Source organism: Serratia sp. AKBS12 (assembly GCF_024793895.1).
In the GTDB taxonomy this organism is placed as follows: domain Bacteria; phylum Pseudomonadota; class Gammaproteobacteria; order Enterobacterales; family Enterobacteriaceae; genus Serratia_F.
Map to the genome: position 1 here is coordinate 230,428 of NZ_JANUSB010000017.1, position 56,220 is coordinate 286,647.

At 57.7% G+C, this 56,220-nt stretch carries 59 protein-coding genes and 1 tRNA gene (2 of these 60 cut by a window edge); 24 read left to right on the forward strand and 36 right to left on the reverse strand.

What is annotated here, in order from left to right; translation table 11 throughout:
* A protein-coding gene (leuE, locus tag NYE85_RS22225) for a leucine efflux protein LeuE (protein ID WP_259006864.1) crosses the window boundary here: on the forward strand, positions 1-601 show its 3' portion. Its footprint begins 38 nt before the window's first position; 601 of the gene's 639 nt are visible here — the last part of the coding sequence; its start codon lies beyond the left edge, outside the window; the stop codon is at positions 599-601.
* A 152-nt stretch (positions 602-753) separates the two neighbouring features.
* Positions 754-2,253 (forward strand): aldehyde dehydrogenase family protein, encoded by a 1,500-nt coding sequence (locus tag NYE85_RS22230; protein ID WP_259006865.1) that lies wholly within the window; start codon positions 754-756, stop codon positions 2,251-2,253.
* A 44-nt stretch (positions 2,254-2,297) separates the two neighbouring features.
* On the opposite strand, the gene feaR is transcribed toward NYE85_RS22230, so the two are convergent.
* Entirely contained in the window at positions 2,298-3,212 is a 915-nt protein-coding gene (feaR, locus tag NYE85_RS22235; RefSeq protein ID WP_259006866.1) for a transcriptional regulator FeaR, read from the reverse strand.
* A 447-nt stretch (positions 3,213-3,659) separates the two neighbouring features.
* Between feaR and NYE85_RS22240 the strand changes: the two genes are divergently transcribed.
* From NYE85_RS22240 to NYE85_RS22275, 8 genes are all read left to right on the forward strand, one after another.
* Positions 3,660-3,998 carry a four-helix bundle copper-binding protein gene (locus NYE85_RS22240; RefSeq protein ID WP_259006867.1) on the forward strand — a complete coding sequence of 113 codons (339 nt, stop codon included), beginning with the start codon at positions 3,660-3,662 and terminating at the stop codon, positions 3,996-3,998.
* 64 nt (positions 3,999-4,062) lie between these two features.
* Positions 4,063-4,467, forward strand: coding sequence for a hypothetical protein (locus tag NYE85_RS22245; RefSeq protein WP_405050705.1), 405 nt, complete (start codon positions 4,063-4,065; stop codon positions 4,465-4,467).
* A gap of 324 nt (positions 4,468-4,791) precedes the next feature.
* Positions 4,792-5,769, forward strand: a complete 978-nt coding sequence (locus tag NYE85_RS22250) for a DUF1852 domain-containing protein (protein WP_259006869.1) — start codon at positions 4,792-4,794, stop codon at positions 5,767-5,769.
* 28 nt (positions 5,770-5,797) lie between these two features.
* Positions 5,798-6,820 (forward strand): methionine synthase, encoded by a 1,023-nt coding sequence (locus NYE85_RS22255; protein WP_259006870.1) that lies wholly within the window; start codon positions 5,798-5,800, stop codon positions 6,818-6,820.
* A 206-nt stretch (positions 6,821-7,026) separates the two neighbouring features.
* Positions 7,027-7,227 carry a hypothetical protein gene (locus NYE85_RS22260; protein ID WP_259006871.1) on the forward strand — a complete coding sequence of 67 codons (201 nt, stop codon included), beginning with the start codon at positions 7,027-7,029 and terminating at the stop codon, positions 7,225-7,227.
* Positions 7,228-7,271: 44 nt separating this feature from the next.
* On the forward strand, positions 7,272-7,889 hold the full coding sequence (locus tag NYE85_RS22265; RefSeq protein ID WP_259006872.1) for a TetR/AcrR family transcriptional regulator: 618 nt from the start codon (positions 7,272-7,274) through the stop codon (positions 7,887-7,889).
* Between the two features lie 157 nt (positions 7,890-8,046).
* Entirely contained in the window at positions 8,047-8,757 is a 711-nt protein-coding gene (locus tag NYE85_RS22270) for an alpha/beta fold hydrolase (protein WP_259006873.1), read from the forward strand.
* A 73-nt stretch (positions 8,758-8,830) separates the two neighbouring features.
* Positions 8,831-9,751: an EamA family transporter gene (locus NYE85_RS22275; RefSeq protein WP_259006875.1), complete on the forward strand. Its 921-nt coding sequence runs from the start codon at positions 8,831-8,833 to the stop codon at positions 9,749-9,751.
* A gap of 79 nt (positions 9,752-9,830) precedes the next feature.
* Here the strand turns inward: NYE85_RS22275 and NYE85_RS22280 are convergent, their stop codons facing one another.
* Positions 9,831-10,265: a helix-turn-helix domain-containing protein gene (locus NYE85_RS22280; protein WP_259006877.1), complete on the reverse strand. Its 435-nt coding sequence runs from the start codon at positions 10,263-10,265 to the stop codon at positions 9,831-9,833.
* A 127-nt stretch (positions 10,266-10,392) separates the two neighbouring features.
* Between NYE85_RS22280 and NYE85_RS22285 the strand changes: the two genes are divergently transcribed.
* Entirely contained in the window at positions 10,393-11,304 is a 912-nt protein-coding gene (locus tag NYE85_RS22285) for an NmrA/HSCARG family protein (RefSeq protein ID WP_259006878.1), read from the forward strand.
* Positions 11,305-11,571: 267 nt separating this feature from the next.
* Here NYE85_RS22285 and trpS read toward each other — a convergent pair whose 3' ends face one another.
* The 7 genes from trpS to gpt all read right to left on the reverse strand — a co-directional run bounded on the left by trpS (position 11,572) and on the right by gpt (position 18,176).
* Positions 11,572-12,576: a tryptophan--tRNA ligase gene (gene trpS, locus NYE85_RS22290; protein ID WP_259006880.1), complete on the reverse strand. Its 1,005-nt coding sequence runs from the start codon at positions 12,574-12,576 to the stop codon at positions 11,572-11,574.
* Between the two features lie 428 nt (positions 12,577-13,004).
* A tRNA-Thr gene (locus tag NYE85_RS22295) sits at positions 13,005-13,080 on the reverse strand.
* A 202-nt stretch (positions 13,081-13,282) separates the two neighbouring features.
* Complete coding sequence (gene proA, locus NYE85_RS22300; protein ID WP_259006882.1) at positions 13,283-14,536, reverse strand: glutamate-5-semialdehyde dehydrogenase; 1,254 nt, start codon at positions 14,534-14,536, stop codon at positions 13,283-13,285.
* Positions 14,537-14,545: 9 nt separating this feature from the next.
* Complete coding sequence (proB, locus tag NYE85_RS22305; RefSeq protein WP_259006883.1) at positions 14,546-15,649, reverse strand: glutamate 5-kinase; 1,104 nt, start codon at positions 15,647-15,649, stop codon at positions 14,546-14,548.
* A 110-nt stretch (positions 15,650-15,759) separates the two neighbouring features.
* Positions 15,760-16,161: a sigma factor-binding protein Crl gene (gene crl, locus NYE85_RS22310; protein WP_259006885.1), complete on the reverse strand. Its 402-nt coding sequence runs from the start codon at positions 16,159-16,161 to the stop codon at positions 15,760-15,762.
* A gap of 60 nt (positions 16,162-16,221) precedes the next feature.
* The gene (gene frsA, locus NYE85_RS22315) at positions 16,222-17,469 is read right to left on the reverse strand and encodes an esterase FrsA (protein WP_259006887.1); all 1,248 of its coding nucleotides are present in this window, start codon (positions 17,467-17,469) and stop codon (positions 16,222-16,224) included.
* Between the two features lie 248 nt (positions 17,470-17,717).
* Positions 17,718-18,176 carry a xanthine phosphoribosyltransferase gene (gene gpt, locus NYE85_RS22320; protein ID WP_259006888.1) on the reverse strand — a complete coding sequence of 153 codons (459 nt, stop codon included), beginning with the start codon at positions 18,174-18,176 and terminating at the stop codon, positions 17,718-17,720.
* A 336-nt stretch (positions 18,177-18,512) separates the two neighbouring features.
* Here gpt and pepD point away from each other — a divergent pair, with 336 nt between their 5' ends.
* Positions 18,513-19,973: a beta-Ala-His dipeptidase gene (pepD, locus tag NYE85_RS22325; RefSeq protein WP_259006890.1), complete on the forward strand. Its 1,461-nt coding sequence runs from the start codon at positions 18,513-18,515 to the stop codon at positions 19,971-19,973.
* 83 nt (positions 19,974-20,056) lie between these two features.
* On the opposite strand, the gene dinB is transcribed toward pepD, so the two are convergent.
* Complete coding sequence (dinB, locus tag NYE85_RS22330) at positions 20,057-21,121, reverse strand: DNA polymerase IV (RefSeq protein ID WP_259006891.1); 1,065 nt, start codon at positions 21,119-21,121, stop codon at positions 20,057-20,059.
* Positions 21,122-21,315: 194 nt separating this feature from the next.
* On the opposite strand from dinB, the gene NYE85_RS22335 reads away from it, so the two are divergent.
* Entirely contained in the window at positions 21,316-22,212 is an 897-nt protein-coding gene (locus tag NYE85_RS22335; RefSeq protein WP_259006893.1) for a glycerophosphodiester phosphodiesterase family protein, read from the forward strand.
* A 35-nt stretch (positions 22,213-22,247) separates the two neighbouring features.
* Here NYE85_RS22335 and nqrM read toward each other — a convergent pair whose 3' ends face one another.
* The 8 genes from nqrM to NYE85_RS22375 are packed head-to-tail and all read right to left on the reverse strand — an operon-like array spanning position 22,248 to position 29,369.
* Complete coding sequence (nqrM, locus tag NYE85_RS22340) at positions 22,248-22,475, reverse strand: (Na+)-NQR maturation NqrM (protein ID WP_259006896.1); 228 nt, start codon at positions 22,473-22,475, stop codon at positions 22,248-22,250.
* A 7-nt stretch (positions 22,476-22,482) separates the two neighbouring features.
* Positions 22,483-23,514 (reverse strand): FAD:protein FMN transferase, encoded by a 1,032-nt coding sequence (locus tag NYE85_RS22345; protein WP_259006897.1) that lies wholly within the window; start codon positions 23,512-23,514, stop codon positions 22,483-22,485.
* Positions 23,515-24,738 carry an NADH:ubiquinone reductase (Na(+)-transporting) subunit F gene (nqrF, locus tag NYE85_RS22350; RefSeq protein WP_259006899.1) on the reverse strand — a complete coding sequence of 408 codons (1,224 nt, stop codon included), beginning with the start codon at positions 24,736-24,738 and terminating at the stop codon, positions 23,515-23,517.
* A gap of 27 nt (positions 24,739-24,765) precedes the next feature.
* Positions 24,766-25,362 (reverse strand): NADH:ubiquinone reductase (Na(+)-transporting) subunit E, encoded by a 597-nt coding sequence (nqrE, locus tag NYE85_RS22355; RefSeq protein WP_004954940.1) that lies wholly within the window; start codon positions 25,360-25,362, stop codon positions 24,766-24,768.
* A gap of 6 nt (positions 25,363-25,368) precedes the next feature.
* The gene (locus tag NYE85_RS22360) at positions 25,369-25,998 is read right to left on the reverse strand and encodes an NADH:ubiquinone reductase (Na(+)-transporting) subunit D (RefSeq protein ID WP_259006901.1); all 630 of its coding nucleotides are present in this window, start codon (positions 25,996-25,998) and stop codon (positions 25,369-25,371) included.
* Positions 25,991-26,785 carry a Na(+)-translocating NADH-quinone reductase subunit C gene (locus tag NYE85_RS22365; RefSeq protein ID WP_259006903.1) on the reverse strand — a complete coding sequence of 265 codons (795 nt, stop codon included), beginning with the start codon at positions 26,783-26,785 and terminating at the stop codon, positions 25,991-25,993. Before NYE85_RS22365 ends, NYE85_RS22360 begins: the two co-directional genes overlap by 8 nt.
* A complete protein-coding gene (locus tag NYE85_RS22370; protein ID WP_259006905.1) occupies positions 26,775-28,016 on the reverse strand; it encodes an NADH:ubiquinone reductase (Na(+)-transporting) subunit B in 1,242 nt (413 codons plus the stop codon). The genes NYE85_RS22365 and NYE85_RS22370 overlap by 11 nt, the downstream gene beginning before the upstream one ends.
* A gap of 3 nt (positions 28,017-28,019) precedes the next feature.
* Complete coding sequence (locus tag NYE85_RS22375; protein ID WP_259006906.1) at positions 28,020-29,369, reverse strand: Na(+)-translocating NADH-quinone reductase subunit A; 1,350 nt, start codon at positions 29,367-29,369, stop codon at positions 28,020-28,022.
* 558 nt (positions 29,370-29,927) lie between these two features.
* On the opposite strand from NYE85_RS22375, the gene dpaA reads away from it, so the two are divergent.
* Positions 29,928-30,704 (forward strand): peptidoglycan meso-diaminopimelic acid protein amidase, encoded by a 777-nt coding sequence (dpaA, locus tag NYE85_RS22380; protein ID WP_259006907.1) that lies wholly within the window; start codon positions 29,928-29,930, stop codon positions 30,702-30,704.
* On the opposite strand, the gene NYE85_RS22385 is transcribed toward dpaA, so the two are convergent.
* Positions 30,672-31,442, reverse strand: coding sequence for a class II glutamine amidotransferase (locus NYE85_RS22385; protein ID WP_259006908.1), 771 nt, complete (start codon positions 31,440-31,442; stop codon positions 30,672-30,674). The genes dpaA and NYE85_RS22385 overlap by 33 nt on opposite strands.
* Positions 31,443-31,541: 99 nt before the next feature.
* Positions 31,542-32,123, reverse strand: coding sequence for a D-sedoheptulose 7-phosphate isomerase (gene lpcA, locus NYE85_RS22390; protein ID WP_259006909.1), 582 nt, complete (start codon positions 32,121-32,123; stop codon positions 31,542-31,544).
* A 246-nt stretch (positions 32,124-32,369) separates the two neighbouring features.
* Between lpcA and fadE the strand changes: the two genes are divergently transcribed.
* Positions 32,370-34,826, forward strand: coding sequence for an acyl-CoA dehydrogenase FadE (fadE, locus tag NYE85_RS22395; protein ID WP_259006910.1), 2,457 nt, complete (start codon positions 32,370-32,372; stop codon positions 34,824-34,826).
* A 62-nt stretch (positions 34,827-34,888) separates the two neighbouring features.
* On the opposite strand, the gene mtnK is transcribed toward fadE, so the two are convergent.
* Positions 34,889-36,088: an S-methyl-5-thioribose kinase gene (mtnK, locus tag NYE85_RS22400; RefSeq protein WP_259006911.1), complete on the reverse strand. Its 1,200-nt coding sequence runs from the start codon at positions 36,086-36,088 to the stop codon at positions 34,889-34,891.
* A gap of 270 nt (positions 36,089-36,358) precedes the next feature.
* Here mtnK and mtnA point away from each other — a divergent pair, with 270 nt between their 5' ends.
* Entirely contained in the window at positions 36,359-37,387 is a 1,029-nt protein-coding gene (mtnA, locus tag NYE85_RS22405) for an S-methyl-5-thioribose-1-phosphate isomerase (RefSeq protein WP_259006913.1), read from the forward strand.
* A gap of 77 nt (positions 37,388-37,464) precedes the next feature.
* On the opposite strand, the gene NYE85_RS22410 is transcribed toward mtnA, so the two are convergent.
* The 3 genes from NYE85_RS22410 to NYE85_RS22420 are packed head-to-tail and all read right to left on the reverse strand — an operon-like array spanning position 37,465 to position 39,304.
* Positions 37,465-38,007 (reverse strand): acireductone dioxygenase, encoded by a 543-nt coding sequence (locus NYE85_RS22410; RefSeq protein ID WP_259006914.1) that lies wholly within the window; start codon positions 38,005-38,007, stop codon positions 37,465-37,467.
* Complete coding sequence (mtnC, locus tag NYE85_RS22415) at positions 38,004-38,693, reverse strand: acireductone synthase (RefSeq protein ID WP_259006916.1); 690 nt, start codon at positions 38,691-38,693, stop codon at positions 38,004-38,006. Before mtnC ends, NYE85_RS22410 begins: the two co-directional genes overlap by 4 nt.
* Positions 38,690-39,304, reverse strand: a complete 615-nt coding sequence (locus tag NYE85_RS22420; protein WP_259006917.1) for a methylthioribulose 1-phosphate dehydratase — start codon at positions 39,302-39,304, stop codon at positions 38,690-38,692. The genes mtnC and NYE85_RS22420 overlap by 4 nt, the downstream gene beginning before the upstream one ends.
* Before the next feature lie 125 nt (positions 39,305-39,429).
* Here NYE85_RS22420 and NYE85_RS22425 point away from each other — a divergent pair, with 125 nt between their 5' ends.
* Positions 39,430-40,590 (forward strand): pyridoxal phosphate-dependent aminotransferase, encoded by a 1,161-nt coding sequence (locus tag NYE85_RS22425; RefSeq protein WP_259006918.1) that lies wholly within the window; start codon positions 39,430-39,432, stop codon positions 40,588-40,590.
* The gene (locus NYE85_RS22430) at positions 40,578-41,351 is read left to right on the forward strand and encodes an amidohydrolase (protein WP_259006920.1); all 774 of its coding nucleotides are present in this window, start codon (positions 40,578-40,580) and stop codon (positions 41,349-41,351) included. Before NYE85_RS22425 ends, NYE85_RS22430 begins: the two co-directional genes overlap by 13 nt.
* Before the next feature lie 42 nt (positions 41,352-41,393).
* Here the strand turns inward: NYE85_RS22430 and NYE85_RS22435 are convergent, their stop codons facing one another.
* The 10 genes from NYE85_RS22435 to NYE85_RS22480 all read right to left on the reverse strand — a co-directional run bounded on the left by NYE85_RS22435 (position 41,394) and on the right by NYE85_RS22480 (position 50,092).
* The gene (locus NYE85_RS22435) at positions 41,394-42,752 is read right to left on the reverse strand and encodes a nucleobase:cation symporter-2 family protein (protein ID WP_259006922.1); all 1,359 of its coding nucleotides are present in this window, start codon (positions 42,750-42,752) and stop codon (positions 41,394-41,396) included.
* A 61-nt stretch (positions 42,753-42,813) separates the two neighbouring features.
* Positions 42,814-43,149, reverse strand: coding sequence for a hydroxyisourate hydrolase (gene uraH, locus NYE85_RS22440; protein ID WP_259006924.1), 336 nt, complete (start codon positions 43,147-43,149; stop codon positions 42,814-42,816).
* Positions 43,142-43,642 carry a 2-oxo-4-hydroxy-4-carboxy-5-ureidoimidazoline decarboxylase gene (gene uraD, locus NYE85_RS22445; protein ID WP_259006926.1) on the reverse strand — a complete coding sequence of 167 codons (501 nt, stop codon included), beginning with the start codon at positions 43,640-43,642 and terminating at the stop codon, positions 43,142-43,144. The genes uraH and uraD overlap by 8 nt, the downstream gene beginning before the upstream one ends.
* Positions 43,639-44,898 carry an allantoate amidohydrolase gene (hpxK, locus tag NYE85_RS22450; RefSeq protein ID WP_259006927.1) on the reverse strand — a complete coding sequence of 420 codons (1,260 nt, stop codon included), beginning with the start codon at positions 44,896-44,898 and terminating at the stop codon, positions 43,639-43,641. Before hpxK ends, uraD begins: the two co-directional genes overlap by 4 nt.
* Positions 44,898-46,139 carry an alanine--glyoxylate aminotransferase family protein gene (locus NYE85_RS22455; RefSeq protein WP_259006929.1) on the reverse strand — a complete coding sequence of 414 codons (1,242 nt, stop codon included), beginning with the start codon at positions 46,137-46,139 and terminating at the stop codon, positions 44,898-44,900. Before NYE85_RS22455 ends, hpxK begins: the two co-directional genes overlap by 1 nt.
* 46 nt (positions 46,140-46,185) lie before the next feature.
* Complete coding sequence (locus NYE85_RS22460) at positions 46,186-46,929, reverse strand: amino acid ABC transporter ATP-binding protein (protein ID WP_259006930.1); 744 nt, start codon at positions 46,927-46,929, stop codon at positions 46,186-46,188.
* Positions 46,910-47,566, reverse strand: coding sequence for an amino acid ABC transporter permease (locus NYE85_RS22465; protein ID WP_259006932.1), 657 nt, complete (start codon positions 47,564-47,566; stop codon positions 46,910-46,912). The genes NYE85_RS22460 and NYE85_RS22465 overlap by 20 nt, the downstream gene beginning before the upstream one ends.
* Positions 47,566-48,231, reverse strand: coding sequence for an amino acid ABC transporter permease (locus NYE85_RS22470; protein ID WP_259006933.1), 666 nt, complete (start codon positions 48,229-48,231; stop codon positions 47,566-47,568). Before NYE85_RS22470 ends, NYE85_RS22465 begins: the two co-directional genes overlap by 1 nt.
* 12 nt (positions 48,232-48,243) lie before the next feature.
* Complete coding sequence (locus tag NYE85_RS22475) at positions 48,244-49,035, reverse strand: transporter substrate-binding domain-containing protein (protein WP_259006935.1); 792 nt, start codon at positions 49,033-49,035, stop codon at positions 48,244-48,246.
* 217 nt (positions 49,036-49,252) lie between these two features.
* The gene (locus NYE85_RS22480) at positions 49,253-50,092 is read right to left on the reverse strand and encodes a MurR/RpiR family transcriptional regulator (protein ID WP_259006936.1); all 840 of its coding nucleotides are present in this window, start codon (positions 50,090-50,092) and stop codon (positions 49,253-49,255) included.
* 153 nt (positions 50,093-50,245) lie between these two features.
* On the opposite strand from NYE85_RS22480, the gene NYE85_RS22485 reads away from it, so the two are divergent.
* The 6 genes from NYE85_RS22485 (at position 50,246) to NYE85_RS22510 (ending at position 54,521) form a co-directional block, all read left to right on the forward strand.
* Positions 50,246-51,832, forward strand: coding sequence for a gamma-glutamyltransferase family protein (locus NYE85_RS22485; RefSeq protein WP_259006937.1), 1,587 nt, complete (start codon positions 50,246-50,248; stop codon positions 51,830-51,832).
* A gap of 40 nt (positions 51,833-51,872) precedes the next feature.
* Positions 51,873-52,076, forward strand: coding sequence for an oxalurate catabolism protein HpxX (hpxX, locus tag NYE85_RS22490; protein ID WP_259006939.1), 204 nt, complete (start codon positions 51,873-51,875; stop codon positions 52,074-52,076).
* Positions 52,073-53,461 (forward strand): AtzE family amidohydrolase, encoded by a 1,389-nt coding sequence (locus tag NYE85_RS22495; protein ID WP_259006940.1) that lies wholly within the window; start codon positions 52,073-52,075, stop codon positions 53,459-53,461. The genes hpxX and NYE85_RS22495 overlap by 4 nt, the downstream gene beginning before the upstream one ends.
* 16 nt (positions 53,462-53,477) lie before the next feature.
* Entirely contained in the window at positions 53,478-53,861 is a 384-nt protein-coding gene (hpxZ, locus tag NYE85_RS22500) for an oxalurate catabolism protein HpxZ (RefSeq protein ID WP_259006941.1), read from the forward strand.
* A 72-nt stretch (positions 53,862-53,933) separates the two neighbouring features.
* Positions 53,934-54,146: a CopG family ribbon-helix-helix protein gene (locus tag NYE85_RS22505; protein ID WP_259006943.1), complete on the forward strand. Its 213-nt coding sequence runs from the start codon at positions 53,934-53,936 to the stop codon at positions 54,144-54,146.
* Between the two features lie 90 nt (positions 54,147-54,236).
* Positions 54,237-54,521, forward strand: coding sequence for a type II toxin-antitoxin system RelE/ParE family toxin (locus NYE85_RS22510; RefSeq protein WP_259006945.1), 285 nt, complete (start codon positions 54,237-54,239; stop codon positions 54,519-54,521).
* Here the strand turns inward: NYE85_RS22510 and NYE85_RS22515 are convergent.
* Both NYE85_RS22515 and NYE85_RS22520 read right to left on the reverse strand, forming a co-directional pair.
* The gene (locus tag NYE85_RS22515; RefSeq protein ID WP_259006947.1) at positions 54,489-55,367 is read right to left on the reverse strand and encodes a siderophore-interacting protein; all 879 of its coding nucleotides are present in this window, start codon (positions 55,365-55,367) and stop codon (positions 54,489-54,491) included. The genes NYE85_RS22510 and NYE85_RS22515 overlap by 33 nt on opposite strands.
* A 1-nt stretch (position 55,368) precedes the next feature.
* Positions 55,369-56,220 carry the 3' portion of an MFS transporter gene (locus NYE85_RS22520; RefSeq protein WP_259006949.1) on the reverse strand. The gene runs 372 nt beyond the window's last position, so 852 of the gene's 1,224 nt are visible here — the last part of the coding sequence; its start codon lies off the right edge, out of view; the stop codon is at positions 55,369-55,371.

The following is a 56,220-nucleotide window of genomic DNA, read 5'->3' on the forward strand; positions in this document are numbered from 1 at the left end:
TCTCGCCGGGGTGATTTTTATTATTGTCCTGCCGGGCCCAAATAGCCTGTTTGTGTTGAAAATGGGTATTTCGCGCGGCGTTCGTGCCGGTTATACCGCCGCCCTGGGCGTGTTTATCGGTGATGCCATTTTGATTTTTTGCGCCTATATCGGCGTTGCTACGCTGATCCGCACCACGCCGTTCCTGTTTACCCTGGTGCGTTATTTGGGTGCCCTGTATTTGCTGTTCCTCGGCGCAAAACTGCTGTACGCCACTTTCATCCAAAAAAATCAAACGGCGCACCCGCCGCTGGAAAGCAGCAACAGCATTCTGCGCAAATCGTTGACGCTAAGCCTGACCAATCCCAAGGCCATTCTGTTTTACGTGTCGTTCTTCGTGCAATTTATTGATTTTAATTACGCGCACCCTGGGCTGTCCTACACCATTCTGGCGCTGATTCTGGAGTCGGTGAGCTTTGTCTACATGACCACGCTGATCTTTGCCGGCAGTATGCTGGCGCATTTCTTCAGCCATAAAAAAGCCCTGGCCAAATTGGGTAACGGCCTGATTGCCCTGCTATTCCTCGGCTTCGCCACCCGGCTGGCCACCCTGAGCTCATAACCTTCCTGGCAGCGTACTGCGGTACGCCTTGCCTTGCCAATGCTGAAGATTGTCAGGCTGGGCAAATCAATTGTCAGGCAAACAAAAGCCCTCGCGACAAAAACGCCTAGACTGGTCACGTTAAGTGACCTTTTCGTCTGACAGGAGGGCGTATGCCTGACAATACCGTAAGCATTCTGGACAGCGTGTCGCAGTTTCTGGATCGTCAACATGGCCTGTATATTGACGGGCAATGGCAGCCCTCACAGGCCGAACAGCGGCTGCCGGTACATAACCCCGCCGACGGTCGGCAGATTTCCTCTACCGCCGACGCCTGCGCCGAAGACGTTGCGCATGCCGTAACCTCGGCACATCGGGCGTTCACCGCCGGCGTCTGGTCGCAGCGCCTGCCGGCCGAGCGTGAACGTATCCTGTTGCGCTATGCCGATCTTGTCGAACAGCACGCCGAACAGCTGGCGCAACTGGAAACGCTGGAGCAGGGTAAATCGATCATGATTTCCCGTGATTTTGAGGTTGGCAGCACGCTGAACTGGATGCGTTACACCGCCGGCCTGACCACAAAGATCGCCGGCCAAACGCTGGACGTCTCCATCCCGATGCCGCCGGGGGCCCGTTATCAGGTCTACACCCGCAAGGAACCGATTGGCGTCGTGGCCGGCATCGTGCCGTGGAACTTCCCGCTGATGATTGGTATTTGGAAGGTGATGCCAGCGCTGGCGGCCGGTTGTTCGATCGTAATCAAACCGTCGGAAACCACGCCGCTGACGCTATTGCGCATGGCCGAGCTGGCCAGCGAAGCCGGTATCCCGCCAGGCGTATTTAACGTGGTGACCGGCCGGGGCTCGGTATGCGGCAAGGCGTTGACCGAGCACCCGCTGGTGGCCAAGGTCAGTTTCACCGGCTCAACGCCGGTGGGCAAAGGTATCGCCCGAGCGGCTGCCGACCGCTTAACCCGCGTAACGTTGGAGCTGGGCGGCAAAAACCCGGCAATCGTATTACAAGATGCCGACATCACGCAGGTGGTTGAAGGCCTGATGATGGGGAGCTTCCTCAATCAGGGGCAGGTGTGTGCCGCCAGTTCACGCATTTATATCGAAGCGCCGATTTACGATAAAGTGGTCGCCGGTTTTGAACAGGCGGTGAAATCGCTCAGCGTCGGCCCCGGCATGGATCCCCATGCGCAGATCACCCCGCTGGTATCACGCAGTCACCGCGACAGGGTTGCCGCCTTTCTCGACGATGCCAAAGCCAAACATGCCGAACTGATCGGCGGCGCCAATGGCCCGGCGGGTGACGGTTTCTATATTCCCCCGACTCTGGTCATTAATCCGGCAGCAAATCTCAATCTGACACGAGAGGAAGTGTTTGGCCCGGTAGTGAACCTGATCCGCGTAGCCGATGGCGAAGAAGCGCTGCGGCTGGCCAACGATAGCGAATACGGACTGACCGCCAGCCTGTGGACCACCAGCCTGCAAGCCGCGATGGCCTATACGCCACGTATTCAGGCTGGCACGGTGTGGGTCAACACGCATACATTGATCGACGCCAATATGCCATTCGGCGGTTTCAAACAATCCGGCACCGGCCGCGATTTTGGCCCGGACTGGCTGGACGCCTATACCGAGACAAAATCCGTGTGTATTCGTTACTGATCGCCATGCCCTCCCCAACGCGGGAGGCATGTCTCAGCCACGGTTTATTGGTATTGCTTGCGATAGTCGCTAGGCGAAACGCCAAAACGCTGCTTGAAGGCGGTGGAAAAATGGCTATGGTCGCTAAAGCCCCAGTCATAGCCAAGACCGGCCAGCTTTTGCCGCTCAGGCGCGTTGCGCAGCGCCTGAGCACACAGATCCAGACGCCGATGCTTGATGTATTGCGCTACCACCAGCCCCCGGCGGGCAAACAGCCGGTACAGGCTGCGCACCGAAACGCCTACCTCCGCCGCCAGCCATTCCGGGCGCAGCAGTTCAGATTGAATATGTCGATCGATCAGCGCCAGCGCCTTGTTAAAAAGCGGCTGATGCGCATCAGCGCCGTTATCGTGGCTGGTCAGCGTCGGTCGCAACAGGGTGGCGATAGCATTTAGCACCGCTTCGCTTTCTGCCGCGCTCATTGCAGGATGCTTGATGCATTCAGCTACCAGCTGGTAACTGAGCTGAACGACCGCGTTGTCGGCACCGATACGTTTGGCGCATTGCACTTCGGCAACGCGTAACGGTTGCTCCAGATAGCGGCGAGGCAGTAACAGGGAGATTTGCCGCGAATCCTGCTGAAAACTGAAATGGCAGGGCCGGGATGCATCGATCAACGTCACGTCACCGGCTGTCAGTAAACTCTGCTGTCCACCCTGCGTCATAAGCGCACTGCCGCGCAGTTGGAAAACGGTAAAGAAATGCCCGCCGTCACTTTGCGCGATTTCACGCCGGGTACGGTACAAGGATGCCTGAGCCACATCCACAATGCTCAGGCGCAAGGCATGCGAACGAAACTCCTGCATGGTGCCACTGAACTCGGCACCGAGCGTTTTGGCCGCAAAACGGCCGCAGGCGGCGTTGATACTGCGCAGCCACTGCTCGAAACCGACGTCTCTCTCCTGACTGGAAAGCGCCATGTTCTCCCCTTTGCCACGTCGGTGATAAACGCACCTCGGCGATATTGAACCCAAAATCAACATAGTCATTCACCTAGCGACAAGCAAAATAGTTGCGGAGATTTGGCGCAGCGATCACAGATTGAGTGCAAGGAAAGTCGCAGCCGACGTTTGCCCACCGCCTGCTGGTAGCAACACGGCCTGGCGCCTTTCAGCTTGACTAAACAGATCGAGGTGGAACCGTGCTTTTTAATGCGTTTTTTGCCTCTGCCCTTGGAGCGCCAATGCATCCAGGTGTTCGCTCAGGCATCTTGCTGTTCTGACATCCCTTTTACCTGAAACCAGCGGCGCAGCCGTGTCCTCTGTCGCCGCAGGAATAACCGTTAGCTGCCGCCTCGGTTGGCTTAAGGCGCCATCCTGATCCACGCTTAAACATAGCGATTTCTTGCCACACGGGAAGGAGGATATATGCCCGAACAATTCAACAGCTGTATCGAAGCTTGCTATGCCTGCGCTGCGGCCTGCGATCGTTGTGCGGCCGCCTGCTTGAAAGAAGAGGATCTGGCGATGATGCGCCAGTGCATCCGGTTAGACATTCAATGCGCCAATATATGCCGGCTGTCTGCGCAGTTTATGTCGCTGGACAGCGAGTTTGCTCGCCAGTTATGCAACCTGTGCGCCGAGCTGTGTGAAAAATGCGGTAATGAATGCGGCAAGCATCAAGTCGAACATTGCCAACTGTGCGCCAAAGCTTGCCATCGCTGCGCGCAGGAATGTCGCAGTATGGCCTCTGCCACCGGTGTTTAACCGCAACCTTCGTTGCGACAATCTGTGACAGACACCCGAATCGGTAAAGCGCCAGACACGCCGTATTACAGAACCCGTCACGCTCGGTGAGCTCCACGTCGCCGCCCTGGTGGCGAGCTGCCTGTCAGGCTATTCCCTGGTCGATGTGGAAGTGCTACAGGAGGAGCGCGATGTCGAGCTGCCGGCAGCGTGGGTGGATGTTGCTATCCGCATTGGAAAACTTAAATCTCCGCAGTTTGTCATGCGCCGACTCGCGCCCTGTCGCATGGCTTGCTGCGCCTTACCTGCCTATCTGACACACTATGGCAATGACACGCTGAAGAAACTTGATGATTTATTGCACGCACCAAGCTTTGGTAAAGCCGTCTCCGACGGGAACCGGATCCTGTCTGCGGCACAAAAGCAATCATATATCATTGATGGGACTTGTCGTTTGATGGCAAAGAACCCTCAGCTGCTGCATCAATAACTTAAAACCCACTCCCCCTCCTTGCGAGCCATCAAGGCACCCTTTCTCTATTGACCTTCGGTCTGTTCAGCCCCGCTGGATCAGCGGTGCGGGTACTCTGGCCCAGCGGCGGCGATGCCGGATCTACCTTACGCCAGATCATCATGAAGATGACTCATGTAGTAATGAAATTAAGTCGCTTTCACTCGCCAACTGGCTCTGGCATAAATTATGCAATATTAACTTTTTGAGAACATGAAGACTGCTCAACGAGAACACCAACGGTTTTGGAAACTCATGGAATAAATTCAGTTTTCATATCAGAACTTAGGATACAAGATCCCCATGAACACAGATTTTACATTTTCCATTAAAAGCAGTCTGTTCGATGAGAATTATAACCCCTCGGAGAATACGCGTATTACCACCAATTTTGCCAATTTGGCCAGGGGGATACACCGCCAGGAAAACCTGCGCAATACGCTAATCATGATTGATAATCGTTTCAATACATTAGCGCATTGGGATAATCCCAAAGGCGATCGTTATTCCGTCGAACTGGAAATCATTTCTGCCGAGATGAGCATTAAAGGTCATGGTGATACCTTCCCGGTAATAGAAATATTAAAAACTAATATTATCGACAAGAAAAAAAACCAACGTATCGAAGGCATCGTTGGGAACAATTTTTCTTCTTACGTGCGTGATTATGACTTCAGCGTTTTGCTGCTGGAGCACAATAAGAACAAATCTGAATTCAACATCCCGGATGACTTTGGCGATCTGCATGGCAATATATTCAAGCATTTCATCAATTCGACAGCGTACAGAAGCAACTTTAATAAATCACCTGTCATATGCTTAAGCATCTCAAGCAAAGATATCTACCACCGGACTGGCAACCAGCACCCAGTGCTGGGCATAGAATACCAGCAGGAAGGCTCTTCTTTGACCGAGAGTTATTTCAGAAAAATGGGCCTGCAGGTTCGTTATTTCATGCCACCAAATAGCGTTGCGCCGCTAGCCTTTTATTTCACTGGCGACTTGCTGGAGGATTACACCAATCTTGAGCTGATTAGCACCATCAGCACCATGGAGACGTTCCAAAAGATTTATCGCCCTGAAATTTACAATGCCAACTCTGCCGCAGGACAATGCTATCAGCCAAGCCTGAATCATCAGGATCATTCATTAACGAAAGTTTTTTATGATCGGGAAGAACGTAGCCAGTTGGCGATCGAGCAGGGAAAGTTTACTGAAGAGCACTTTATCAAACCATACAAGAACATTCTTGAGCAATGGTCTACCAACTACGCACTGTGATTAACCGAAAATAAAAGGCTCGCTAATTATGAAAACATTGCTCCCCACTTCAACTGCCGGCAGCTTACCCAAACCGTCCTGGTTGGCACAACCAGAGACACTTTGGTCTCCCTGGAAATTGCAAAACGGGGAACTGATTGAGGGAAAACAGGATGCTCTGCGTTTGTCCCTGGAAGACCAGGTTCGGGCAGGGATTGATATTGTCAGCGATGGCGAACAAACGCGCCAACACTTTGTCACCACCTTTATTGAACACCTCAACGGCGTTGATTTTGAGAAACGTCAGGTCGTTAAAATTCGTAATCGTTACGATGCTAGCGTGCCAACGGTGGTCGGTGCCGTGGAACGTCAAAAACCGGTTTTTGTGGAAGATGCCAAATACTTACGTCAGCTAACCGACCGGCCGATTAAATGGGCACTGCCTGGCCCGATGACGATGATCGATACGCTGTATGACAGCCACTATAAAAGCCGCGAAAAACTGGCCTGGGAATTCGCCAAAATACTCAATCAGGAAGCCAAAGAATTAGAAGCGGCTGGCGTCGATATTATCCAGTTTGATGAACCCGCCTTTAATGTTTTCTTTGATGAGGTAAACGATTGGGGGATCGCCACGTTAGAAAAAGCCATTGAAGGACTGAAATGCGAAACCGCAGTACATATTTGCTATGGATACGGCATCAAGGCCAATACCGATTGGAAAAAGACGCTGGGCTCCGAGTGGCGACAATATGAAGAAGCATTTCCCAAACTGCAAAAATCGATGATCGACATTATCTCACTGGAATGCCATAACTCGCGTGTTCCCATGGATCTGCTGGAACTTATCCGCGGTAAAAAAGTGATGGTTGGAGCCATTGACGTGGCAACCAATACCATTGAGACGCCCGAGGAAGTCGCCAATACGCTACGCCAGGCCCTGCGCTTTGTCGATGCCGACAAGCTCTACCCTTCAACCAACTGCGGCATGGCCCCCCTAGCCCGTCGGGTCGCCAGCGGCAAGCTGAACGCGTTAAGTGCCGGCGCAGCCATCATCCGCGGAGAGCTCTAAACCATTACGTTGCCAAAGATGCGATCATGCAAGCAACCCGTTCCGCCCCAGGCGATCCATCCCCCCCCCCAGCGGACCGAGCATGGCGCAATTGCCGTTGAAGGCCCAACTTATCAACCCACAAGGATGTGGGTGAGCATGGCCTCTGGCTCCCTACGTTTATCCCTTGGTGTCAACGTCAGAACGGTTATGAGCGAGGAGCGTAAGTGAATGCCTCAACGCTTTATGCGTTCGCACGTTTTCCATTATTGCCCGATCGGCCAGAAGCATTGATAGCCGGGCGTGAAGAGATTATCTGGCGTGGTTCCTACGACGCAAAACCGCCAGCACCTTATGGTGTAATCAACAGAATATTCCTTAACAAACAGCAGCATAATAACATGCAGAAAAAGCCATCGCATTATTGAACCGAATGGTCTATATTTATCGACATTCCTAAAAGGACAGTTTAATGATGGCTAAAACAGTATCGGCCGAGCGCCTGCGTGGTCGCCCACGTGAATACGAAGAGACAGAGGTAATTGAGCGGGCAATGCAGGTTTTCTGGACGGAAGGTTATCACGCCACGTCCCTGCCGACTCTGCTTGCAGCAACCCAAATATCACGCAGCAGTCTTTACGCGGGCTTTGGTGATAAACACGGAATTTTTCTCCGCTCCCTTGATCTTTATATCGAACAGGCGCTGGCGCGCCTCGATCGGGAGCTTGATACCGCGCCTGACGCTCTGACCGGTGTGCAGGTATGTATTGACGGTTATCTGGCACGAACGCAAGGCGATGCCGGCAGACGGGGCTGCCTTGTTGTGGCCACAGCCATGGAACTGGCTGCACATGATAAAGAAGTTTCCACTCGCATTGACCGGTTCTTCAAGCAGATGGAATCGCGCCTGACCATTGCTCTGAAACGTGCCCGGCAGGCAGGGCTGATCAGAAAGGATGTCGATCCCGCTGCGTTTGCGCATATGCTGCTATGCCTCCTGGAAGGTGTGCGCGTTATCAGCAAAGTCGGGTCACGGCAGAATACTACCGCTGCTGCACTCAAGGCCCTGATTGCCCAAATCAGCTGTTAAGGGAATTTGCGGCAGCCCGAGAGAAAGTAAAGTTGCGCACATTTTTGGACTGAATGGTACTTAATTATCTGCCTTTTCTGCCCGGTACCTTGCAGCGACTTTAATACAGGTTTTCTGCTTTATAAGCGAACGTAAATATCACAAGAGGATAAAAAGAATGGCAACATTTGTACTGGTTCACGGCGCATTTCAGGGAGCCTGGGTTTACACAAAGCTGGCTTATCTGTTGCGTAATGCCGGACACGTCGTTTACACGCCTACACTGACGGGAACGGGTGAAAGATCGCACCTTGCAAATCAGAAAATAAATCTGGCTACGCATATCCAGGATGTGCTTAATGTTTTCGAATTCAATGACATTAATGATGCGATTTTATGCGGTCATTCTTATGGCGGCATGGTAATAACCGGCGTGGCCAACCTCATCAGCTCACGCATCCGTTCGCTTTATTATATCGATGCCTACGTTCCTTCTGCGGGGCAGTCTCTGATGGATATAACAGGCCCGGAAACTGCACTGGCGTTCCTCTCTCAGGCCGCAGATACGGGTGACATGATCCCGCCAATTCCGGCTTGCGTATTTAATGTAAACGACAACGATGCGGCATGGGTCGACGCACTTTCCGTACCGCAGCCACTGGCAACGTTCGTTCAGGCCGTACGTGAGGGGGAAGAGTCGGCGGCAGTCTCCACGATTAAACGATCCTTTTTATATGCCACCAGAAACGGCGGAAACTGGTTTGATTCAACGTATAGCCGCCTGAAAGAAAATCCAGAATGGCGCGTCCATGAATTTGCCTGTGGACACTGCATCATGCTGGACCGTCCGGAAGAACTGCTGTCGTTACTCATCGCAGAGGAGTTTTGAGATCTCCGATCCCTTCGGCAGTGCGGACAATTAACTGCTGCAGTGGATTCAAAAAACCAGAAAGGAACTGACCATGAATTTAGGTGACTGCCTGCGAGCTGCCTGCGTGATACTCATATGGGGGCTAAATTTTGTCGTTATCAAAATTGGCGTAGCTGGTATGCCGCCTTTTTTATTTGCCGCCCTGCGCTTTACGCTCATTGCCCTGCCCGCAGTCTTTTTTATAAAGCCGCCCGGGACAAAGTTATATCTACTGGTTTTTTATGGCATGACCATCAGCTTTGGGCAGTTTGCGCTGCTTTTTTTAGCGATACGGCTCGGAATGCCTGCCGGAATCGCCTCACTGGTTATTCAATCACAGGCCTTCTTTACAGCCCTTCTGGGGATTTTGCTGGGTGAGAGGCTTCGCTTTTATCATTTACTGGGCTTCTCTATTGCCGGGGCGGGTATGTGTCTGGTCGGGATGGGCAGCGGCGGCACGTCGGATATTACCATTTTGACTATGCTGCTTACGCTGCTTGCCGCGCTTTGCTGGGGTCTTGGCAACCTTGCCAACAAGCTCATTATGCTGGATAAGCGAAGCCCGGTTAATGGCCTGTCACTGGTTGTCTGGAGTTCACTGGTGCCGATAGTTCCCTTTTATTTATGCTCTTATATTTTTGAGGGGAAGGACGTTATTATCAACAGTATCGCCAATATTCATGTCTCTGCTTTTCTGGCGCTGCTGTACCTGGTTTATATTTCCTCTTATATAGGATTTACTTTCTGGAGTGATTTGCTTAGCCGCCATGAATCCTGGCGGGTGGCCCCCTTAACGCTGGTGGTGCCAGTGATTGGTTTAGCAAGCTCTGCCTTTTTCCTCCATGAGACAATCACCCACCAGCAAGTCATTGGAGCGATTATTGTGTTCGCGGGCCTTTTCCTCAATATGTTTGGTGGCCGGTTTATGTCAGCGCTTTCTCCGGTCCGGTTTTTTTGGGGACAAAAGAAATAGACTCGCGGTGTTATTGCTGACAATCCAGATAAACGCCCGCTCCTGGCACCAATCAGTCTATCGCAACACCACCATACGGCTACGAATGGGCTGCGGGCGAAGTCACCTGCTTGCCGTCTGACTCATCGAAGGCTTTCCGGGATGCCTCAATATCCTGCCATGTTTCCTTGATCCAGTCAGTGAATGCCGCCAGCGGTTTCAGCATCGAGCGGCCACGGTCGGTAAGTTGATATTCCACCCTCGGTGGGAGCTCAGGGTAATAATGGCGAGCCACCAGACCATCTCTTTCGAGATTACGCAGGGTCAGGGTCAGCATACGCTGCGAAATGTCAGGAATGCCGCGGCGGATGGCACTGAAGCGCAAGGGCACCGCAGGCGAAAGCGCCAGTAGCGAGATAACCAGGATGGTCCATTTATCGCCAAGCCTTGCCAGCACGCTCCCCGGTGCGCAGGGTGTCAGTTTCGGCCCATTCGGTGTTTCGATGACAGGTCTGCCATTAATCTCACGCGCCATGATTTTTCTCCGCTGGGTATTCCATTAGTTCTCTCTGTGTAACTGAGGACCAAAAATGTGCCGTCTTGTGAACAGAATACTACTGGTTACATACTGTGACTTACAATAGTTACTATGGAGAACCACAATGATGCAAACAGCAGAATTCCTCGTCTTCGGCGCTACCGGGCAGCAAGGTGGCGCAGTGGCTCGCGCGTTACGAGGGGCTGGCCGCCAAGTCCGCGCCTTCGTGCGGGATCCGCATAGCAACATGGCCAGGGCGCTGGCGGCGGAGGGGATTACACTCGCCGTCGGCGATTTGTTCGACCGCGCCTCCATTGACCGTGCCATGCAGGGTATCCAGGGCGTATTTAGCGTTCAGGCAAGTTCACCAGGCGGCGAGGTTAGCGACGAGCAGGAGATTATGCAGGGAAAAGCCATTGCTGACAGTGCCCTGGCGGCGGGGGTCAGCCATATCGTCTATTCTTCGTCCGGGGCGGCAGGAAAAGGGCCTACCGGCATGGGGCATTTCGACAGTAAATCAGAAATTGAAGAGTACCTTCGCGCTTTGCCGCTCTCCACCACCATCACACGTCCGGCTAGCTTTATGGAAATGATGCTGCTGCCCGGCATGGGACTAAACAGCGGCAGTTTTTTCTTTTTTATGCGGCCCAATCAGGCGATACAGATGATCGCGCTGCAAGACCTGGGGCGCATTAATGCCCAAATCCTGTGCAATCCTCAACGTTATGCGGGGCAGACGCTCGAGCTGGCCAGCCAGGCGTTGACCGGTGAAGATTTGCAGCGTGCGTTCTCAAATGCCGCCGGCCATCCTGTCCATTATCATCGCTTTTCTGATGAGTTGTTAAAGCAGAATGCCTTTCTCCGTCGGCTTACGGCCTTGGTGGACAATGGCATGGTCGCCGGCTCGGCGGACATACCGGCGCTCGAGCAGGAGTTCGGTATGATGATGACGTTGGAGCAATGGCTGGCAGGGCCGGCTAAACAGCACTTTAAAGCGGCGCTTAATGCCCCGCAGGCCAATCTCGTGCTGCGATAGGCCGATAGCCGGTGCTGCCTGGCGTACCGGCTGCTTTCTCTCGGTATCTCTGTGGCACCAAATTGCCCATCGCAACATCTTTGGTCGGCGCGTATATGTCTTTTTAACGGGTTGTAAAATGGCTCATAACCGGCCATCCCCCTTGGCAGCGGTGGCCGAAAAGCCGGCCTGTACGCTTTCGCAGGTAACCTGCACTTAGCCGCCTTAGCGATATTCATCCAGCTGGCCGGTCACGGGGCTAATGGTGTGCAATACTGCCGCCAACCATCAGAATACAGGAACACCCAACCCTCGTTTCACTTCCTGCAAAGTCCTCTGCGTGACTTCATGCGCCCGTTCACTACCTTTCTTCAGCAGTGCCATCAGCATCCCTTTATCCTGAATATAAGTAGCGCGAAGCTCGCGCATAGGCGCAATCAGCTCTTGCAAACACGTCTCAAGCTCATTTTTGCATGTCCGGTCACCCAGCCCACCCCGTTGATAATGTGCTTTCATCTCCGCGACCTTGGCTTTATCGGTATGAAACGCATCCAGATAGGTAAAGACCAGATTGCCGGTTATCTGCCCCGGATCGGTTACTTTCAGATGTTTGGCGTCGGTGTACATAGCACCAACCGCGCGGTGGATGGTCTCCTCGCTGGCGGAAAGGAGCAGAGTATTGCCCAATGATTTAGACATTTTGGCGTTACCGTCGACACCCGGAAGGCGGCTGGTTTCGCTCAACATGGCCTTGCAATGGCGCAAAACAGGTTCGTAAAGCAGGCTGTTCATCTTATGAACGATTTCGTTAGTCTGTTCGATCATCGGTAATTGGTCGTCACCGACCGGGATCCTGTCAGCCTTGAAGGCGGTAATATCTGCCGCCTGACTGATGGGATAGACAAGAAAACCGACCGGTAACGACCGAGCAAATCCCTTCTGTATTATTTCATTTTTTACCGTTGGATTACGCTCCACCCGCGCCACGGTAACGATGTTCATATACAGGGCGGTCAGTTCGGCAAGGGCCGGGAGTGCGGATTGTAGACAGATGGTGGTGAGCGAGGGATCGATACCGGCGGCGAGATAATCGGCCAGAACTTCGGGAATATTGTCACGAATTTTTTGTGGATTGCTGCCATTATCAGTCAACCCCTGCAGGTCTGCGATCAACACAAACTGTTGATAATCCTGTTGCAGGGCGACACGCTGGCGCAGTGAACCGACAAAGTGGCCAAGGTGCAGCGGGCCTGTTGGGCGATCGCCGGTAAGAATAATGGATTTGCCATTCATATAAGACTCCTTAAGCATCAGGCCGAAAGGGGGTCTTATCAATGAAAATAACCGCCTTTCGGCGGTTATTTGAAAATGGTAAATACAGATTCAGGCCGCCTTTAAAAAGGCAGCCACCACAGGTTATGATTGAAAACGCTGATTTTGTATTCTGTATTCATCATTTGAACTTATCATAGCGTGATATAAGCGTAAAGTAGCCAGCAGCTTATCCAGGTTTCATAGCGGTTGTCGGTAGCGGCTGAACACACGGTTTGTGGCGCCCGCGTCGGCACGAAGCGGCCTATCCGAACGGTTCTTCGTTGTGCGCATCTGGCTTCGAGTCACCTGATGCAACATGCAAATCGGTTACTGACGAGGAAAGGCATAAATATGTCCCACATAGCGTTACGGAACGGAACCGAAGATATGTAACCTATTAATTTTGATGGTGCCGATAATAGGAGTCGAACCTACGACCTTCGCATTACGAATGCGCTGCTCTACCAACTGAGCTATATCGGCTTTGGGAGCCTGACCAGCGAGTGCCGGCCGGAGTGCGTCGAACAACTTATGCAAAAGCGCCCGCTGAGTCAATAGCCTGCTAGCCGTACGTCGATTTTCTCATCAACCGTATACTTTACAGGGTCAAAAACCTTTGGGTACCGCTACCTCAAGGGCACAAAAACTGCGCCCCTGAGGTGTGATTTATGGCAGCTGTCAGCCGTTAGCTGCGCACCAGATCGTCGCCATAACCAATCCATTTATAGGTGGTCAGCGCATCCAGCCCCATCGGGCCGCGCGCATGCAGTTTCTGCGTACTCACCGCCACTTCTGCGCCCAGGCCGAACTGGCCGCCGTCGGTAAAGCGCGTACTGGCGTTGACATACACCGCCGAAGAGTCCACCGCACGCACGAAGTATTCGGCGTTGCTCAATGAACGCGTCAGGATGGCGTCCGAGTGGCTGGTGCCGTGGGTACGAATATGATCGATAGCCTGATCGAGATCGTCCACCAGCGTCACGTTCAGATCCAGAGACAGCCATTCATCGTCGTAATTCTCCGCCGCGACGGCCACCACCCTGGCCGGCCCGGACTGCAACAACGGCATGGCATTGTCACTGGCATGCAGGGTCACACCACTTTCGGCCATCCGCGCGCTTAGCGCCGGCAGGAAGCTGTCGGCAATGGCGCGGTTAACCAGCAGCGTCTCCACCGAGTTACAGGCGCTCGGCCGCTGGATTTTGGCATTTTCAATTACCGTCAACGCCTTGTCATAATCCACGTTGTCGTCAACATAGATATGACATACGCCGATACCGCCGGTAATGACCGGGATGGTGGACTGTTCGCGACACAGTTTGTGCAGCCCGGCGCCGCCACGCGGGATCAGCATGTCGACGTAGCGGTCGAGCCGCAGCAGTTCGTTCACCAGCGCGCGGTCAGGGCTGTCAATCGCCTGCACCGCCGCTGCCGGCAGGCCGCACTGTTCCAACGCCTGCTGAATCACCTTCACCGTCGCCTGATTGGTGTGGTGTGTCTCTTTGCCGCCGCGCAGGATCGCCGCATTACCGGTTTTCAGGCACAGGCTGGCGACGTCGATGGTAACGTTCGGCCGCGCTTCATAAATCACGCCAATCACGCCCAACGGCACCCGCCGGCGTTCCAGCTTCAGGCCACTGTCCAGCAGGCTACCGTCCAGCACGTGGCCGACCGGATCGCTCAGGCGGCAAACCTGGCGCACGTCGTTGGCAATCGCCGTCAGGCGCGCGGGGGTCAACAGCAGGCGGTCGAGCAACGCTTCGCTCATGCCGCTGGCGCGTGCCTGTGCCATATCCTGTTGATTGGCCTGTAAAATCGCTTCGCCGTTGGCTTCCAGCATGTCGGCCATCACTGCCAACACCTGATTCTTTTTCGCCGTGCTCAGCACCGCCAGCTGCCAGGAAGCCCGCTTGGCGGCCTTCCCCATCTGCTCTAGCATGCTCACTCCTTAACTTACGATCATGTCGTCGCGGTGTACGGCCACCGGGCCGTATTCGTAACCAAGAATCTGGCTGATTTCCTGCGAATGATGGCCGGCAATCATGCGCATCGCATCGCTGTTATAACGGCTGACGCCGTGGGCCAGATCGCGCCCCGCCAGATTGCGGATGCGGATCACTTCGCCACGGGAAAAGTCGCCCTTCACTTCGCTAATGCCTTTGGGCAGCAGTGAGCTGCCGCGGGCCATGATGGCGTCGATCGCGCCGTCGTCTACGGTGATTTCACCCGCCGGAGGCGCGCCGAAGATCCAGCGCTTGCGATTTTCCAGCGGCGTTTCCAATGCGTGGAAACGGGTGCCAACCGGTTTGCCGTCAATCACGTCGCCCACCACGCCAGGCTTGCTGCCGGCGGCGATGATCACGTCAATACCGGCACGGCACGCTACGTCGGCAGCCTGCAATTTGGTGCCCATACCGCCGGTGCCAAGGCCGGAAACGCTGTCGCCGGCAATGGCGCGCAGCGCATCGTCAATGCCGTGTACTTCACGGATCAGTTCAGCCTGAGGGTTATTGCGCGGGTCGGCGGTATACAGCCCCTGCTGGTCGGTCAGCAGCAGCAGTTTATCCGCGCCGGCCAGGATCGCCGCCAGTGCCGACAGGTTATCGTTGTCGCCAACCTTGATTTCAGCGGTGGCAACCGCGTCGTTTTCATTGATCACCGGCACAATGCGATTATCCAGCAGTGCCCCCATGGTGTCGCGCGCATTGAGAAAGCGCTCGCGATCTTCCAGATCGGCACGCGTCAGCAACATCTGCCCCACGTGAATACCGTAAATGGAAAACAGCTGTTCCCACAGTTGAATCAGGCGGCTCTGCCCTACCGCCGCCAATAACTGCTTGGAGGCAATGGTGGCGGGCAGTTCCGGGTAACCGAGGTGTTCACGGCCGGCGGCAATCGCGCCGGAAGTCACGATGACAATGCGGTGTCCCGCCGCATGTTGCTGTGCGCATTGGCGCACCAGCTCGACAATGTGGGCGCGATTCAGACGCAGCGATCCGCCGGTCAACACGCTGGTGCCCAATTTCACAACCAATGTCTGGCTGCCGTTCATAATTATTCGCCGTTGAAAGAAGAAGAAATGCAAAGGACGTTGTAACAGGAGAGACGCGTTATGCCAACAGGCACAACGCGAATTCAACTCAAATGTCCGGAGAAATTGACTCAAGCAGAGAGTTTGATGGGGTGCTCTTTGAAATCATCCGCCGGTTCCAGCGCCAGATTCATGGTAGCCAACAGATCGCCGAGACGCTGATGGAAATCACGCAGCGTGGTTTCCAGCTTGTCATTTACTTCAGCGTCTTTAATCTTTTCTGCTTTCCATACGCCTTCTTTGTCGAACAGTCCGAACTGGTAAGCGTAGGTAAAACGCGACGCTTCTGCCCGCAGCTCTATCCACCAGCCCCAGAACTCACGCTTCTCTGGCGCAGGCTTCACGTTGACGCAAACCGCGAGACAATCAAAGAAAAACCGGTCGTTCTCACATTGCCCTTCACGCAGGTACGGCCCTAAGCTGGCAAACTTTTTCATTAGTCGGCTTTTAGGGTGACCACTCGGTAATGTCATGCTTCAACCTCCTCAATGTAGACCACTCTTTTTAACAAATTGTTAAAATTTAGCAACTAATTAACGCATTTTATCGCTCAGCCATCCGCTAATCTGCAATAGCGCCTGGTGGAAGCTCCGGTATACCGGGCTGCGTGGTATAGCCAAAAGTTTGCCGTCCAGTGAAGAGGAGGCGATCAGCTGCGACTCTTCCTTTGGACTCAGCGCATCCTGTTCCCAGTACCCCGACAACATCGGCGTTGGGCAGCGGCGGCCAAGCAAGCCCTGCATTTTCAGCGAATAGCGATTCAGTTCCATTTTCAGCGCCTGGTCGGAGGCCGCAGCCATCCCCATGCGGCTGGCCAACACATCCATATACATGTCCGGTACCCGCTGCTGGTTACGCGCCTCATACAGAATGCTGTGCACCACCGGGCCGAGGCAGGCAACGCCGCGCAGTCGGTGCGGCTCCAGATACGCCAAGCGCACCGCGACGTTGGCACCAAACCGGAAGCCAAAGGCGCTTACGCGTTGATGATCGATCCACGCCACCGCAGGCAGTTGCCTGAGCACCTGTTGATGCAAAAAGCTGGCATCCTGCGTCAGCTTCCACTTGGATGAGGCGCCTATCGACGGCATATCAATCGTTAACATGGCAATGCCGCGCGGCGCCAGATAATCGCTGAACAGGCGGTGATAATCGGTTTGCAAGGTGTCGAGGCTGCCGCACATCAGTACCGTTGGGAACGGCGCCTTGCCGTTGTCCGGCATATGCAGAAAACCGGAAATCGGACTGCCACCTTCAATGTCAAATGACAGCTCCTTCAGTTGATACGGCAGCAGCAGCGCGGCTTCTTCGTAGGCGCGGTTGGACAGCACCTCCGCCTGCTCGGCCAGTTGGTCTCCCTTCAGATGCGGGTAGCCGGCGATGCTGTAAAAATTGGCGGCGTTCAGCCAATACTTGCCGCCCAGTAGCGGGTCCGGCTGCTCAACGGCCCGTTGCTGCCACTGCATCCCCTGGTGCACCCATTCATAAATCCAGTTGCCGTTACGGTAACCGACCACGGTATCCAGCAGCTGTGCGTCGCTGCGCTCGGCGTCGGACGCCGCAATGCGCGACAGCACTTCGACTATCTCGCGCGCATCAACCCCGCGCCAGGTCCATAACAGTTGATTGAGCATCCGATACCAGTTGTTGGCGGTGTCGCCTTCCAGCGGCGTATGCAGGCTGGCCGCTCTGGCGTGATGCGCTCTGTGAATCAGCGTCGATGTCTCGCGGTGCTTGAATGAAGGTTTGAATAGAATTTCAGAAAGGTTGGCTTGTGCCATGGTAACAACAGCCTCCGTAAAGCTGGCCGTAGGCTGCAAAAAGCCTACTTAACTGAAGGTAGTGTACCTAACTCTGCGGCGAGAAACCAAAATATCCCGGACGATAGCGGGGAATTTACAGAAGATGACCGATAGTGAAAATAACCACGCCCGGTATAACCGGGCGTGGTCAGGCGAAATACGCCACTGCGCCATCGTTGCCGTCAACCGCTACAGGTGGGTCAACGCAGCGCGCATTGCGGTGGGGATTAACGGCCGCCGATCGGTGGCACGAAGCTCACCGCCATGTCCCACGGCTGCTCGATCCAGGTATCCTGAGGGATGTCGACCACATAGTCGTCCACCAGCGGGCGGCCGGCAGGTTTGGCGAAGATGGTGACAAAATGGGCTTTCGGGTACATGTCGCGGATGGCTTTGGCGGTGCCGCCGGTATCCACCAGATCGTCTACCACGATAAAGCCTTCACCGTCGCCTTCGGCACGTTTGAGCACCTTCATTTCGCGCTGGTTGTCATGGTCATAGCTGGAAATGCAGACGGTATCGACGTGACGAATACCCAGCTCGCGCGCCAGCAGTGCCGCCGGCACCAGACCGCCACGGCTTACTGCGATAATGCCGGTCCATTTATCGGCAGGCAGCAGGCGATGCGCCAGTTTGCGCGCTTGCATTTGCAACATATCCCAGGTAACAACGTATTTTTCGCTCATAGAATGGTGTCCCAGCCAGCATTGAAGTGGCTTACTCAGTGATCAGGGGAAAAAAGGTTGCGCGAGATTATAGAGACTGGCTGCGACGAATACCAGTTGAACCGAGGAATTGATGTGGATTTCCTTGCGGGCAAACGCTGGTGAATGATGCTGCCAATCGCCTGCGTCACCGATCAATCACCAGCGTTACCGCGAGCAAACAGCGCAATGCGGTACGCGCACCCGGTAAAAGAAAGTGATATTCTCTGCCTATCGTGCCGAAGACGCACAGATACCCATTAACCTAACCGCACGGCATTGCCGCCACCTGACGTATGCCGTAACAGGAGACTTAACGTGTCTGAATTGTCTCAACTTTCACCACAGCCGCTGTGGGATATTTTTGCCAAAATCTGCTCTATTCCTCACCCGTCCTACCATGAAGAACAGCTGGCACAGCACATCCTCTCATGGGCGAAAGAAAAAAACCTGCACGCCGAACGCGATGCCGTTGGCAACATTCTGCTACGCAAGCCAGCCACCAAAGGCATGGAAAACCGCAAGCCGGTCGCCCTGCAGGCGCATCTGGACATGGTGCCGCAGAAAAACAACGATACTCAGCACGACTTCACCAAAGATCCGATTCAACCATACATTGACGGCGAATGGATCAAGGCTCGCGGCACCACGCTGGGCGCCGACAACGGCATCGGCATGGCCTCGGCACTGGCGGTGCTGGCAGATGACAGCGTTGAGCACGGCCCGCTGGAAGTATTGCTGACCATGACCGAAGAAGCCGGCATGGACGGCGCCTTTGGTCTGCAACCCAACTGGCTGCAAGCGGAGATCCTGATCAACACCGACTCCGAGGAAGAAGGCGAAATCTATATGGGTTGCGCCGGTGGAATTGACTTCATTACTACCCTACCCCTGCAACGCGAAGCGCTGCCAGCCGGTTACCAAACGCTGAAACTGACCATCAAAGGGCTGAAAGGCGGCCATTCCGGTGCCGATATCCATCTGGGGCTGGGTAACGCCAACAAACTACTGGCGCGCTTCCTGTTTGATCATGCGCCGCAGTTGAATCTGCGCCTGCTGGAGCTGAACGGCGGCACGCTGCGCAATGCCATCCCACGTGAAGCCTTTGCCAGTGTGGCAGTACCGGCCGATCGGGTTGACGAACTGAAAGCGCTGAGCCAGGCGTTCCTGGCCACGCTGCAAAACGAGCTGGCCGCCAAGGAAAAGAACATTACCGTGTTGCTGGAGCCGACTACCAGCGCATTGCAAGGGTTGAACGCCGACAGCCAGCACCGTTTCCTGGCGCTGCTCAACGGTACGCCAAACGGCGTGATCCGCATGAGCGACGCGGTGAAAGGCGTGGTTGAAACCTCGCTCAACCTCGGCGTGGTCACCACCGGTGAACAGGAAGCCGAAATCATCTGCCTTATTCGTTCACTGATCGACAGTGGCAAGGATTATGTGGTCGGCATGCTGAGCGCGCTGGGCCAGCTGGCGGGTGCCAAAGTGGCGCCAAAGGGCGGTTACCCGGGCTGGCAGCCTGATGCGGACTCACCGGTAATGCATCTGGTGCGGGAACTGTATCAGGAGCTGTTCAACAAGACGCCGAACATCATGGTGATCCACGCCGGTCTGGAGTGCGGTCTGTTCAAGAAGCCTTATCCGCAGATGGATATGGTTTCCATCGGGCCAACCATCACCGGGCCGCACTCGCCGGATGAGCAGGTGCACATTGGCAGCGTCGGCCTGTACTGGCAGTTGCTGACCCAGTTGCTGAAAGCGATCCCTGAACGCGGTTAATGCCAACGCAGGCCGTGGCCGACGCAGATAGCAGCCGTCGGCTTTTGGCTTTGGCGGCAACCATGGCCGGGTACGCCCGGCCGCTACACGTCCCACGGCAGCAGCAGCTGCCGCTCCAACTGCGGATCGAGCAGCGTCACATGCAGCCCCACCAGGCGTACGCCACGCCCTTCGCGCCGCTCACGCCACACCTGCTTTGCCACCGCCAGCAAATCTGCCTGATTCAGTACCGGCCACAGGTGTTCCTGCGTGGTGAGCTGGAAATCCTGAAACTTCAGCTTCACCCCTTGGCGCGCGATGTGCAAATCGGGTTTCACCTTGCGCAGGCGCATTTCCAGTTCTGGATACAGCTTATCGACAATCAGCTGCTCGCAATCCTGCCAGTCATGAATATCTGCCGCCAAGGTTCGTTCCACGCCAACCGATTTGCGCAGGCGCTCCGGTGAAACGCTGCGTTCGTCAATCCCCTGGCAGCGTTCCCATAATACGCGGCCAAATTTGCCGAAACGCTTTAACAGCGCCGCAAGATCGTAGCGCTGCACGTCGGCGCAGGTGAGTAACCCGACTTCCTCCAGGCGTTTAGCCGTGACTTTCCCCACGCCCGGGATCTTGCTCAGCGGCAGCTGCTGCAAAAAAGCCGGCACCTGCGCTGGCGTAATCACGTATTGACCATTGGGTTTGTTCAGTTCCGACGCGATCTTGGCAAGGAATTTGATTGGCGCAATGCCGGCGGAGGCGGTGAGCTGCAATTCATCAAAAATGGCCTGACGAATATGCTCGGCTATCAAGGTTGCCGAGCCGTTGCAGCGTTGGCTATCCGTCACGTCGAGGTAGGCCTCGTCCAGCGACAGCGGTTCGATCAATGACGTATAGCGCGCAAAAATTTCGCGAATATGCTGGGAGGCTTCCTTGTAAGCCGCGATGCGGCCGGGCAACAAGGTTAAATGCGGGCAGAGTTTCAAGGCCATGGCGCTGGACATGGCGCTGTGCACGCCATAACGGCGCGCCGGGTAGTTAGCGGTACTGATCACCCCGCGCCGCTCGGCACTGCCGCCGATCGCCAGCGGTATATCGCGCAGACCGGGATTGTCGCGCATTTCAACCGCGGCAAAGAAGCAGTCCATATCGACATGAATGATTTTACGCATGCGCCCTCCAACAACACTGTATAAGTATACAGTCGCAATGGGAAAGCTCAAGTCTGGTTTTAACGTATGTATTCTCGTAAAAGCATCGTTATTTTCTATTTGTTAAAAAAGCTTAATTTTTCAAGCGTATCATTTCAGGAAATAATCGTTACGCCTCAAAAATGACGCTTACCCTACGCACAAGAAGGTGCTCAATGACTACTTTTTCCCGTTATGTGTTGGTTTCGGCATTATCCCTGATTTCCACCCTCGCCAGCGCGGCCAGTGGCCATGCGCCAGCCATCGTTGCCCATCGTGGCGGCACCGCCGATGCGCCGGAAAATACCCTGGTCGCCATTCGCAGCGCGTTGAAAAACGGCGCCGACGCGGTGTGGATCACGCTACAACAATCCAAAGATGGCACGATGGTGCTGTACCGCCCTTCCGACCTGAGTTCGCTCACGGACAAAAGCGGCCCGGTTTCCGCCTATACCGCTGATGAACTGGCCAAGATCGATGCCGGCTGGTCGTTTGGCAAAGACGGCAACCACCCGTTCCGTGGTCAGGGGATCGGCATCCCGCGGCTGGACACGGTGCTACAGCAATTCCCGCAAGTGACCTTCTATCTGGACATCAAATCTCCTGATGCCGACCCGGCGCAATTTGCCAAGGCACTGTTGGCAACGCTGGAGAAGGCCAAGGCGCTTGACCGTACGCGGGTCTATTCGACCGATGCCCGTTACCTGGCGGCTCTGCCGGCGGCGATTAAACGTTTTGAAACCCGCGATGAAACCCGCACATTATTGGCCAACATCACCATGGCGCATCAGTGCGACATAAAACCGGACGGCAACCAGCCCCGTTGGTATGGGCTGGAATTGAAACGTGAAGTCGAAGTGGTAGAAAAGTACACCCTGGGCGAGGGGCGTTCCAAAGCGCTGCTGACCTGGGACAAGGAATCGATCGATTGCTTCCGTTCCAAAGGACCGGCGCACATCATTCTGTTTGGCATCAACTCCGCGCAGGATTATCAGCAGGCGCTGGCATTAGGCGTTGACGGCGTGATGGTGAATTCGCCAAAGGATGCCCAGCGTTTCCGCAAGGCGAAGTAAAGCGGTGTTATCGTGCGCTGCATGCAGCGCACGGTTTACAGGATGCGGTGTTTTTCCAGTTGCTCGCGGCGCTGTGCTTCTTTCGCCAGGCGTTTTTTACGCGCATCGCACGGTTCCGGGCAATCGCACACTTTTTCCATGCCCAGCGCGGTAATACCGCCGCAGCTCCCTTGCAGGCTCTTGCGTTTGAACACGTAACCGAGCGACATGCCGCCGATAATCAGCAAAAACAAAATAAAGCTTGCGACAAATACCGTCAGCATGGCGGCCTCACAGATTTTTCTTTAGATAAGGTTTAAACGCCTTGGAATAGCGCTCTTCAAAAGCATCGCCGTTCTTCACTATCATAAATACCGGAATGCCCAGCAGATTGGCCAATGCCAGCGCACGCTCCGGCCCCATCACGTCCAGCCCGGTAGACAGGCCGTCGGCGGTCATGCAGTTAGGCCCGATGACGGTGATCGACACCAGATGGTGCGCGATCGGCTTGCCGGTAGCCGGATCGATGGTATGTGAATAACGTACGCCGTTCTGTTCGAAATAGTTTCGATAATCACCCGACGTGGCGATCGCCATATTCCCCGGTTGGATCACCAGTTGCGCGCGCTGCTCCACTCCGGCGCTCGGCCGCTCGATGGCAATGCGCCATGGCAGATCCTTGCCGTTATGGCCACGGGTGCGTACTTCACCGCCGATATCTACCATGTAGTTGTTAATCTGCTGCGATTGCAGGTATTCCGCCACCACGTCCACGCCATAACCCTTGGCGATGGACGACAGATCAACGTACAGCTCGGGGATATGCTTCACCAGCGCGTTGCCCTGCACCGCCAGTTTGTCGATACCGGTCCAGGCACGGCGCTGCGCCAGTTCGGCATCGCTCGGCACCTTGTCCGGTCGCCCTTCCGGCCCAAAACCCCAGAGATTGACCAGCGGACCAACGGTCACGTCCAACGCACCGTCGGTAACGCGGTTAATCCTCAACGCTTCGGTTACCACCTTCGCCGTCGCGGCCGACACCGGGAACGGCGTATCAACTTCGCGGCTGGCGTTAAAACGGCTCAGCTCCGAGTCGGGCCGGTAGGTCGACATCTGGTCGTTCACCTGCTCCAGACGCCGGTCGATTTCCTTTTGCAATGTCTCGGCGGAAGGCGTGTTGTCGCCGGTGAGATAACGGATCGAATAGTACGTCCCCATGGTTTTGCCATCGAGATTGACCTGCTCCGGTCCGCAACCGGTCAGCAACAGGGTGGCGCCAAGCGCCACCATTGTCATCCAGCCTTTCAGTGCTAGCGCGCGCATTTAGCCACCAAAGTCGTCGAGCATGATGTTTTCGTCTTCCACGCCCAGGTCCTTCAGCATCTTGATCACCGCGGCATTCATCATCGGCGGCCCACACATGTAGAACTCGCAGTCTTCCGGTGCCGGATGGTTCTTCAGATAGTTTTCCAGCAGTACGTTGTGGATAAAGCCGGTATAGCCGGTCCAGTTATCCTCGGGCTGCGGATCGGACAACGCCACGTGCCAGGTAAAGTTCTCGTTCTCTTCCTGCAGATGATTGAAGTCATCCTCATAGAACATTTCACGCAGCGAGCGCGCGCCATACCAGAAGGTGATTTTGCGTTTTGACTTCAGGCGCTTCAACTGATCGAAGATATGCGAACGCATCGGCGCCATACCGGCACCACCGCCGATAAAGATCATTTCGGCATCGGTATCCTTGGCGAAAAACTCGCCAAACGGCCCGGAAATCGTCACCTTGTCGCCCGGTTTCAACGACCAGATATACGAGGACATAATGCCTGGCGGCACGTCCGGATTGTTCGGCGGCGGCGTAGCAATACGCACGTTCAGCATGATGATGCCTTTCTCGTCCGGATAGTTGGCCATTGAATAGGCACGTACCGTGGTGTCATCAACCACCGAGCGGTAACGGAACAGATTGAAGCGGTCCCAATCGCCGCGGTACTCCTGCGGCACGTCGAAATCGGCATAACTGATGTCGTGCGCCGGAGCTTCGATCTGGATAAACCCGCCGGCGCGGAACGGTACGTCTTCGCCGTCAGGAATTTTCAGCTTCAGCTCTTTGATAAAGGTGGCCTTGTTATCATTGGAGATAACTTCGCAGTCCCATTTTTTCACGCCGAAGATTTCTTCTGGCAGCTCAATCTTCAGGTTCTGCTTCACGTTGACCTGGCATGCCAGACGGCAGCCCTCTTTCGCCTCGCGTTTGGTGATGTGTGACAGTTCGGTAGGCAGAATATCGCCGCCGCCTTCTTTGATCACCACGCGGCACTGGCCGCACGAACCACCGCCGCCGCAGGCCGACGACACGAAGATGCCCTGGCCCGACAGCATGTTCAGCAGTTTGTCCCCCGCCGGAGCGTGGAAGCTTTTCTCTTGATCGCCGTTCACTTCCACGGCAACGTCGCCGGTGTTCACCAGTTTGGATTTGGCGAACAGAATCAGTAGCGCCAGCACCATCACGATGCAGGTGAACATCGCTACGCCTAAAATAATTTCCATAAATTTTCCGCCTTTATATCTGGGTTCTTATAACTGAACCCCGGAGAAAGACATAAAGCCCAACGCCATCAGCCCGGTGGTAATAAAGGTAATGCCCAGACCGCGCAAACCCGACGGCACATTGGCATACTTCAGTTTTTCGCGGATCCCCGCCATCGCAACAATCGCCAGCATCCAGCCCGTGCCTGAGCCGAAGCCATACACCACCGATTCGGCAAAGTTGTAGTCACGCTGCACCATGAAGGAAACGCCACCGAAGATGGCGCAGTTCACGGTAATCAGCGGCAGGAAGATGCCGAGCGCGTTATACAGCGACGGGAAGAAGCGATCGAGGATCATCTCCAGAATCTGTACCAGCGCGGCAATCACGCCAATAAAGGTAATGAAGTTGAGGAAGCTCAGATCGATGCCTTCCACCAATGCGCCGTCACGCAGGATCAGGTTGTAAACCAGGTTGTTCACCGGCACCGCGATGCCGAGCACGATGGTAACGGCAATGCCGAGGCCAAAGGCGGTAGAGACTTTCTTGGACACCGCCAGGAAAGTACACATCCCCAGGAAGAACGCCAACGCCATGTTTTCAACGAAAACGGCGCGGACAAACAGGCTGATATAATGTTCCATCGGCGATTACTCCTTTTCGATCTGTGCCGGTTTCAAGGTGCGCAGCACCCAAATCAGCAGGCCGATGATAAAGAACGCGCTTGGCGCCAGCAAAAACAGACCGTTTGGCTGGTACCAGCCGCCGTTTTGCAGGGTTTCCAGCACCGGCATGCCGAACAGTTTGCCGGAGCCGATCACTTCACGCAGAAAACCGACCAGAATCAGGATTACGCCATAGCCCAGACCGTTGCCGATACCGTCCATAAAGCTTTCGATAGGCGGTGATTTCATGGCATAGGCTTCGGCGCGCCCCATCACGATGCAGTTGGTGATGATCAGGCCAACGAACACCGACAGCTGTTTGGAAATCTCAAACGCGTAGGCACGCAGCACCTGATCGACCACGATAACCAACGACGCGATGATCGCCATCTGCACGATAATGCGCACGCTGTTCGGAATGTGATGGCGGATCAGGGAAATGAAGAAGCTGGAAAACGCCGTCACCAGCGTCACCGCGATGGTCATCACCACCGCCGTTTCCAGCTTGGTGGTTACCGCCAGCGCAGAACACACGCCCAACACCTGCAGGGCAATCGGGTTGTTATCGAATAACGGTCCCAGCAGAACCCGTTTAATCTCATTGGAATCAGCCATTTTTCAGCGCTCCTTCACGAACTTTTTTCAGGAACGGGCCGAACCCCTGTTCGCCCAGCCAGAAATCAAAAGTATGCTGCACGCCGTTGGAGGTCAGCGTCGCGCCGGATAACCCGTCCACGCCGTGCACATCGCCGGCACGTGCTCCGCCTTTCACCACGCGAATAGCCGGCTCGCCGTTGTCGTCAAACAGCTTCTTGCCGATCCATTGCTGGCGCCAACTCGGGTTTTCCACTTCACCACCCAGACCCGGCGTTTCCCCCTGGTCGTAGTAAGTGATGCCCTTCACCGTATTGCCGTCGCTGTCCAGCGCCACAAACGCGTACATCATCGACCATAGCCCGGTGCCGTACACCGGCAGCACGATCTTGTTCACCGCGCCAGCATCATCACGCACCAGATAGATTTCGGCGCGATTGCTGCGACGCTTGATGCCGGCATAGTCCTGGCTGGCCGGCAGGGCGACGCTCTTGGTGCCGTCACGCAGCGCGGCAGGCAGATCGAACGCCGTGGCGTCGCCCGCCACGAACTCGCCGCTGTTCAGATCCAGCAGGCGTGGTTCAATACGCTTGCCAAAGGTCTGCTTCACCTGCTCTTGCGGCATGCCAGGGGCCAACAGACCCGCCACGTCAAGGATGTTACGCTGCTTGTCCAGCAGCTTTTGTTCCTGCTGTTTGGACTTCAGACCGACGGCGGATCCCGCCACCACCACTGAACACACCAGACACAGCAACAGGACTACCAGCAGCGTTTTACCGATGCTGTCATTTTTTGCTTCATTCGCCACGGGCTTTTCTCCGCTTGATGTTAGCCTGCACCACCAGATAATCGAACAGCGGTGCGAACAGGTTGGCGAACAGAATCGCCAGCATCATGCCTTCCGGATAGGCCGGGTTGACCACGCGGATCAACACGCACATCACGCCAATCAGGATGCCGTACCACCATTTTCCCTTGTTGGTAAAGGCAGCGGAAACCGGATCGGTAGCCATGAAAATCATACCGAAGGCAAAACCACCCAACACCAGATGCCAGTACCATGGCATGGCAAACATCGGGTTGGTGGTCGAACCGATAGCGTTGAACAGATAGGCTGAGGCAATCATGCCGACCATCACGCCGGCAACGATGCGCCACGAGGCCACGCGACCGAACAGGATGATGGCACCGCCGATCAGAATCATCAGCGTTGACACTTCACCGATCGAGCCGGGAATGTTGCCGAGAAACGCATCCATCCAACTGATGGATTGGCCGGTAGCGACGTTGGTCAGGCTATGTGCCCCACCCGCGCTCCACTGGGCCAGTGGCGTTGCGCCCGAGAAGCCGTCTGCCGAGGTCCACACCAGATCGCCGGAAATCTGCGCCGGATAGGCGAAGAACAGGAAGGCGCGGCCGGCCAGAGCCGGGTTGAGGAAGTTGCGCCCGGTACCGCCGAAGATTTCCTTGGCGATCACCACGCCAAAGGTAATGCCCAGCGCCGCCTGCCAGAGCGGCAGAGTGGGTGGCACAATCAGCGCAAACAGTATCGAGGTGACGAAGAAACCTTCGTTGACCTCATGCTTGCGGATGATGGCAAACAGTACTTCCCAGAAACCGCCGACGATAAATACCACGGCGTAGATTGGCACAAAGTAGGTCGCGCCCAGCACCATCTTGCTGATCCAGCCGGCATCGGGCGTCAGCGACGCGCCCAGCCATTGCGCCAGTTGATAATGCCAGTCGCCGGCCAATACCTGTTGCAGTTGGTCGCCGCTGTACAAATGGTGCAGCGCCGGTATCGCCTGCTGGCCGACGTTGTACATTCCCCAGAACATCGCCGGGAATACCGCCATCCATACCAGGATCATCATGCGTTTCAAGTCGATGGCATCGCGTACGTGCGACGCACCATGCGTCACCGTACCAGGCGTATAGAACACCGTGGTTGTGGCTTCAAACAGCGGGTACCACTTTTCCAGCTTGCCGCCCGGCGTGAAGTGATGCTCGATCTTGTCAAAAAAGTTCTTCAGGCCCATGGATTATCCTTCCAGCTCAATCTTGGTCAGCACGTCGCGCAGCACCGGACCGTATTCATACTTGCCGGGGCAGACGAAGGTGCACAACGCCAGATCTTCTTCATCCAGCTCCAGACAGCCCAGCGCCTGCGCGCTGTCGGTGTCGCCCGCCAGCAGATCACGCAGCAGCAGCGTCGGCAAAATGTCCAGCGGCATCACCCGTTCGTAGTTGCCAATCGGCACCATCGAGCGTTCGCCACCGTTGGTGGTGGTCGAAAAGGCAAACAGCTTGCTCTTCAGGAAGTGGCCCAGGGTGGTGCGGGTGATGGTGAATTTGTTCGGCGACGGCAGTACCCAACCGAGCAGCTCTTTCTCTCGCCCTTCCAGCAGCACCGAAACCTGGCTATGAAAACGACCGAGATAGGCGCGTGGCCCAACGGCATGCACGCCGCTCAGCACCGAACCGGAAATCACGCGGTTTTCGCCGGCTTTCAGGCGCCCAGCCGTCAATTCGTCAAGGCTGGCACCCAGGCGGGTGCGCAGCAGCGTTGGCTGTTCAACCTGCGGCCCGGCCAGCGCGACAACGCGTTGGGTGTCGAGGCGCCCGGTAGTAAACAGCGTGCCAATGGCGATCACGTCCTGATAACCGATATGCCAGACGGTTTTCTTCAGGCTGACCGGCTCCAGAAAGTGGATGTGCGTCCCTACCAGCCCGGCAGGGTGCGGCCCGGCGAATTCGTTATAGCTAATTTGCGGATTGCCGTTACCGCTCAGCGTACCGCCTGCGGCCTGACTGACGTGGACTTTGCCGTCGGTCAGGCGGCTCAGCACCGTCAGACCGGCGTTAAAGGCCGCCAGCTGTTCGGCAACGATCACCTGCGGATCTGCCGCCAGCGGCTGGGTGTCCATGGCGGAAACAAAGATGGCCCGCGGTGTGCTGCCCGGACGTGGCGTTTTGCTGAATGGCCGGGTGCGCAGCGCGGTCCACAGGCCGCTGGCGATCAGTTCGCCTTCAACCGCACCGCGTTCCAGCAGCGGCAGATCGGCCGGCTGATAGCTGGCAAACTCGACCTGCTCGTCACCGCCGTTGGCGATTTCAATCACCACCGACTGCAACACGCGACGCTCGCCGCGATTGATCGCCACCACCTTGCCGCTGGCCGGTGCGGTGAACATGACGCCGGGATTCTTTTTGTCTTCAAACAGCGCCTGGCCTTTCTTGACGCTGTCGCCTTCCTGCACCAGCATGGAGGGGCGCATGCCAACATACTCTTCCCCCAGCAGTGCCACATGCTTGAGTTGCGGGCCGTCCAGAATCACCTGAGCCGGCAAGCCGGCTATCGGCAGATCTAACCCTTGTCTGATTTTAATCATAGGATGTATACGATGTTTTATGGTTACACATGCCGTCGTGGCCAGGGCCAGTACCGACAATGCCAGGATTATGAGACGCTAAATATCGCCTCCGGGTTGGGTTCAACGGCATTGCGCCCAACGTGAATTCTCGGGTGAGGTAACGTTTATTTTCATGTGTTAACTCTTGTGTTCGCCATACCGCGCAACGACCAACGTATTGCTGCACATTAACGCCTATTGCTTGCGCACCGTTCGCGCATCAAAACCGTATCCCGGGCCATAGCAATACCGGGAGCGGCAGCCAGCGATGTTAACATTTTTCGCAACATTTTGCTTCATTCAGCAGTGACCTGAGTCAAGCAAACACAATTAAATTGCAGCGTAATTCACTCATTAATCGTAAAAAACTGGGGCTTAATTCACTTTTATCGAGCTTTGTAGTTTTTTTATACATCTGCCATATTGATAAAAATAAACACGCTGGTAATCTGGCGGGGCATTAATGCAACAAAACACGTCAGTGGCATGCGGGTGAACCTGATTTCGCCGGCAGATAAATATAAGCAGGAATAATTAATGAGCAGAATCGCGCTGTTGTTTGCGATGCTTTTTTCTATGCCGATGATCACGGCCTGCAGCGCGAGCGAGCAGGTGCCGGAAACGCCGGTGGTTAAACAGCAATTGTTGGGTTCGCCGGTCTATATACAGATATTCAAAGAAGAACGTAAGCTGGAGCTATACGCCAAGATGGGTAATCAATTCCGGCTGGTGAATACCTTCCCGATCTGTAACTACTCCGGCGGCCTCGGTCCCAAGCGTCGAGAAGGCGACTTTAAAAGCCCCGAAGGCTTTTATAGCGTTGATGCACGCCATCTGAAACCGGACAGCAAATATTATCGCGCCATCAATATTGGTTTCCCGAATGATTACGATCGGGCGCAAGGTTATTCCGGCGCCTATTTAATGATCCACGGCGAATGCAAATCGATTGGTTGCTACGCGATGACCAACGACTATATGGACGAAATTTATCGTTACGTCGAAGCGGCGTTTGCCTACGGTCAGAGCCGGGTGAACATCAGCATCTATCCGTTCCGCATGACCGAGAAAAACCTGCAACGTCACCGCTCGTCGTCCTACGCCAGCTTCTGGCGCCAGTTGAAACCGGGTTATGACTACTTTGTCAAAAACCACCAGCCGCCGATGATGGGCGTCGCCAACGGCCAGTACGTACTGGGTAAACCGCTGATGGCCAGCGGGCAGGCTACCACGCTGTTTGCCTCGACCGCGGAGCCGGCTGCGGCAAAAACCAATCCGTTTTCAGCCTCCCAGCCGCTCACCGTAGTGAAATAACGCGTACTCGCCTGGCGCAATCTTGTGCCAGGTTTCGTTGCCGGTCAGCGGTTGGGTGGCAATCACCGTTACCACGTCGTTCGGCGTGGTCTGCCGCTGAAAATCAATCTCCACATCATGATCGAGCAGCGTTGCCTTGCCAAACGGTGCACGGCGGGTGATCCAGTACAGGTTGGTCGAGCAAAATGCCATCACGTACTTGCCGTCCGACAACAGCATATTGAACACTCCCTTCTGCCGCAGCCGATCGGCCAGTAAGGCGATATAGCGAAATACCGCCGGCCAACTGCTCGGCGTGCGCGGGTATTTCAACGACAGTTGATGCAACAGCCAGCAGAAGGCGTATTCACTGTCGGTCTGCCCCACCGGGCGGAAATTGCCGGTTTCCAGACGACGATAACCTTTCAGTTGGCCGTTGTGCGCGTAAGTCCAGTTGCGCCCCCACAGTTCGCGGGTAAACGGATGGGTATTTTCCAACGCCACTTCGCCGCGATTGGCCTGCCGAATGTGCGACACTACCGCACAGGATTTGATCGGGTACTCCTGCACCAGGCGCGCAATCGGCGAGTTAAAGCTGGGCTGCGGATCCTTGAACGTGCGACAGCCGTTGCCTTCATAAAAGGTAATGCCCCAACCATCCTTATGTGGCCCGGTGCGGCCACCGCGCTGAACCAGCCCGGTAAAACTGAAGCAAATATCGGTAGGTACGTTAGCGCTCATCCCGAGCAGTTCACACATCGAAAGCCACTCCTCAACCACACGGGTCACTGAATCATGCGGGCCGGCGTACCGTGCCCGACATCATCGACGCAGGGGGCCTTGGGCCCCCGGCCGGTATTACACCTTCACCATCTCTTTTTCGATCAGCTGAATCAAGATGTGAATCGCCTTGATATGAATTTCCTGGATGCGGTCAGCGTAACCAAAGTGCGGCACGCGAATTTCCACATCGGCGGAACCGGCCATTTTACCGCCGTCTTTGCCGGTCAGCGTAATCACCTTCATGCCTTTGGCACGCGCGGCATCAATCGCCTTGATGATGTTGCCCGAATTGCCGGAAGTCGAAATGCCCAACAGCACGTCGCCTTCACGCCCGACCGCTTCCACGTAACGGGAGAACACGAAGTCATAGCCGAAGTCGTTGCTGACGCAAGACAGGTGGCTGACGTCGGAAATGGCAATCGCCGGGTAGCCAGGGCGGTTTTCGCGATAGCGACCGGTCAGCTCTTCGGCAAAGTGCATCGCGTCACAGTGGGAACCGCCGTTGCCGCAGGAAATCACTTTCCCGCCGGCCTTGAAAGCATCAGCCAGTAACACCGCAGCGCGTTGAATCGCCTCGATATTGGCATCGTCATTGATAAATTTCGCCAGCGTATCCGCCGCTTCGTTCAGTTCACTACGAATCAGATCGTGGTACATGAGGGAGCCTCTTTTTATCGTCAATCTTCCGCTGGGCAGTGTAACGGATCGTGGAAACACCGAGAAGCGCTGTGAAGCAAACTCCGCGCAGGTTGAAAAAGCAGAGAGTTTTTTGACCGTCGGTGCTGTCAGTTTGTGACCCAAGTTGTAATTAAAGTGTAAATGCATTGATAAAAATAGTGGTATGGACTAAAACCAATAGATACAACAACAGGTCAGACCTCTTACTACTTCGGAGCTTCAACTATGATGGTTCTCAGTATTGTTATCCTGCTGGCACTCATCAGCGTGCTGTTTTATCACCGGGTGAGTCTCACCCTCAGCAGTCTGATATTGCTGGCCTACACCGCCGCCATGGGCGCTACCGGCCTGTGGAGCTTCTGGATGCTGTTGCCGCTGGCGATAATCCTGCTGCCGCTGAATATCACGTCGCTACGCCGGTCGATGCTGTCTGCACCGGCATTGCGCGCATTCCGCAAAGTGATGCCGCCAATGTCGACCACCGAAAAAGAAGCCATCGAAGCCGGCACCACCTGGTGGGAAGGCGATCTGTTCCGCGGCTCGCCGGACTGGAACAAGCTGCACAACTACCCGCAACCGACACTGACCGAAGAAGAGCAGGCGTTTATCGATGGGCCGGTAGAAGAAGCCTGTCGCATGGCGAACGACTTCCAGATCACTCATGAACTGGCCGATCTGCCACCAGAACTGTGGGCCTATCTGAAGGAGCATCGTTTCTTTGCGATGATCATCAAAAAGGAATACGGCGGCCTTGAGTTCTCGCCTTATGCGCAGGCACGCGTGCTGCAAAAACTGGCGGGCGTCTCCGGTATTCTGGCCATCACCGTCGGCGTACCCAACTCGCTCGGCCCGGGCGAACTGCTGCAACATTACGGCACCGATGAACAAAAAGACCATTATCTGCCAGGTCTGGCGCGCGGCGATGAAATCCCGTGCTTTGCCCTGACCAGCCCGGAAGCCGGTTCCGATGCCGGCGCAATTCCGGATGTCGGCACCGTCTGCATGGGCGAATGGCAAGGCAAGCAGGTATTGGGCATGCGCCTGACCTGGAACAAACGCTACATTACGCTGGCACCGGTGGCCACCGTGCTGGGTCTGGCCTTCAAGCTGTACGATCCGAACCGCCTGTTGAGCGACAACGAATCGCCGGGCATCACCTGTGCGCTGATCCCGACCAGCACGCCCGGCGTGGAAATCGGCAACCGCCACTTCCCGCTGAACGTACCGTTCCAGAACGGCCCAACGCGCGGCAGCGACGTGTTCGTGCCTATCGACTACATTATCGGCGGGCCAAAAATGGCCGGCCAGGGCTGGCGCATGCTGGTTGAATGTCTGTCCGTCGGCCGCGGCATCACCCTGCCCTCCAACTCGACCGGCAGCGTCAAGTCACTGGCGTTGGGGATTGGCGCCTACGCGCACATCCGCCGTCAGTTCAAAATGTCGATCGGCAAAATGGAAGGGATCGAAGAGCCGTTGGCGCGTATCGCGGGCAATACCTATGTGATGGACGCCGCTGCGTCACTGATAACCTACGGTCTGATGCAGGGTGAGAAACCGGCAGTGCTGTCGGCGATTGTCAAATACCACTGTACCCACCGTGGCCAGCAGGCAATTATTGACGCGATGGATATCGCCGGCGGTAAAGGCATTATGCTGGGCGAATCCAACTTCCTGGCGCGAGCCTATCAGGGAGCGCCGATCGCCATCACGGTGGAAGGCGCCAATATCCTGACCCGCACCATGATGATCTTTGGCCAGGGCGCCATTCGCTGCCATCCTTACGTTCTGGATGAAATGGCGGCGGCGCAGAATAACGATCTGGCCGCCTTCGACAAGGCGCTGTTCGGCCATCTGGGTCACGTTGGCAGCAGCAAGGTGCGCAGTTTCTGGCTTGGCCTGACCAACGGTCGCACCAGTAGCGCACCTACCAAAGACGCCACCCGCCGCTACTATCAGCAGTTGAACCGCCTGAGTGCCAACCTGGCGCTGCTGTCCGACGTCTCGATGGGGGTGCTGGGCGGCAGCCTGAAACGCCGCGAACGAATCTCGGCGCGCCTCGGCGATATTCTCAGCCAGATGTACCTGGCCTCCGCCACGCTGAAACGCTATGAGGATGAAGGCCGTCAAAAAGAGGATCTGCCGCTGGTACATTGGGGTGTGCAGGACAGTCTGCATCAGGCTGAGCAGGCGCTGGACGATCTGCTGCGCAACTTCCCGAACCGCTTTATCGCCGGTGCGATGCGTCTGGTTATCTTCCCGTTTGGCCGCGTGCATACCGCACCGTCCGATCGCCTGGATCATCAGCTGGCGAAAATTCTGCAGGTGCCTTCTGCCACCCGTAGCCGTTTGGGGCGCGGCCAGTACCTGACGGCCAGCGAGCATAATCCGATCGGCCTGCTGGAAGCCGCATTGCTTGACGTGATTGCCGCCGAGCCGATCCACGCTCGCCTGAGCAAGGAAGCCGGCAAAAACCTGCCGTTCACCCGCCTCGATCGTTTGGCGCAGCGTGCGCTGGAAGAAGGCAAGATCAATGCCGACGAAGCGAAGATCCTGACCAAAGCGGAGGAAAGCCGTCTGCGTTCAATCAATGTCGATGACTTTGCCCCTGACGCGCTGGCGGCGCAACGGCCGGAAAAGCCGCAGCAGCAGGAGAAACGCCAGCAGCACACTGAAGCAGCCTGAATCACCAACACGTAAGTAAAAGGGGCGATAGATATCGCCCCTTTTTTGCTGCCCGTTGGTAGTTAACCATGCTGGCGAATGCGCGCCAGCAATGCGTCGATGTGCTCGATCTGCGGAGCATTGACCATCAGTGCACGGCCAAGACTCAGCGCGTTGCGCTGACACTCAAGGCGCATATCGGCATCTTCGATGCTATCCAGATCGGCCACGTGCGCCAGCCCGATGGTGCGACGGACCAGTTCGCTACCGCAATACCCTACTGCGTCGATCCAGACCTGACGCAGAAACTGCTCGGCATAGCCCGGCGTCGCCAGCGTGATATCGCGGGTTTTCTGCTGGCACAGCGCCAGGAAACGATCGGCGAAAATCAGCCACAGTTCGCGAATATCCTGCAGGCGCTGTTCGCGGCCAGCGGCGGCGTCACGTGGGCCGAACAGCCCCGGCAGGCCGCAGTAATTGAGCAGAAGATTGCCCAGCGCGGTACCCACGTCAAAACCGATCGGACCATAAAAACCGAACTCGGCGTCGATCGCCTTCAGCTTGCCTTCGGCGACGAACACCGAGCCGCTATGAATGTCACCGTGCAGCAGCGCTTCAGCCTTGCTGAGAAAACGCTGCTTGAGGCCGGCAACCGCCAGTTTCAACGCCACGTCTTGCCGCAGCTCGCCTACCTGCGGCAACAATGCCGCGTCGAAGTTATTTCGCTCATGCTCGATGTAAGGATCGGTGAAGAACAGATCTTCGGTGATCTGGCACAGCTCCGGGTTGGTGAAGCGGCTCACCTGCGCCTTTTTCTGTTGAGCATCCTGATAAAAATCAGAAGTATGAAACAGCGTCTGCGCCAAATACTCTGCCAGTTGGCCGGCGGCCAACGGATAATAGTGACCGTTAATCAGTTCATGACGCCAGATACGGTGGTCGGAAAGGTCTTCCTGCACCATTACCGCCAGTTCGGCATCGTGGTGCAGCACGTTAACGGTGTGTCGCGGGCAGAAGCCGCCATGCACCAGCAGCGTTTCCGCTTCGATACGTGCGCGATCGAGCGTCAACGGCCAGGATTCTCCCACACAGCGTACATACGGCAACGCCTGTTTGACGATCACCCGGCTGGTGCCTGCGTCATCAAGGATCTTGAATACCAGATTCAAATTGCCGTCGCCAATTTCTTCGGCGCTGACCAACGCTTTTGGATCGGCAACCTGCCCGTACTGGCGGGCATATTCAACGGCATCGGCAGCGGTAAAGGTACGATAAAGCGACATCACAACCCCTCTGGCAAATACCCCCCCGGTGTCACGCCGCATCGTTGCCACCAGCCCAACACCGGCAAGTAGCCAGGCCGCTGCCGGCGCGGTGCCATTGCGTTGGCACTGGTCATCTGCCGCCACGATGCAACATAAACAAGGAAAGGTGTAGACGTGGTAACTTCAATATTTAGACATTTAAGCATTCGGACGTCTATACATCCGGATGTCATGTTGGCAGAATAGCGCCATAGATGCAATATGATCGCAACAAGGATTTAACTGATTATGCGCACGCTTAACACCACCAGTTTGATACTGCGAGACAACCAACTCTGGATCCTCGATCAACAGGCATTGCCACAAGAAAAGCGCTGGTGCTCCAGCAACAGCGTGGAGGAACTGGTTGGGCATATTCACGCCCTGCGGGTACGCGGTGCGCCGCTGATCGGCCTGTCCGCCAGTTTGCTATTGGCCCTGCTGGCCGAACGCGGCCTGCCGCGCGACCAACTGGCTGAGGCATTGGCCACGCTGCGCGCAGCGCGACCGACCGCGGTCAATCTGATGAATAACCTCGATCGCATCAAGCTGGCGCTGGAGCAACCCGACTGGGTGGCGGCCATGACCACAGAAGCCTTGCGGCTGGTGGAGGAAGACCGTGCGCTGTGCGACAGCATTGCCGATCGCGGCGCGGCGCTGGTCACCCCTGGTAGCCGTCTGCTGACGCACTGCAATACCGGTGGGCTGGCAACTGCCGGCATCGGCACCGCCATCGGCGTGCTGTTGCGTGCCCATCAGCAGGGTCATGTCGCGCAGGTGTGGGTCGATGAAACACGGCCGCTGCTGCAAGGAGGTCGCCTTACCGCCTGGGAACTGGGTGAACTGGGTATCCCTTATCGGCTGATCTGCGACTCGATGGCTGCCGGCCTGATGGCGCAGGGCAAAGTGGATGCGGTGTGGGTCGGCGCTGACCGCATCGCTGCCAACGGTGACGTCGCCAACAAAATCGGCACTTACAGCCTGGCGGTGCTGGCGCATTATCATGGCATTCCGTTTTACGTGGCCGCCCCCCACACCACTCACGATGCACATTGCCCAAACGGTGCGGCGATCCCGATAGAACAGCGCGCCGCCGCAGAAGTGACCGGCGTCGCCGGCAGCTTTGGCAGTTGCCAATGGGCGCCAGCCGATGCGCAGGTCGACAACCCGGCCTTCGACGTCACGCCGGCGGCGTTAATCAGCGCTTGGGTACTAGACTGTGGCGTGATCCGGCCAGAGCAGGTTAACGACGGGATCTTCCAGCGAGCGCTGGTCTAGCGACCCCGCTGTCGGTGCGCCTGGCAGGCGTGTTGGCGGCCTGCCTCTCCGATCGGCGGTCGCAGCGCGGCATGGCGTCAGTCGAGACGCGGATAGGCATCGGCGATGCTGTCGCCGGTGAAATGCGCGATCCAACCTTCCGGATTATCAAACAGGCGAATGGCGGTAAAGTTCGGCGCAGATCCCATATCAAACCAGTGACGGGTATCGGCCGGTACCGAAATCAGATCGTTTTTTTCGCACAGGATCTGATAAATCCTGCCGTTCAGGTGCAAACAAAACAGCCCTGTCCCCTCGACGAAAAATCGCACTTCGTCTTCACCATGGGTATGTTCCGACAGGAATTTCTGCCTCAGCGCCTCGCGCTGGAGATTATCCGGCCGCATGCTGATCACGTCCCAGCTTTGGTAGCCCTTTTCCGCCACCAGCCGATCGATCTCATGCTGATACGCGGCAATCACCGCCTCCGGCTGCGGGTTGGCCCCCAAATCGCGATCTGCCTGCCAGCGTTCAAAACGCACCCCAATCTCCGCCAGTTGCCGCTGGATCGCCTCGGCGTCACGGCTATGCCACAGCGGCTGTTGCGGCTCACTGTCGCTGAAAATGGTTAATCCACTCATCCGGCAAACTCCTCTATCACGATCTGGTCGAAACGGTTAACTTGCGGATGCCGGCTCTGTTCGTCAGCGTCATCGCGGATCAGCTGGCAAGTTTGCCAACCGGCAGCGCGCGCGGCGTCCAGCTCCTGGCGTATGTCAGACAAAAACAGCAGTTCCGCCGGTACAATGCCAATCTGCTGGGCAATGTTGCGGTATGAAACCTCTTCGCGCTTGGCACCGACCCGGGTATCAAAGTAGCCGCAAAACAGCGACTGCAAATCGCCCGCCTCGCTGTAGCCAAACAGCAGTTGCTGCGCTTCCACCGAACCGGAAGAATAGACGTACAGCCGGATGCCCCGTTGCTGCCAGGCCGCCAGTTGTGCGGCAACCTCGGGGTACAGATGACCGCGAAAATCGCCGTCGTGATAGCCGCTGCGCCAGATGATGCCCTGCAACGCCTTGAGGGCGGTGGATTTGCGATCTTCATCCATAAAACGATACAGCGCGGCAATCAACAGCTCGCTATCGGCATGCGGCTGCTGGAGCTCGCTACGCAATGCCGCCAGCGCGGCGGCCACCTCAGCCTCATTGGCATGTTGGCGAACATAGTCCGCCAGGCGTTCGCGAGCATAGGGGAACAGCACCTGATGGACAAAGCGGATATCGCTGGTGGTGCCTTCAATATCGGTAACGATGGCGCGGATCATTTCGCCTCCAGCAAACGTCGTTGCAGTTCACACTGGAACAGGAATTCCAGTCCCTCAAGATGACGGCGCGCTTCCGCGACCTGACGCCCCCAGCAATAGAGGCCGTGGCCGCGCACCAGAAAACCATACCGGATAGGCGACGCGGCGGCCGCTGCCGCCACCCGCTCGGCCAGGCGGGGAATATCCTGATCGTTATCGAAGATCGGGATATTCACGCCGTCGAGATGGCTACGCTGCCCGCTGAGCGACTTTTGCATTTCATACCCTTGCAGCAGTAGCGCGCCGCTTTTTTCCACCCGCGACAGCACCGTGGCATTGACCGAATGGGTATGCAAAATGGCGCCGACCTGCGGATAGAGACGATAGATTAGCGTATGCAGCCCGGTTTCAGCCGACGGCGTGCGGCCGCTCGGCGCATGGTTATCGGCGATATTCACCCGCAACAGGTCGTGCTCGCTCAGGCTGCCCTTGTCTTTGCCTGACTCGGTCACCAGACAGCCTTCGGCATCCAGACGCAGCGACATATTGCCACCGGTTGCCGGACACCAGCCCTTGTCGCCAATCCAGTGGCAGGCAGCCAACAGCGCCTGCAGTTGTGAATTTTCCGTCATGCGATTTCCTGAATATAGCCATCTAAACGTCTTGATTGCCAGATACTAACATCGTGGTGTATTGTCAGCAACATATGCATAACCCTAAATACTTCGATGCAGCATAACGGGGCACCAGACCAAACATGACCATTTCCGCACCGATTCCCGACAGTAAACTGCCCTCGCTCGGCACCACCATTTTCAGCCAGATGAGCGCATTGGCACAGCAGCATCAGGCCATCAACCTGTCGCAGGGCTTCCCGGATTTCGACGGCCCGGACTATTTGCAACAGCGGTTGGCATGGCACGTCGCCCAGGGAGCCAACCAATATGCGCCAATGACCGGCGTCGCGCCGCTACGCGCTGCAATCGCCGATAAAACCGCGCAGATTTACGGTTGGCATCCGGATGCCAACGACGAAGTCACCATCACCGCCGGGGCAACCGAAGCGTTATTCGCCGCCATCAGCGCGCTGGTACGGCCGGGCGATGAAGTGATCTGTTTCGATCCAAGCTATGACAGTTACTCACCGGCAGTGCAGCTGTCCGGCGGCGTACTCAAACGCCTGCCGTTACAGCCACCGGCATTCAACGTCGACTGGCAACGGTTCGACGACCTGCTTTCCGCACGCACCCGGCTGGTGATCGTCAACACACCGCACAACCCGTCCGCCAGCGCCTGGCAGGCTGATGACATGCAGCAGTTATGGCAGGCCATCGCCGAACGGGAAATCTACGTCTTGAGCGATGAAGTCTACGAGCATATCTGCTTTGCCAGTGGCGGCCACGCCAGCGTATTGGCGCACCCGCAACTGCGTCAGCGGGCGATTGCCGTTTCGTCGTTTGGCAAAACCTTTCATATGACCGGCTGGAAGGTCGGCTATTGTGTGGCGCCGCCAGCGCTCAGCGCCGAAGTGCGCAAGGTGCATCAGTATCTGACCTTCTCGGTCAACACCCCTGCTCAGCTGGCGCTGGCGGATATGCTGCGCGCCGATCCGCAGCATTGGCAACAGTTGTCCGCGTTCTATCGCGCCAAACGCGACCGCTTCGTGCAGGCATTGAGTCACAGTCGACTGGAAATTCTACCCTGTGAAGGCACATACTTCTTATTGGCAGATTACAGCGCGATTTCCGATCTGGATGACGTGGCGTTCTGTCGCTGGCTGACCGAACACGCCGGCGTGGCGGCAATCCCGCTGTCGGTGTTCTGCGCCGATCCTTTCCCTCATAAATTGATCCGGCTGTGCTTCGCCAAGCAAGATGCCACGCTGGATGCAGCTGCGGAGCGGTTATGTCGACTTTGAAAATCAGTCTGTTGCAACAACCACTGGTCTGGCGCGATGGCCAAGCCAATCTGCGCCATTTTGATCAACTGCTGGCGGCGTTGGTCGGCCGCGATCTCATCGTGCTACCGGAAATGTTCACCACTGGCTTCGCCATGGACGCCGGAGAAAGCGCCTTGCCGGAACAACAGGTGATCGACTGGCTTCGCGGCTGGGCACTCAAAACCAACGCGCTGGTCGGTGGCAGCGTGGCGCTGAAGATCGATGACGGCGCGGTAAACCGTTTCCTGCTGGTGGAGCCCGCTGGCCGGGTACACGCCTATGACAAGCGCCACCTGTTTCGCATGGCTGGCGAGCATCTGCATTATCAGGCCGGCAAGCGGCGCGAAATCGTCGAATGGCGCGGCTGGCGGATCCTGCCGCAAATCTGTTACGACCTGCGTTTTCCGGTGTGGTCGCGCTATGAACAAGATTACGACCTGGCGCTGTACGTCGCCAACTGGCCGGCGGCACGCAGCCAGCACTGGCAAACGCTCTTGGCGGCGCGGGCGATTGAAAATCAGGTGTACGTTGCCGGCTGCAACCGGGTTGGCGAAGACGGCAACGGTCTCAGCTACAGCGGCGACAGCCTGATCCTCAGCCCGCAGGGGGAACGGCTGGCCGAAGCCGCAGCGCATACCGCAGCCCGGCTGGACGCCGAACTGTCGCTGGAAAATCTGCAAGGCTACCGTACCGCCTTCCCGGCCTGGCGCGACGCCGATAGCTTTCTGCGACTCGATTAAGCGCCAGCAACCAGGCCGGATAACGCCGGCCTGCTCTGCCGCTCAGGAAACCTCTTCGCCAGCGGTGGCGGGGTCGTCGGCTTCGGCGTCGGTACGGTTGAACAGCAGGTTTAATGCCAGCGCCACCAGGCACGATGCGCTGATACCCGAATGCAGCAGGGTTCTCACCCAGTCCGGGAAGCGATCGTAAAAGCTCGGCATGACGATCGGGATCATGCCAAAGGCGATAGCCGTCGCCACCACCACCAGATTCATATTGTCCTTATACTCGACTCGCGACAGCGTGCGGATGCCGCTGGCCGCCACCGACCCAAACAGCACCACACCGGCGCCGCCCAACACCGGCAGCGGAATGCAGGCCACCACGGTACCGACCATCGGCAGCACGCCAAGCAGTACCAGCAGCGCACCGCCGGCGCTGACCACGAAACGGCTTTTCACGCCGCTGAGCGCCACCAGACCGATATTCTGCGCAAACGAGCTCTGTGGAAACGAATTAAACAGCGGCGACAGCGCGCTGGCCAGCATGTCGGCGCGTAGCCCATTGGCGATACGCCGTGGCCCCACCGGCGAACCGACAATCTCGCCGACGGCGATCAGCCCGGCGGTGGTTTCGGTCAGCAACACCAGTACAATCAGCAGCATGGAAAAGATCGCCGCCGGTTCAAACGTCGGCAGGCCAAACGCCAGCGGCTGCGGGATCGCCAACCAGGAACCACCGCCAACCGCCGAAAAATCCACCTTGCCCAGCAGCATCGCCGCGACGCAGCCCGCCACCATCGCCAGCAGCACCGCCAGGCGTTTCAACGCCGGCGTACCCACTTTATTCAGCAATAGAATCACCGCCAGCGTAAAGGCAGCCAGGCCGATATTGCCGGTCGATCCCCAGTCCGCCGCCCGCTCATTGCCCCCCATCGCCCAGCGCACCGCCACCGGCATTAGCGACAGCCCAATTACCGTAACCACCGTACCGGTCACCACCGGCGGAAAATAGCGGATAATCTGCGAGAAGAACGGCACTATCAGCAACCCGATCGCCGAGGCGGCAATCACCGCGCCAAATACCGCCGGTAAACCGCCGTCGCCGGTAACGATGGTCACCATGGTCGCCACGCCGGCGAACGACACCCCCTGCACCAGCGGCAGGCGCGAACCGAACAGCGGCAGTCCCAGCGTCTGCAACAGCGTCGCCAGGCCACTGACAAACAGTGCCGCGGCGATCAGCATGCCAATCTGCGGCGCATCAAGCCCGGCGGCAGAACCGATAATCAACGGCGGCGCAATAATCCCGCCGTACATGGTCAGAATATGCTGCAAACCGTAGGCAAAGGTTTTCCCCAGCGGCAGCCGCTGGTCTTCCGGGCGGCACAACGCCGCGCCCCGTTGTTGCCATAGAGCCATGGTGTCCTCGTCAATGTCAGTTAGCGGCTAACGCGGCGAATGCGCCGGTGCCTGGCGCGGATCAACTTCCGCGATAGGTTGAATACGCATACGGCGCGACCAGCAGCGGCAGGTGGTAATGCTGCGTGGCATCGCTGATGACAAAATCGACAATCGCCGTAGCGTATAGCGTGTCGCGCCCGGCGGCTGCAAAGTAGCTGCCGAGATCGGCACACAGACGATAATGGCCAGCCGTCAGGCCCGAGGGCGTGAGTTCCCCCACCCGGCCGTCGGCATCGGTGCGACTTTCCGCCACCGTCTGCCATTGCTGATTGTGGCTCAGTTCCAGCCAGACGCGCACCTGTGCGGCAGGCTTGCCGAGCGCGGTATCAAGAATATGGGTGCTGATATTACTCATCGCTGAATAACTCCATTAAACGCAGTTGAACGATTTCGCGCAGTTGCTCTGCCGTTTCCTGCTGCTCCTGCCGTGGGCTGTTGTGCAACCGTCGCTCCAACGCCTGCAAAATGGCCTGTCCGTCGCGGCCGGCAGCGCGGATCAGAAACACCTGGCCAAACTTCGCCTCGTAACGGCGATTGCCGTCCAGCAACGCCTGCGCCAACGTCCGATCCTGCGCGTCGACCGCCGACTGTTCACGCGCCGACAACTGCGCTTCGCGCCCATGGCCCTGCGCGCGCTCGCCGATGCGCGGATGCTGTGCCAACGCCAGCGCTATCTCCTCTGGCTGCCACCGCTGCGCAGCCTGGGCGCCGCAGGCCAGGGCGCTGTCGCGATCGGCGAAAGGTCGCGCGGCCAGCACGGCGTCAATCCAGCTGTCGATAGCCACGCATGGGCGCAGCAATGCGGCAGCCTCCGCCACCGGCAAGGCGTTAAAACGTTGCAGCTTCATGCCGTCGCCCCCCAACTTTCCACCATTTGGCAATAGGCCCGAATCGCCAACGCCACGTCGGATGACGTGACAGACTCATCAGGATGATGGCTGATACCGCGATCGCAGCGAACGAACAGCATGCCAACCGGCCAGTGGTGGGCGATGGCGATGGCGTCATGCCCTGCACCGCTGGGCAAGGCGATAGTGCTGCCCTGCACCCGCGTCACCGCCCTATGCCAGCGCTGCTGTATTTCGTCGTCGCAGGCGGTAGCGTCAATCCGGTAAAACTCTTCGCTGGCAAACCGCAGGCCACGGCGAGCGCATATGACCTGCGCCTGCTGCAACAGGGTGGCCAGCAGCGCCGCCAGCGGGCCGTCCTGTGGACCTCGCACGTCAAGTGAAAGCTGCACCTGCCCCGGGATCACGTTCACCGCCCCCGGCAGGCTGTCGATGCGCCCAACCGTCGCCACCAAATGTGGATCGCTCTCGCGGGTGAGTCGCTCTGCCGCTACCATCCACTCGGCGGCGGCGGCCAGCGCATCCTTGCGCTGCGACATCGGCACGGTGCCGGCATGGCCGGCCTCGCCGCTGAAGGTGCAGTTCAGTCGCCGTGCACCGTTGATCGCCGTCACAACGCCAAGCGCCAGACCGGCCGCTTCCAGACACGGACCTTGTTCGATATGCAGTTCCAGGTAGGCGCAAATCTCATGCTGGGGGCGCCTGGCTTCGCCAATCCGCTCAGGATCCAGCCCGACGTGCCGCAGCGCCTGCGCTACGCTGATGCCGTCGGCATCGGTGCGCGTCAGCCAGTCGACAGGCCACTGGCCGGTAACGCCTTTGCTGCCCAGCAGGGTGATGCCAAAGCGCGTGCCCTCTTCGTCGGCAAAGCCAATCACTTCAATCGCCACCGGCAGGCGGCGCTGCTGGGCATGCAGATGCGCCACCACTTCCAACGCGGTCAGCACGCCGAGCATGCCGTCGTAACGGCCGGCGTTGCGCACCGTATCCAGATGCGAACCAAGCAACAGCGCCGGTGCGTCAGGAGTCTGTCCTTCATAGCGGCCGCAGATATTGCCGACGCTGTCTTGCCAAACCGCCATCCCCAGGCTGCGCATCCAGTCGCCAACCCGCTGATTGGCACGCAAATGTTCGGCGGACAGATACACCCGCGTCAGTTGGCCGGGGGTGGCACTGATTTCCGCCAACGCATCGCTGCGCGCCATTACCCGCGCTGCCGCCAGTTCCGCCGCTGCGGCGCTAATGCCCGCCGCCATCAGCAGTCCTCGCTCGCGTAAACGTTCCAGGCGGCTTGCAGCGCCTCCCCCTGCCGGCTGGCAAAGCCCAGACGATTGAGCACCGCTTCCAGCGCCGCCAGCGTTTGCAGCACGCAGTCTTTGCGCGCGTTGTATCCCATGGTACCGATACGCCAGATTTTGCCCTGCAACGGCCCAAACGAGGTGCCGATTTCAATGGCGAAGTCGTTGAGCATCATCTGACGTACCTGTTCGCCCTGTATGCCGGGCGGGATCACCACCCCCAGTACGTTATTCATGCGGTTGGCAAGATCGCCGAACACCTGCAACCCCATCCCCTGGATCCCCGCCAGCATCGCCGCGCCGTGCAGACGATGGCGCGCAATGGTGTTATCCAGGCCTTCTTCCAGGATCACCCGGGCGCATTCGCGGGCGGCGAACAGCATGCTGGTCGCTTCGGTATGGTGATTCAGACGCTCCGGCCCCCAATAATCCATGATCATGCCCAGATCGAAATAGTTGGAGTAGATCATCTCGTCGTCGCCATCAGCATGTTCGGCGGTGCGGATGCCTTGTTCGACGCACCTGCGCCGGCGCACCATCTCTGCAAACTGCGGGCTGAGGGTAACCGGCGAACTGCCCGAAGGGCCGCCGAGGCATTTTTGCAGCCCGGCGGAGACCGCATCCAGCCCCCAGGCATCGGTCTCCAGCGGGTTGCCGGCGAACGACGCGGTGGCGTCGGTATAAAACAGCACGCCGTGGCGACGGCAGATATCCCCCAGCTGCGCCAGCGGTTGCAGCATGGTGGTGGAAGTATCGCCCTGTACCGTCAACAACAGACGCGGACGAACCTTCTTGATGGCGTCTTCGATCCGATCGGCGCTGAATACTTCGCCCCACGGCGCTTCGATGGTGTGCACTTCGGCACGGCAGCGGCGGGCAATTTCGCACAGCAAATGGCCGAAACGGCCAAATACCGGCACCAGCACCTTGTCGCCGGGACGAATGGCGGAAACCAGCACCGCCTCGATGCCGGCACGGGAGGTGCCGTCCACCAGCAGGGTCCAGCGGTTTTCGGTGCGAAACAGGGCACGGTACAGCGCCATCACCTGGTTCATGTAACCGGTCATTGCCGGATCGTACTGGCCAATCAGCTGGCTCGACATGGCGCGCAGCACGCGTGGGTCGGCGTTGATCGGGCCCGGCCCCATCAGCAGGCGATGCGGCGGATTGATTTGATCGAATTGGATGATATCTACCATGTTAATTCCTTACCAGCTTAATAAGTTATTATCTTATGATGTCCGTTCACACGTCTGACAGGCCGCGCACGGAGGCGATAAACTGTTTCAGTTCCTGCGTCTGCGGATTAGCGAACAGCGTACGGCTGTCGCCCTGCTCCCAGACCTTGCCCTGGTGCATAAACACCACGCGATCGCCAACCTCGCGCGCGAAGTTCATTTCATGGGTGACCAGAATCAGCGTCATCCCCTCTTTTGCCAGTTGCTCAAGCACTTTCAGCACTTCGCCCACCAGCTCCGGATCGAGCGCCGAAGTTATCTCATCGCATAGCAACACTTTGGGTTTCATCGCCAGTGCGCGGGCGATCGCCACCCGCTGTTGCTGGCCGCCAGACAGGCTGGCCGGTGAATAATGCATCCGCTCCCCCAGCCCGACCTTGTGCAACATTGCTTCCGCCAGTTGGCGACAGGCCGCCGGGCTTTGCTTCAGCACCCGGCGCGGTGCCAGCATCACGTTTTCCAGCGCGGTCATGTGAGGAAACAGGTTGAAGTTCTGGAACACCATACCGATCGAACGGCCGATCTCTCGCGCCTGTGAGTCGCGATCGGTGATGGTCATGCCGCCCAGCTTGATGCTGCCGTCCTGATACCCTTCCAGCCCGTTGATGCAGCGCAGCAGCGTACTTTTACCGGAACCGCTACGACCAATGATCGAAATCACCTCGCCCATATCGATATCCAGATCCACGCCCTTCAGCACATGGTTTTGGCCGTAATATTTTTGTACCTGATTAATGGTGATGAGCGGCATGGAATTTCTTCTCCAGATAATGACTGTAGCGCGACAGCGGGTAACACATCAGGAAATAGCCCAACGCAACCAGACCAAACACCTTGAACGGTTGATAGGTGACGTTATTTAGCATGGTGCCGGCCTTGGTCAGCTCAACGAAGCCAATGATCGATGCCAGCGCGGTGCCCTTGATCACCTGTACCGAAAACCCGACGGTCGGAGCAATGGCGATGCGCACCGCCTGCGGCACGATCACCCGCAGCAGCGTCTGGCCAAAGCCCAGCCCGAGACAGCGCGCGGCCTCCCACTGCCCTTTCGGCAACGCCGCGATGCTGCCGGACCAGATATCCACCAGAAAGGCGCTGGTAAACAGGGTCAGCGCCAGCGCGGCGGCAGCCCATGGACTGACGTCAATGCCAAACAGCGCCAGGCCGAAGAACGCCAGGAACAATTGCATCAGCAACGGCGTTCCCTGAAACAGCTCGGCATAGGCACGCACCAGGCGCAGCGCCCAACGGCGTTTACTCAACCGCAACAGCAGCAACGGCAGCGTCACCAGCGTGCCGCCCAAAAACGCCGTCAGCGACAGCAGCAGCGTCCAGCGCGCCGCCAATAACAGGTTGCGCACGATATCCCAATCGGTAAAGGTCAGCATCAGCCCTGGCTCCCTAAAAAGCGTCGGCCGGCGGCCAGCAGCAGCTGCCGCATCAGCACCGACAGCAGCAGATAAAACAGCGTGGTCACCAAATACACCTCAAAACTGAGGAAGGTGCGGGACTGAATCAGGTTGGCGGCAAAGGTCAGTTCTTCAAACGACACCTGCGACACCACCGATGACCCCAGCATCACGATAATGCACTGGCTGACCAGCGCCGGGTAAATGCGTTGCAGCGACGGCGGCAACACGATACGCAAAAAGGTCTGGCTGCGGCTGAAGCCCAGCACCCGTCCGGCTTCCCATTGGCCTTTCGGCGTCACCTGGATGCCGGCACGAATGATTTCGGTGCTGTAGGCACCCAGATTGATCGCCATTGCCAACAGCGCCGCCTGGCCTGCGGTCAGTTTCCAGCCGAGACTCGGCAAACCAAAGACGATAAAGAACAGCTGCACCACGAACGGCGTATTGCGCACCAGCTCGACATACAGCCCCCAAATCCGGCTTGCCAGGCTCGGTCGGCCGCTGCGAATCGCCGCACCGACAATGCCCAGCGACACGCCCATCAACGTTGCCAGCGCCGTCAGCTCAATGGTGGTCAGCAACCCGGCCAGCAGCTCGGGCATAAACGGCCACAGGGCGGGAAAGTTCAGCTGATAGGTCATGGGAGGCTCCCGTTAAGCGCCAAGGTTGGCTGGCAGCGGCGCTTTCAGCCATTTTTGCGACAGGCCGTTCAGCGTCTGGTCCTGCAACGCCTGTTCGATCAGCGCATCCACCTTCGCCTTCAGCGCCGGCTCCCCCAGCCGCAACCCGACGTAACACGGTGAATCCTTCAGCATGAATTTGGCCACCGGCGCCTTGGCCGGATTTTGCCGAGCGATGGCGCTCACCACCAGATTGCCGGTAGCGACAAACTGCACCTGCCCGGACAAATAAGCCGACAGCGTGGTGTTGTTGTCTTCATAGCGTTTGATTTGCGCGCCTTTCGGTGCGCTGTCGCTCAGCACCATATCTTCTACCGCACCGCGAGTAACGCCGATGGTTTTGCCGTCTAGCGCCGCGGGATCTGTCAGCACCTCGGATTGCGGGCCGAATACGCCAAGGAAGAACGGGGCGTAAGCACGGCTAAAGGCGATGGCCTTTTCACGCTGCGGATTTTTGCCCAGGCTGGAGATCACCAGATCCACTTTGTTGGTTTGCAGATACGGCACCCTGTTGGCACTGGTTACCGGCACCAGCTGCAACTTTAGTTTCATCTTGTCGGCCAGATACTGTGCCATATCGATGTCATAACCCTGCGGCTGCAAATCGGTGCCAACCGAACCAAACGGTGGGAAATCCTGCGGTACGGCAACCCGCAACACGCCGCGCTGCTGGATGTCTTGCAATTGATCCGCCTGTACCGCCCCGGCCTGAGCCATCAGTACGATGGCGCCCAATGCGGTGACCCAAATTCTCTTGATGCTCATAGATTATCCCCGAGGGTGGAATGATGAAACAAAAGATTCTTTGATTCCAACATTGCAACTAATGTGCCAAAGAAGGCACGCCACGGCTCAGGGGTTATCGAGAGGGAATAGTTGAAGGCGAATCAGTGGTTAATTGACCATCATCCAAAGGAAGGTAAAACGATGTGGTTGCAAGGTGCGCACCAAAAGAGTGCGCCAGCACCAAAACAGCGCTGACTTAGCGCTGTTCCAGTTCATCGAGATCGCCATACAGATCGGCAATCTGATGGATACGCTGGCGCCCTTGCGCCAGCATTTCATGCAACAGAGCATTGCTCAGCAGATTGGCCAGGCTCATGGCGCTGGCGTAGTTGTCGAACGCCGACACGCTGTCCAACGGCGCGGCCAGATGCCAGTTGGCCAACGGCAACAGCGCCTGCGCCTGCGGTTCGCATATCAGCAACGTCGGCACCTGCCGACTGTGCAATTGCGTCAACACTGCCCGCAGCTGGCGCGGGCGGCGACGGAACGCCACCACGATCGCCACATCCTGCGGGCTGACGTCCACCAGTTCCTCCGCCAGCGTTTGCCCCGGTTGCGGCAGCAACAGCACATCCCGCCGCACCTGCAACAGTTGCTGACGCAGGTGCATCGCCACCGGATAGCCGTTGCGCCAGCCCATTAGCACCACGCGTTTTGCCTGTGCCAATGCGGCGATCACCGCGCCGAACAGTGAGGCGTCAAGCTGATTGACCCAGGCGGTCAGATTGGCCATTTCCTGCTTGTAATGGCGTGCCAATAGCGTATTGCCCTGCACCGCATCGCGATTGTCGGTAAGTGGCATCCCGCTTTGCCGCAGGGTACGCAGCTCGTCGCGCATCGCCCGGTAGCTGGCGTATCCCAGCCGTTTGAACAACCGGCTGACGGTAGCCTTGGATACGCCACTCAGCCTGGCAAGGTCGGCGCTGTTATAACCGATCAGGTCATCAAAATGGTCGATGATAAAAGCCGCCACCCGCTGCTCCTGCGGCGTCAACTGCGGATATTCGCTACGCAAGCGCTCATCAATCTGCTTCACTTCTGCCTGGCTCCACGCTGTAACCTTTGTTTCAGCGGAGCCTAGCATATTTCCCCCAGCTGCATCGCAAAATCATTGCGCCCCCGCCAACCGCGTAAATCTGGAACGGCTCTTGCTTAACCCAGACAGGGAAAGCATAACAAGGGCGACAAGATGATTAACAGTAACAGTGCACCACTCGGGATGGCCGTCACGCCGCATCACCTCGCCAGTGAAAGCGCTTTGGCTGTCCTGCGTAAAGGTGGCAATGCCATCGAGGCAATGGTGGCCGCGGCTGCCACCATTGCGGTGGCGTACCCGCATATGAACGGTCTGGGGGGCGATGGTTTTTGGCTGATCGTGCCGCCACAGGGCGATCCACTGGCCATCGACGCCAGCGGTGCCGCCGGCTCGCTGGCCACGCTGGCGTTGTATGCCGGAGAATCACGGATCCCGCATCGCGGACCAAAGGCGGCATTGACCGTTGCCGGTACGGTCGGCGGCTGGCAGGAGGCGCTGTCGTATGCCGCCGAGCTGGGCGGCAAACCGCTGCCGCTGTCCAGTCTGTTGGCCGATGCCATCCGCTATGCGGCAGACGGCATCCCGGTTACCGCCTCGCAGGAAGCCGCCACCCGCAGCAAGCACCATGAATTGGCCGCGCTGGAACATTTCGCCCGGGTTTACCTGCCCCGCGGCGAGATCCCGCGTTGTGGGCAGCGCTTCTGCCAACCGAAGCTGGCGGAAACCTTGATCACCCTCGCCGAACAGGGTCTGGACAGTTTTTATCGCGGTGAACTGGCCCAGCGCATGGCCGCCGACATGGCGCAGTTGGGTATGCCGCTCACCGCGCAGGATCTGGCCACTTACCGGCCACGCCGCCGTACGCCGCTGCGCCTGGCGCATCAGCAGGGAGAGGTGTTCAACCTGACGCCACCAACCCAGGGTCTGGTATCACTGGCGATCCTTGGCCTGGCCGACCGCCTGCCGCTGGCCAGGCAGAGCGAGGGCGCAACGGTACACGCCATCGTTGAAGCCACCAAACTGGCGTTCGGGCTACGGGATTGCCACATCACCGATCCGGCCCATATGACGCAGGATCCGCAGGCACTGCTGGCGGCGGATAGTCTCGATCGGCTGGCACGGCAGATCGATGGTGAGCGTGCCGCCGAATGGGGCAACGGCAAAGGACCTGGCGATACCGTGTGGATGGGCGTCATGGACAGCAGCGGGCTGGCGGTTTCCTTTATCCAGAGTATTTATCATGAATTCGGCAGCGGTGTGGTGCTGCCAGACAGCGGCATATTGTGGCAAAACCGTGGCGCGTCCTTCAGCCTCGACGCCGGGCATTTGCTGGCGCTGGCGCCGGGCAAGCAGCCGTTCCATACCCTTAATCCTGCCGCCGCACGGCTTTACGACGGCCGTACGCTGGTCTACGGCGCCATGGGCGGCGACGGCCAGCCGCAAACGCAGGCGGCGGTGTTTATTCGCCATGTGGTTCAGGGACTACCCTTACAGCAGGCGATCAGCGCGCCGCGCTGGCTGCTTGGCCGCACCTGGGGTGACAGTTCCGACTCATTGAAGCTGGAAAGTCGGTTTGGCACAGAGACCATCGACTACCTGCGCCAACGCGGGCATCAGGTAGAACTGTTACCGGACTTCAGCGAGGCAGTTGGCCACGCCGGCGCCATCGTGCGCCATACCAATGGCATGCTGGAAGGCGCGTTCGATCCGCGCAGTAACGGCAGCGCCGCCGGCTTTTAACCCCTGGCCACCATGGCTGAACCACAACGAGGCGTTTTTAATGAGTAGCCCAAACCACACACTACCTGCTGCCGACTGGGCAGCCTATATCCGCCAGATGGAAGCGGTGCTGGCACTGGAGCTGGACGAGGCGCGCCGCCAGGAACTGCTGACCCAGTTCCAGCGCATTGCCGCCATGGCGCAACCGCTGATGGCATTGCCGCTCGATCAACGTTTGGAAATCGCCGGGGTGTATCGCGCATGAATCCGTTAAGCCAATGGTCGATCGCCGAGATCCGCACTGCACTACAGCAAGGCGCGATTTCCGCGCGGGAAATTGCCCAGCAGACGCTGGACGGCATCGCTACCCTCAACCCGACGCTGAACGCCTACACCCAGGTGACCGGCGAACGCATGCTGAGCGAGGCCGATCGGATCGATCGCGCGCGCGCCAACGGTCAACCGCTGCCGAGCCTGGCGGCTATTCCGTACGCGGTAAAAAACCTGTTCGACGTCGCCGGTGAAACCACGCTGGCCGGCGCCAGCCTGTTTAGCGATCGCGCCCCGGCCCGGCACGACGCCTGGGCGATCGCCCGTCTGGCCGATCGCGGCGCGCTGCTGTCCGGCATGCTGAACATGGACGCTTACGCCTACGGCTTCACCACCGAAAACAGCCACTACGGCGCAACCCGCAACCCGCATGACAGATCGCGCATCGCCGGCGGTTCCTCCGGCGGTTCGGCAGCGGCGGTCGCCGCCGGACTGGTGAGTTTTTCTCTGGGTAGCGACACCAACGGATCGATCCGCGTTCCGGCGTCGCTGTGCGGCATTTATGGGCTGAAACCGACCTTTGGTCGCCTGTCGCGCAGCGGTAGCCAGCCGTTCGTCGCCAGCCTGGATCATATTGGCCCATTCGCCCGCCGGGTGCGCGATCTGGCGGCGGTTTACGACGCGATGCAAGGCACCGATGTCAACGATCGTTTTCAGGCCGAAAAACCATTAACGCTGACCGAGACTACGCTGGCGCGCGGCCAGCAGGGGCTACGCTGTGCGGTACTTGGCGGCTACTTCCAGCAGTGGTGCAATGAGGACGCCAAAACGGCGGTGCGTCAAGTGGCGCAAGCGCTGGAAGCCACGGAGGAAATCACCCTGCCACAGGCGGAGCTGGCGCGTTCGGCGGCTTTTATCATCAGCGCGGCCGAAGGCGGCAACCACTATTTGCCGTATCTGCGCAGTGAACCGGCACGCTTCGAACCCAATTCGCGCGAACGTCTGCTGGCCGGCGCCATGCTGCCGTCCGCCTGGTATGTGCAGGCACAGCGTTTTCGCGCCGATTTTCAACAGCGGTCGCTGCCGCTGTTCAAGCAATGGGATATTCTGATTGCCCCGGCAACCCCGTGTTGCGCGACGTCTATTGGCCAGGAAACCATGCGCATCAACGGCGCTGATTTACCGATCCGCGCCAGCATGGGCATGCTGACGCAGCCGATTTCGTTTCTCGGCTTGCCGGTGGTTACCGTGCCGCTAAAAACCGCCGGCGGTCTGCCGATCGGCCTGCAGCTGATCGCCCCACCGTGGCGCGAAGATCTGGCACTGCGTGCCGCCCACGCCTTGGAACAACGCGGTATCGGCCATTGCGCGCTGCCGTGATAACAGGAATGAATCGATGAAAACTGACTATATTGACCGCCCGGCGGTCGTGGCCGAGGTCACCGCAGCCTTTTATCGCTACGAGCAGGCGCTGATCGGCAATGACATTGAAACCCTGGATGCGCTGTTCTGGCACGACGGCCGCACGGTGCGCTATGGCGCCAGCGAAAACCTGTACGGCATCGAGCAGATCCGCGATTTCCGTCGCCAGCGCCCTTCCGCCGGCTTGGAGCGCCGACTGGAAAATACCGTCATCACCACTTACGGCGACGATATGGCGGTGGCCAGCACCGAGTTCCGGCGGGAAGGCAGTGAGCGCACTGGTCGCCAGATGCAAACCTGGATCAAACTGCCCATCGGTTGGCGCATCGTGGCGGCGCATGTCAGCCTGATGAGCTAGACCATATGGACAGGCGGTGTGATTGTTTATAAAGCAACCAAAGGTATTACCTTTAGCTTACCGAGACTACTTATGGCGATGGTAATCGCCATCAAAATCGTTGACGCATTAAAACAGCGGGTACAGCAGCTTGCGCAAACTCGCCAACGCTCCGCGCACTGGATCATGCGCGAGGCAATCCGCGAATACGTCGAACGTGAAGAAAAACGCGAGGCGCTGCGCAATGATGCATTGCAAGCATGGGAAACCTATCAGGCCAATGGTAGGCATTTAACGCAGGAATAGGCTGATAACCGGCTGGCCGCGTTGGCAAACGGCGGTGATCCGGAGATCCCGAAGTGCCACAACTGATATGGACGCCATCCGCACTCGCTGATGTTCAGCGTTTCATTGCGCTTTCTGGCCGAGAAGGATGGCCATGCCGCCAAACGCGCCGTGGCGGCGATACGCCACGGTGTGGCTGTGCTGGCGCGTCAGTCGCAGCTCGGCCGGCCGCTAACCACGCTGGACGCCGAATTCAGAGAGTGGCCGATCGTTTTTGGCAATAGCGGCTATAGCGCGCTGTACCATTTTGATGGCCGCAACGCGGTGCTGCTGGCCGTACGCCACCAGGGCAAAGCCGGCCATTCAGCACCAGTAAGCCATAAAATTCACCGTTGAGCGGTCCAGATCGCATTCACCGATCAGATAACGTCGCAGCGCCTTAACGGTGGAAGATTCGGCAGCTACCCAGGCATAAAACCCGCTGGCACCTTGCGCCCGCTCCCACAGCAGATCGCCGCCCAGACTGTTTTCCGCCAGTGATTGTGCCGCCGCGCGCGCCGAGGGCGGAATAGCCACCCGCTGACGCACCGCTTCTACCAGCAACGTACCGTGCAATTGCTGCTGACCGACGTCGCGCGGCAGCCAAAATACCTCGGCGAACGGAAACTGCGCCACGCTAATGCAGTCGCCGGCAACCGGCACCTCAAAGAACGCCTGCACCCGTGGCGGATTGGCCCGCTGCGCCAACTGCTCGAGAATGCCCATTGCCGCCGGCAGTGCGGTTTCATCGGCAATCAATAACCCCTGCTGCATCTGCGGGGGAGCTACCCATTCATAGCCGCCGCTGTCGCCGTCAAAATCGGCATTGGGCGCCACCGCCTGGATGGTGTCACCCGGCGTCGACTGCAAGGCCCAACGCGATGCCGGACCGTTAACCCCGTGCAATACAAACTCCACGTCCATTTCGTTGCAATCGCTGCGCAACGCTCGCAGGGTGTAAGTGCGCATCACCGGCCGCTGCGCTTTGGGTATCGCCATATAATGACGATACCAGTCGTCGCTGTTTTCCAGCTGCAGCGTCTGACCATCCTCTGCGGCGAACAGCAGTTTGATGCGCTGATCCGGCGCTTCCAGCTTCATGCGATTGACCTGCGGACCGCTGAAGACGCAGCGCAGTAACGATGGAGAAATCTGCCGTTTCTCCTTGAGGGTAAGATCAAAAACTCGATAACTTGCGGACATCTCAATACTTCTCCCGCGATGGTGCAATAATGCGTTGCTGCTGCCACAACCAGCCGCTCAGGCCGCCCAGCAAAACCGCCATGACCAGTGCCGTCGCAATCAGCTGCGACTCACCATAAAATTTGGCCACCACCGGCACCATCAGTGCGCCCAGGCCGTAGCCCAGCGTATGACTGGTGGCGATAACCCCAGCCCCTTTACCGGTCGATAACCTGTCGTTCAGCAACAGCTGATAACCCGGCGTCGCCATTGCCGCGCCAAACGATGTCAGCGCACAACCGAGATAAAACAGCGCCAGCGGCGGCGCGCACATCAGCGCCAGTCCGGCGATCATCAATAGCGCCGCCCACAGCAGCAGCGACGCCGGAGCCAAACGCTGCGGCCGTACCACCAGAAACTGCGCCAGCAACGTACAACCGGCGGCAACGCTGAGCAATATCGCCACATGATGACTGACGGTGGTGGAAGGAGCGAACAACCGGCTCAAATGCGGCGCCAGACCCAGCTGCATCAGGCTGACCGCCGCCGCCAGCAGCAGCGCGCATAGCAGATACGGCAGCATGTGCCATTGCAGACGATTTTGCTGCTGGGCTACCGGCGGTAGCGGCGGATCGTTGCGCTGACGGCACACCACCAGCAAGGCAATCAACGGTGCCAGCGCCATCAGCCATAGCGGCGCCATCGGATCAAGCGACAAGGCCAGCGCGGCGCACAGCGGGCCGAGCAAGCGCCCGCAACTAAGCCCGGAACTGATGGTTGCCAACGCCGCCATGCGCTGTTGATGGCCGGCACGCTGCAACGCCCAGGTCTGGCTGGCCGGCACCATGCCGGAAACCGTCAGGCCATAAATCAC

Bases quoted from the DNA above. Each gene is read 5' to 3' on its own strand.
- NYE85_RS22470 (WP_259006933.1), bottom strand. From the start codon at position 48,231: ATGACCTATCAGCTGAACTTTCCCGCCCTGTGGCCGTTTATGCCCGAG.
- proA (WP_259006882.1), bottom strand. From the start codon at position 14,536: ATGCTAGAGCAGATGGGGAAGGCCGCCAAGCGGGCTTCCTGGCAGCTG.
- NYE85_RS22495 (WP_259006940.1), top strand. From the start codon at position 52,073: ATGAATCCGTTAAGCCAATGGTCGATCGCCGAGATCCGCACTGCACTA.
- mtnA (WP_259006913.1), top strand. From the start codon at position 36,359: ATGCGCACGCTTAACACCACCAGTTTGATACTGCGAGACAACCAACTC.
- NYE85_RS22430 (WP_259006920.1), top strand. From the start codon at position 40,578: ATGTCGACTTTGAAAATCAGTCTGTTGCAACAACCACTGGTCTGGCGC.
- mtnK (WP_259006911.1), bottom strand. From the start codon at position 36,088: ATGTCGCTTTATCGTACCTTTACCGCTGCCGATGCCGTTGAATATGCC.
- NYE85_RS22375 (WP_259006906.1), bottom strand. From the start codon at position 29,369: ATGATTAAAATCAGACAAGGGTTAGATCTGCCGATAGCCGGCTTGCCG.
- dinB (WP_259006891.1), bottom strand. From the start codon at position 21,121: ATGCGTAAAATCATTCATGTCGATATGGACTGCTTCTTTGCCGCGGTT.
- nqrM (WP_259006896.1), bottom strand. From the start codon at position 22,475: ATGCTGACGGTATTTGTCGCAAGCTTTATTTTGTTTTTGCTGATTATC.
- uraH (WP_259006924.1), bottom strand. From the start codon at position 43,149: ATGAGTAATATCAGCACCCATATTCTTGATACCGCGCTCGGCAAGCCT.
- NYE85_RS22510 (WP_259006945.1), top strand. From the start codon at position 54,237: ATGTTCAGCGTTTCATTGCGCTTTCTGGCCGAGAAGGATGGCCATGCC.
- fadE (WP_259006910.1), top strand. From the start codon at position 32,370: ATGATGGTTCTCAGTATTGTTATCCTGCTGGCACTCATCAGCGTGCTG.
- NYE85_RS22420 (WP_259006917.1), bottom strand. From the start codon at position 39,304: ATGACGGAAAATTCACAACTGCAGGCGCTGTTGGCTGCCTGCCACTGG.
- NYE85_RS22360 (WP_259006901.1), bottom strand. From the start codon at position 25,998: ATGGCTGATTCCAATGAGATTAAACGGGTTCTGCTGGGACCGTTATTC.
- NYE85_RS22335 (WP_259006893.1), top strand. From the start codon at position 21,316: ATGACTACTTTTTCCCGTTATGTGTTGGTTTCGGCATTATCCCTGATT.
- NYE85_RS22265 (WP_259006872.1), top strand. From the start codon at position 7,272: ATGATGGCTAAAACAGTATCGGCCGAGCGCCTGCGTGGTCGCCCACGT.
- proB (WP_259006883.1), bottom strand. From the start codon at position 15,649: ATGAACGGCAGCCAGACATTGGTTGTGAAATTGGGCACCAGCGTGTTG.
- NYE85_RS22370 (WP_259006905.1), bottom strand. From the start codon at position 28,016: ATGGGCCTGAAGAACTTTTTTGACAAGATCGAGCATCACTTCACGCCG.
- crl (WP_259006885.1), bottom strand. From the start codon at position 16,161: ATGACATTACCGAGTGGTCACCCTAAAAGCCGACTAATGAAAAAGTTT.
- NYE85_RS22485 (WP_259006937.1), top strand. From the start codon at position 50,246: ATGATTAACAGTAACAGTGCACCACTCGGGATGGCCGTCACGCCGCAT.
- hpxX (WP_259006939.1), top strand. From the start codon at position 51,873: ATGAGTAGCCCAAACCACACACTACCTGCTGCCGACTGGGCAGCCTAT.
- NYE85_RS22425 (WP_259006918.1), top strand. From the start codon at position 39,430: ATGACCATTTCCGCACCGATTCCCGACAGTAAACTGCCCTCGCTCGGC.
- gpt (WP_259006888.1), bottom strand. From the start codon at position 18,176: ATGAGCGAAAAATACGTTGTTACCTGGGATATGTTGCAAATGCAAGCG.
- NYE85_RS22435 (WP_259006922.1), bottom strand. From the start codon at position 42,752: ATGGCTCTATGGCAACAACGGGGCGCGGCGTTGTGCCGCCCGGAAGAC.
- nqrE (WP_004954940.1), bottom strand. From the start codon at position 25,362: ATGGAACATTATATCAGCCTGTTTGTCCGCGCCGTTTTCGTTGAAAAC.
- NYE85_RS22475 (WP_259006935.1), bottom strand. From the start codon at position 49,035: ATGAGCATCAAGAGAATTTGGGTCACCGCATTGGGCGCCATCGTACTG.
- hpxZ (WP_259006941.1), top strand. From the start codon at position 53,478: ATGAAAACTGACTATATTGACCGCCCGGCGGTCGTGGCCGAGGTCACC.
- hpxK (WP_259006927.1), bottom strand. From the start codon at position 44,898: ATGGCGGCGGGCATTAGCGCCGCAGCGGCGGAACTGGCGGCAGCGCGG.
- mtnC (WP_259006916.1), bottom strand. From the start codon at position 38,693: ATGATCCGCGCCATCGTTACCGATATTGAAGGCACCACCAGCGATATC.
- nqrF (WP_259006899.1), bottom strand. From the start codon at position 24,738: ATGGAAATTATTTTAGGCGTAGCGATGTTCACCTGCATCGTGATGGTG.
- NYE85_RS22515 (WP_259006947.1), bottom strand. From the start codon at position 55,367: ATGTCCGCAAGTTATCGAGTTTTTGATCTTACCCTCAAGGAGAAACGG.
- trpS (WP_259006880.1), bottom strand. From the start codon at position 12,576: ATGAATGGCAAATCCATTATTCTTACCGGCGATCGCCCAACAGGCCCG.
- dpaA (WP_259006907.1), top strand. From the start codon at position 29,928: ATGAGCAGAATCGCGCTGTTGTTTGCGATGCTTTTTTCTATGCCGATG.
- NYE85_RS22410 (WP_259006914.1), bottom strand. From the start codon at position 38,007: ATGAGTGGATTAACCATTTTCAGCGACAGTGAGCCGCAACAGCCGCTG.
- NYE85_RS22270 (WP_259006873.1), top strand. From the start codon at position 8,047: ATGGCAACATTTGTACTGGTTCACGGCGCATTTCAGGGAGCCTGGGTT.
- NYE85_RS22280 (WP_259006877.1), bottom strand. From the start codon at position 10,265: ATGGCGCGTGAGATTAATGGCAGACCTGTCATCGAAACACCGAATGGG.
- NYE85_RS22230 (WP_259006865.1), top strand. From the start codon at position 754: ATGCCTGACAATACCGTAAGCATTCTGGACAGCGTGTCGCAGTTTCTG.
- lpcA (WP_259006909.1), bottom strand. From the start codon at position 32,123: ATGTACCACGATCTGATTCGTAGTGAACTGAACGAAGCGGCGGATACG.
- frsA (WP_259006887.1), bottom strand. From the start codon at position 17,469: ATGGCACAAGCCAACCTTTCTGAAATTCTATTCAAACCTTCATTCAAG.
- NYE85_RS22465 (WP_259006932.1), bottom strand. From the start codon at position 47,566: ATGCTGACCTTTACCGATTGGGATATCGTGCGCAACCTGTTATTGGCG.
- NYE85_RS22275 (WP_259006875.1), top strand. From the start codon at position 8,831: ATGAATTTAGGTGACTGCCTGCGAGCTGCCTGCGTGATACTCATATGG.
- NYE85_RS22255 (WP_259006870.1), top strand. From the start codon at position 5,798: ATGAAAACATTGCTCCCCACTTCAACTGCCGGCAGCTTACCCAAACCG.
- NYE85_RS22455 (WP_259006929.1), bottom strand. From the start codon at position 46,139: ATGGTAGATATCATCCAATTCGATCAAATCAATCCGCCGCATCGCCTG.
- feaR (WP_259006866.1), bottom strand. From the start codon at position 3,212: ATGGCGCTTTCCAGTCAGGAGAGAGACGTCGGTTTCGAGCAGTGGCTG.
- NYE85_RS22385 (WP_259006908.1), bottom strand. From the start codon at position 31,442: ATGTGTGAACTGCTCGGGATGAGCGCTAACGTACCTACCGATATTTGC.
- NYE85_RS22460 (WP_259006930.1), bottom strand. From the start codon at position 46,929: ATGCCGCTCATCACCATTAATCAGGTACAAAAATATTACGGCCAAAAC.
- NYE85_RS22345 (WP_259006897.1), bottom strand. From the start codon at position 23,514: ATGCGCGCGCTAGCACTGAAAGGCTGGATGACAATGGTGGCGCTTGGC.
- uraD (WP_259006926.1), bottom strand. From the start codon at position 43,642: ATGAAGCTGCAACGTTTTAACGCCTTGCCGGTGGCGGAGGCTGCCGCA.
- NYE85_RS22505 (WP_259006943.1), top strand. From the start codon at position 53,934: ATGGCGATGGTAATCGCCATCAAAATCGTTGACGCATTAAAACAGCGG.
- NYE85_RS22285 (WP_259006878.1), top strand. From the start codon at position 10,393: ATGATGCAAACAGCAGAATTCCTCGTCTTCGGCGCTACCGGGCAGCAA.
- NYE85_RS22250 (WP_259006869.1), top strand. From the start codon at position 4,792: ATGAACACAGATTTTACATTTTCCATTAAAAGCAGTCTGTTCGATGAG.
- NYE85_RS22240 (WP_259006867.1), top strand. From the start codon at position 3,660: ATGCCCGAACAATTCAACAGCTGTATCGAAGCTTGCTATGCCTGCGCT.